General features: G+C 38.1%; 37 protein-coding genes, 1 riboswitch and 2 other annotated features. Of the genes, 32 read left to right on the top strand and 5 right to left on the bottom strand.

What is annotated here, in order from left to right; translation table 11 throughout:
* Positions 1-690 precede the first annotated feature (690 nt).
* The 15 genes from GVV20_RS06840 (at position 691) to yihA (ending at position 15,521) form a co-directional block, all read left to right on the top strand.
* Positions 691-2,022: an ArnT family glycosyltransferase gene (locus tag GVV20_RS06840; protein WP_159741684.1), complete on the top strand. Its 1,332-nt coding sequence runs from the start codon at positions 691-693 to the stop codon at positions 2,020-2,022.
* Positions 1,991-2,686, top strand: a complete 696-nt coding sequence (locus GVV20_RS06835; protein ID WP_159741685.1) for a glycosyltransferase family 2 protein — start codon at positions 1,991-1,993, stop codon at positions 2,684-2,686. The genes GVV20_RS06840 and GVV20_RS06835 overlap by 32 nt, the downstream gene beginning before the upstream one ends.
* A gap of 3 nt (positions 2,687-2,689) precedes the next feature.
* Positions 2,690-3,040, top strand: a complete 351-nt coding sequence (locus GVV20_RS06830; RefSeq protein WP_159812836.1) for a DUF2304 domain-containing protein — start codon at positions 2,690-2,692, stop codon at positions 3,038-3,040.
* Entirely contained in the window at positions 3,037-3,390 is a 354-nt protein-coding gene (locus tag GVV20_RS06825) for a DMT family transporter (RefSeq protein ID WP_159638352.1), read from the top strand. Before GVV20_RS06830 ends, GVV20_RS06825 begins: the two co-directional genes overlap by 4 nt.
* A 1-nt stretch (position 3,391) precedes the next feature.
* A complete protein-coding gene (locus GVV20_RS06820) occupies positions 3,392-4,207 on the top strand; it encodes an undecaprenyl phosphate translocase family protein (RefSeq protein ID WP_159741517.1) in 816 nt (271 codons plus the stop codon).
* 234 nt (positions 4,208-4,441) lie between these two features.
* On the top strand, positions 4,442-5,374 hold the full coding sequence (locus tag GVV20_RS06815; RefSeq protein ID WP_159741518.1) for an NADP-dependent oxidoreductase: 933 nt from the start codon (positions 4,442-4,444) through the stop codon (positions 5,372-5,374).
* A 36-nt stretch (positions 5,375-5,410) separates the two neighbouring features.
* Positions 5,411-6,502, top strand: coding sequence for an amidohydrolase/deacetylase family metallohydrolase (locus GVV20_RS06810; protein ID WP_201287542.1), 1,092 nt, complete (start codon positions 5,411-5,413; stop codon positions 6,500-6,502).
* The gene (locus tag GVV20_RS06805; protein ID WP_159741519.1) at positions 6,499-7,605 is read left to right on the top strand and encodes a DgaE family pyridoxal phosphate-dependent ammonia lyase; all 1,107 of its coding nucleotides are present in this window, start codon (positions 6,499-6,501) and stop codon (positions 7,603-7,605) included. Before GVV20_RS06810 ends, GVV20_RS06805 begins: the two co-directional genes overlap by 4 nt.
* Positions 7,602-8,342 carry a 2-dehydro-3-deoxy-phosphogluconate aldolase gene (gene dagF, locus GVV20_RS06800; protein WP_159741520.1) on the top strand — a complete coding sequence of 247 codons (741 nt, stop codon included), beginning with the start codon at positions 7,602-7,604 and terminating at the stop codon, positions 8,340-8,342. The genes GVV20_RS06805 and dagF overlap by 4 nt, the downstream gene beginning before the upstream one ends.
* Positions 8,339-9,316, top strand: a complete 978-nt coding sequence (locus tag GVV20_RS06795; protein ID WP_159741521.1) for a sugar kinase — start codon at positions 8,339-8,341, stop codon at positions 9,314-9,316. The genes dagF and GVV20_RS06795 overlap by 4 nt, the downstream gene beginning before the upstream one ends.
* A 96-nt stretch (positions 9,317-9,412) precedes the next feature.
* The gene (locus tag GVV20_RS06790; protein WP_159741522.1) at positions 9,413-10,294 is read left to right on the top strand and encodes a G5 domain-containing protein; all 882 of its coding nucleotides are present in this window, start codon (positions 9,413-9,415) and stop codon (positions 10,292-10,294) included.
* Between the two features lie 299 nt (positions 10,295-10,593).
* The gene (locus GVV20_RS06785; RefSeq protein ID WP_159812834.1) at positions 10,594-11,226 is read left to right on the top strand and encodes a DUF3196 family protein; all 633 of its coding nucleotides are present in this window, start codon (positions 10,594-10,596) and stop codon (positions 11,224-11,226) included.
* Between the two features lie 74 nt (positions 11,227-11,300).
* Positions 11,301-12,575 carry a trigger factor gene (gene tig / locus GVV20_RS06780; RefSeq protein WP_159741719.1) on the top strand — a complete coding sequence of 425 codons (1,275 nt, stop codon included), beginning with the start codon at positions 11,301-11,303 and terminating at the stop codon, positions 12,573-12,575.
* Between the two features lie 46 nt (positions 12,576-12,621).
* The gene (gene lon / locus GVV20_RS06775; RefSeq protein ID WP_159812832.1) at positions 12,622-14,943 is read left to right on the top strand and encodes an endopeptidase La; all 2,322 of its coding nucleotides are present in this window, start codon (positions 12,622-12,624) and stop codon (positions 14,941-14,943) included.
* Positions 14,943-15,521 carry a ribosome biogenesis GTP-binding protein YihA/YsxC gene (yihA, locus tag GVV20_RS06770; protein WP_236261724.1) on the top strand — a complete coding sequence of 193 codons (579 nt, stop codon included), beginning with the start codon at positions 14,943-14,945 and terminating at the stop codon, positions 15,519-15,521. The genes lon and yihA overlap by 1 nt, the downstream gene beginning before the upstream one ends.
* Positions 15,522-15,584: 63 nt before the next feature.
* Here yihA and GVV20_RS06765 read toward each other — a convergent pair whose 3' ends face one another.
* On the bottom strand, positions 15,585-16,616 hold the full coding sequence (locus GVV20_RS06765; protein WP_159638372.1) for a sugar-transfer associated ATP-grasp domain-containing protein: 1,032 nt from the start codon (positions 16,614-16,616) through the stop codon (positions 15,585-15,587).
* 169 nt (positions 16,617-16,785) lie between these two features.
* Positions 16,786-17,817 (bottom strand): sugar-transfer associated ATP-grasp domain-containing protein, encoded by a 1,032-nt coding sequence (locus GVV20_RS06760; RefSeq protein ID WP_159741199.1) that lies wholly within the window; start codon positions 17,815-17,817, stop codon positions 16,786-16,788.
* Positions 17,818-18,236: 419 nt separating this feature from the next.
* Between GVV20_RS06760 and GVV20_RS06755 the strand changes: the two genes are divergently transcribed.
* The 4 genes from GVV20_RS06755 (at position 18,237) to GVV20_RS06740 (ending at position 22,004) form a co-directional block, all read left to right on the top strand.
* Complete coding sequence (locus tag GVV20_RS06755) at positions 18,237-18,389, top strand: hypothetical protein (protein WP_159741198.1); 153 nt, start codon at positions 18,237-18,239, stop codon at positions 18,387-18,389.
* Between the two features lie 56 nt (positions 18,390-18,445).
* Positions 18,446-18,651, top strand: a binding site (T-box leader).
* A 35-nt stretch (positions 18,652-18,686) separates the two neighbouring features.
* The gene (locus tag GVV20_RS06750; RefSeq protein WP_159741197.1) at positions 18,687-19,235 is read left to right on the top strand and encodes a GNAT family N-acetyltransferase; all 549 of its coding nucleotides are present in this window, start codon (positions 18,687-18,689) and stop codon (positions 19,233-19,235) included.
* Positions 19,236-19,263: 28 nt separating this feature from the next.
* The gene (locus GVV20_RS06745; RefSeq protein WP_159741196.1) at positions 19,264-21,846 is read left to right on the top strand and encodes a valine--tRNA ligase; all 2,583 of its coding nucleotides are present in this window, start codon (positions 19,264-19,266) and stop codon (positions 21,844-21,846) included.
* The gene (locus GVV20_RS06740; RefSeq protein ID WP_159741195.1) at positions 21,846-22,004 is read left to right on the top strand and encodes a hypothetical protein; all 159 of its coding nucleotides are present in this window, start codon (positions 21,846-21,848) and stop codon (positions 22,002-22,004) included. Before GVV20_RS06745 ends, GVV20_RS06740 begins: the two co-directional genes overlap by 1 nt.
* A gap of 64 nt (positions 22,005-22,068) precedes the next feature.
* On the opposite strand, the gene mgtA is transcribed toward GVV20_RS06740, so the two are convergent.
* Positions 22,069-24,675 carry a magnesium-translocating P-type ATPase gene (mgtA, locus tag GVV20_RS06735; RefSeq protein ID WP_159649914.1) on the bottom strand — a complete coding sequence of 869 codons (2,607 nt, stop codon included), beginning with the start codon at positions 24,673-24,675 and terminating at the stop codon, positions 22,069-22,071.
* A 257-nt stretch (positions 24,676-24,932) separates the two neighbouring features.
* Between mgtA and GVV20_RS06730 the strand changes: the two genes are divergently transcribed.
* The 9 genes from GVV20_RS06730 (at position 24,933) to GVV20_RS06690 (ending at position 35,992) form a co-directional block, all read left to right on the top strand.
* Positions 24,933-25,652, top strand: a complete 720-nt coding sequence (locus GVV20_RS06730; protein WP_159741194.1) for an HAD family hydrolase — start codon at positions 24,933-24,935, stop codon at positions 25,650-25,652.
* Positions 25,649-26,767, top strand: coding sequence for an alanine dehydrogenase (ald, locus tag GVV20_RS06725; RefSeq protein WP_159741193.1), 1,119 nt, complete (start codon positions 25,649-25,651; stop codon positions 26,765-26,767). Before GVV20_RS06730 ends, ald begins: the two co-directional genes overlap by 4 nt.
* A 73-nt stretch (positions 26,768-26,840) precedes the next feature.
* Complete coding sequence (locus GVV20_RS06720; RefSeq protein ID WP_236261800.1) at positions 26,841-27,782, top strand: zinc dependent phospholipase C family protein; 942 nt, start codon at positions 26,841-26,843, stop codon at positions 27,780-27,782.
* A gap of 32 nt (positions 27,783-27,814) precedes the next feature.
* The gene (gene hpf, locus GVV20_RS06715; RefSeq protein ID WP_159638390.1) at positions 27,815-28,357 is read left to right on the top strand and encodes a ribosome hibernation-promoting factor, HPF/YfiA family; all 543 of its coding nucleotides are present in this window, start codon (positions 27,815-27,817) and stop codon (positions 28,355-28,357) included.
* 60 nt (positions 28,358-28,417) lie between these two features.
* Positions 28,418-28,822, top strand: a complete 405-nt coding sequence (locus GVV20_RS06710) for a cell division protein SepF (protein ID WP_159638392.1) — start codon at positions 28,418-28,420, stop codon at positions 28,820-28,822.
* 5 nt (positions 28,823-28,827) lie between these two features.
* Positions 28,828-29,307, top strand: a complete 480-nt coding sequence (locus tag GVV20_RS06705) for a DivIVA domain-containing protein (protein ID WP_159649920.1) — start codon at positions 28,828-28,830, stop codon at positions 29,305-29,307.
* Positions 29,276-29,490 (top strand) — a binding site (T-box leader). Its footprint overlaps the gene before it by 32 nt.
* 34 nt (positions 29,491-29,524) lie before the next feature.
* Positions 29,525-32,242 (top strand): isoleucine--tRNA ligase, encoded by a 2,718-nt coding sequence (gene ileS / locus GVV20_RS06700; protein ID WP_159741219.1) that lies wholly within the window; start codon positions 29,525-29,527, stop codon positions 32,240-32,242.
* A 2-nt stretch (positions 32,243-32,244) separates the two neighbouring features.
* Positions 32,245-32,955: a TrmH family RNA methyltransferase gene (locus tag GVV20_RS06695; protein ID WP_159741218.1), complete on the top strand. Its 711-nt coding sequence runs from the start codon at positions 32,245-32,247 to the stop codon at positions 32,953-32,955.
* A 346-nt stretch (positions 32,956-33,301) separates the two neighbouring features.
* Positions 33,302-35,992 carry a polysaccharide lyase 8 family protein gene (locus tag GVV20_RS06690; RefSeq protein ID WP_159741217.1) on the top strand — a complete coding sequence of 897 codons (2,691 nt, stop codon included), beginning with the start codon at positions 33,302-33,304 and terminating at the stop codon, positions 35,990-35,992.
* 78 nt (positions 35,993-36,070) lie between these two features.
* On the opposite strand, the gene GVV20_RS06685 is transcribed toward GVV20_RS06690, so the two are convergent.
* Together GVV20_RS06685 and GVV20_RS06680 are read right to left on the bottom strand one after the other, a co-directional pair.
* Entirely contained in the window at positions 36,071-36,682 is a 612-nt protein-coding gene (locus GVV20_RS06685; RefSeq protein WP_201287541.1) for a superoxide dismutase, read from the bottom strand.
* A gap of 46 nt (positions 36,683-36,728) precedes the next feature.
* Complete coding sequence (locus GVV20_RS06680; RefSeq protein WP_159741216.1) at positions 36,729-38,207, bottom strand: carboxypeptidase M32; 1,479 nt, start codon at positions 38,205-38,207, stop codon at positions 36,729-36,731.
* A 106-nt stretch (positions 38,208-38,313) separates the two neighbouring features.
* On the opposite strand from GVV20_RS06680, the gene GVV20_RS06675 reads away from it, so the two are divergent.
* The 4 genes from GVV20_RS06675 (at position 38,314) to GVV20_RS06660 (ending at position 40,737) form a co-directional block, all read left to right on the top strand.
* Entirely contained in the window at positions 38,314-38,793 is a 480-nt protein-coding gene (locus GVV20_RS06675; RefSeq protein ID WP_236261799.1) for a phosphatidylglycerophosphatase A family protein, read from the top strand.
* Positions 38,794-38,811: 18 nt separating this feature from the next.
* Entirely contained in the window at positions 38,812-39,492 is a 681-nt protein-coding gene (locus GVV20_RS06670; protein ID WP_159741215.1) for an AAC(3) family N-acetyltransferase, read from the top strand.
* Between the two features lie 32 nt (positions 39,493-39,524).
* Positions 39,525-39,615, top strand: a riboswitch (TPP riboswitch).
* A gap of 23 nt (positions 39,616-39,638) precedes the next feature.
* Complete coding sequence (locus GVV20_RS06665; RefSeq protein ID WP_159741214.1) at positions 39,639-40,166, top strand: energy-coupled thiamine transporter ThiT; 528 nt, start codon at positions 39,639-39,641, stop codon at positions 40,164-40,166.
* A 37-nt stretch (positions 40,167-40,203) separates the two neighbouring features.
* Positions 40,204-40,737, top strand: a complete 534-nt coding sequence (locus GVV20_RS06660) for a DUF402 domain-containing protein (protein WP_159741213.1) — start codon at positions 40,204-40,206, stop codon at positions 40,735-40,737.
* Positions 40,738-40,955 lie beyond the last annotated feature (218 nt).

The following is a 40,955-nucleotide window of genomic DNA, read 5'->3' as shown; positions in this document are numbered from 1 at the left end:
TAAAGCCGAAGCCTTTTTCAGCGTTAAAGAATTTTACTTTTCCTGATTCCATAAAAAAATACCTCCCTCTAAAATATGTCTCATATAATAACAGGTGTTAGGTATTATTTAATGTGTTTAGTCATATATTAATGTTAGTATATCAGTATTTATGACTAAAAGCAAATTATTGCATTTTTTATTGTTCTTTGTAGAGGTGGCTAGGTAATAATAAATCCAATTATCAGAAAATAATAAATGAATAAAAACCCCTACATAACCCCTACAAGTAAATATATCGAAAAATCACAACTAACTAGAACGCACTATTTAGTGGCGTTTAACACTATTTAACATCAGCTCAAATCTCTATTTTTAGTATCCCTCCGAGGACGCCAATAAGATAAGTAAACACACCTTCGGTGTGTTTTTTTTATAGGATGTATTGGGTGACATGATGGGATTATTACGTGAATAGGGAAGAAAAAACAAATTTGTAATACAACTAGGTATTTCATTTCAGGTTTTCCCTTGAAAATCAGCAGTGTCGTCCCGAATCACGTTGAGCTTGGTGTAACTGTTCGATAAGAACCTCTAAAATCAAGGGTACGCTAAAGTTTTTGATTCTAATGAAAGTTATGAACATATGTATATAAAAAAACTAATATGTTATAATAAAATGTACGTGAATAAATACATGGGGTGAATATCGTGAAAAAATATTTTAAGGAAATGACGACTGAGAAATATATCTTTTGGGGGATCATTATTTTATTATTTGCAGTGAGGGTCGCGGCTTTCTTTGACCTAGGAGCTACTTACAATCTCGATAGTGATGATGCAAACTATGTTTTGAGTGGTATGCACTTTGCTAAAACAGGAGAGCTCATTATGCACGGAGTCCGGAGTGCGCAGATTATGCCGCTTTTGACTTGGATGTTAGCAATTCTGTCAGTCTTTGGAAGAACGTTCGAAGGAACGCTTATTCTCGGAAGAATTTTAATGTTTGTTTTTGGTGTTGCTTCTGCAGCTGGAGTTTATGCGATTATTAGAATGTATGCAAAACCATTGTTTGGTTATTTGGGCATGTTATTTTTCATACTTCCACCGTACATTTGGATGGATAATCTCGTTCTTACGGAATCAGCATTTCAATTTGCGTTTGTATTTGCGGTTTACTATACCATAAAATTAGCGAAGTCGCATTCGTTGAAAGACTTATTGTGGCTCAGTTTCTTCTATATGTTTGGGTTCTTATTGAAAGCGAACTTTGGTGTGTATCCGGCATTTGCGTTTATTTATCTACTCTTAGAAAGATATCCAATCAAACTTTGGTTCAAACATGGACTCATTATGTTCTCAATTCTTATTGCATTCCTGATTCCATGGACAATTCGTAACTATATTCAATTTGATCATTTTATCCCGACGACATATGGCGCAGGGAATCCAACACTTCTGGGGACTTATCAAGGCTATGGATATCCAGATCCATCGCGAGATGAAGGATTCTTGGAAAGTATTCAAGATGACTTCGATAAGGCTCGTGAAGGGTATTACGATCCTGAAACGGATACCTATACACCAAGTTATATGCGTAAGTACTTTGCGTTAGAGCATGATGCGCTCTTTGCGAGTGCCCGCCTCGATGCATGGCGTAGTGAGAATCTAAAAAGCTACATTTATAGCACCATTTATTCTAAACCAAAAGAAATGGTTGAATCCTACTTCTACTGGCATTCAGTGTTTGGTATAGAGACTTTAGGTACCTTCCATCCGCGATTAATCAAAGTGGGAATTCTAGCAACAATGATTGGATTCTTTATTTCGAAGAAAACACGAACATTGATGTTCCTTCTCGGGTCGCTGTACTATGGTAACCTCATAATTTATAGTTTCACATTCTCGTTTAATCGATATGCGGCCACACTTCATTTCCTAATGATTGTAGCACTGATGGTTGAACTGGGAACATTCTATGAATTCATTAAACGAAAGGTGAAAGAGCGAAATGAAAGTCTTACTAATAATCCCAGCCTATAATGAAGGCGAAGGCATCGTTTCACTGATTGCAAAAATTAAACAAGCACGGCCTGATATTGACTATGTGGTCATCAATGATGGATCTAAGGATAATACAGACGAACTTTTAAAGGCACACAATATCAATCATGTGACGCTTGTAAAAAATTTAGGAATCGGTGGTGCAGTTCAGACCGGATATCGTTATGCGAAAGACAATGAATATGATATTGCCATTCAATTTGACGGTGATGGTCAGCATGATATTAATTCAGTACAAACGCTTATTGACGCAATTGTTTCCAAGGAAGGCGATCTCGTGATTGGATCTCGCTTTGTCTCGGATAGTAGTAGTGAATTTCAATCATCTTTTATGAGACGTGTTGGGATTACTATTCTTTCAACGTTGATTAAAATCACGACGGGTAAGCGAATCCTCGATGTAACATCGGGGAATCGCGCATGCAATCGCGACATCATCGAATATTTTGCTGATGAGTATCCAATGGAATATCCAGAGCCAGAAAGTATTGTTCATGTCATCAAACGTGGCTATACGGTCAAGGAAGTTGGCGTTACAATGTTTGAGCGTGAGTTTGGTGTCTCATCAATACGCGCATTAAATTCTGTTAAGTATATGATCAAAGTAGGCTTGTCAATCATAATTGCAAGTATGGCGAGGTAGCAGATGACAGACAGTTTAAGAATTGTGTTAGGGATAACGTCGTTGCTAATATTAGTAATCGTTGTCTTATCATTAAAAAAACAAAAACTTGGAATCAGTGATGGATTTTTTTGGCTCATCATGGCTTTGGGAATTTTCTTGTGCTCATTATTTCCATCAATACCGATGGATTTATCAACGACACTAGGTTTTGAAACACCATCAAATTTTGTCTTCTTTGCAGGTTTACTTGTAATGCTAATCATTATATTTAAACAAAATATGACAATTCACAAACAAAAATTACTCTCAAAAACACTAATACAAGAAGTGTCTTTGATGAAAGCACGCGAGAACAAGGAGTCTGAATTATGATTTTATTCATCATATATGTAATCTTATCGACAGCTGGTTTAATTCTGTTTAAATTAGGCGGCACAGCAGGAACACAGGGCGCAACGTACATCAATAGTGTACTTTCAGTGTCACTCAGTATTAAATCGATTTTGGGAATTCTATGCTATGGTATTAGCTTTATTCTGTGGCTATTAATTGTTCAAAAATCTGATTTATCATTTATTTATCCGTTATCCGTTGCGGTAATAAATATTTTAATTTTAACCGGTTCACACTATTTTCTTGGTGAAAGTATTACGGTTTGGAAAATGGTTGGAATCGCATTAATTGTTGCAGGAATTTTTGTGATGAACATAAAAGGAAAGTAACATGTCGTATACGAAAAGTTTTATCAAAGGCATTTTAATCGGAATTTCTTTTTTAGTACCAGGGTTAAGTGGCGGTACGATGATGATTATTCTTAATGTCTTTGACGATGCAATCCATGCATTAAACCAATTACTGCAATTTAAGCCCTATAGGCTGGCATATTATTGTGTTATGGCATTCGGAATTCTTACAGGTATTACTCTTTTTGCAGGGCTTATGAGTATCATTTTATCCTTGTATAGTGGTTATGCGATGACATTCTTCTTGGGTGTTATCCTCAGCGGTGTTTTAGAAATTGGTAAGTTACTTAAAGGAATTAAGATTGGTTTTAGACATGTCATTGCATTTGTCGTGTCGTTCTTACTTGTGATGCTTTTGACTTACACAGAAGGACGTTTGGTCAATGTTATGGAAGCAAGTGGTATGTTCCGCTTTGTATCACTGGTCTTAATTGGAATTCCGACATCTGTAGCACTCATTCTACCTGGTTTATCAACGTCCTATTTATTTCTTGTCTTTGGGATTTATGAGAAAACCCTAACAAGTATTACAACATTTGATTTAGAGTTCTTATTTCCCTTACTTTTGGGAATTTTACTGGGTGTCGTTTTCTTTACGAGATTCATTGAATATGCTATCGCAAATCACAAAGAAACAGTTTATGTTTCAATACTCGGGCTTATCTTAGGATCGTGCATGAGTATGTTTGCGGAAATATCATTTGGATCAATTCCGGAATTACTATTGAGCTTAGTCTTTGGAATTGCAGGTTTCCTTTGCATTACTTTCATCACAAAGGTATTCGATAAGAACTAGTAGAAGATTCGTAATTTAAATCGTTTTAGATGCAAGTAGTGGGTCATCATCATAGCAATATGATGCTGGCCTTTTTTTATCTTTCGATTTAAGTCTAAGGAAGCGCGTGCTGTCAACGCATGTCTTTGCGATTCCGATGACCCAGACATTAATCCTAATAAAAAAAGTAAGTGTCTGAAGTACGAATGATGACAGATTCAATCTATGTGCTAAAATAATACTAGAGGTGAAACTATGAAAGCAATCGCAATCGATACATTCGGCGGTGTTGATACACTGCATGAAATTGAACTAGAGATTCCACAAGTTGAATCTGACCAAGTATTAATAGCAGTGAAGGCAGTATCAGTAAATCCGGTTGATACCAAAATTCGTGCAGGATTGATGCCGGGTTTTCCAAATAAACACTTTCCTAAAATTCTGGGTCGTGATGTGGCAGGGGATGTTATCGCGGTCGGTTCGGCGGTTTCCAAATTTAAAATTGGGGATCGTGTTGTCAGTGATCCTGCACCTAAAGATCAAGGAACCTACAGTGAATTTACAGTGGTACCCCAAAATCGCTTAGTAAAACTACCAGATAGCATTGGCTATGAAACTGCTGCGACACTACCAACATCTGCAGCTACTGCCTATCAAGGCTTATTTATCCAGGGTAATTTAAAACAAGGACAACGTGTCCTTATCCATGGCGGTATGGGTGGTGTCGGTAGTATTGCGATTCAACTTGCACACCAGGCAGGTGCATTTGTAATCACAACTGCATCCACCAAGAATCATGACCGCTTGTTAGAACTTGGAGCAGATGTAGTAATTGATTATCATACAACACAATTCGAGACGGTAGTTTCTAACATTGATTTAGTGTTTGATACGATTGGAAATGATACGCAGATAAAAAGTATAGAGGTGTTGAATGAGACTGGGAGTATAGTCACGATCGTAGGAAAAGCTGTCGAGTCAGATAAGGTTCGATTCTTTAGTAATAAATCATCGGTGGAGGTACTTGAAGCTCTCGTAGCGAGACTTGATGAAGGAAGTCTTCACCCAATCATTGGCGAAATCATACCAATGTCGGTTGCGGCTATCCGGGATGCACATGAAAAAATTGAGCGTAACCAAACAAATGGAAAAATTGTTTTGATAAATGGTACCTCAAACATCCTATAATGTGATATCATTATAATGTTATAAAGGGGTGAAATAGTGCGACTCTATAAAAATGGAAAACTCGTGAATGGCGAGACAATTAGCATTGGTGTTGATGATGGATTAATCATTGCAATTAATCCCACCAATGAAAGTGCGTATTCATCAATCATCGATCTTGACAGAAACTATATTTCCGCAGGGTGGATTGATATGCACACACATTGCTACGAGCGAATGGATTTGTATTATGATGATCCAGATGAAATTGGTTATAAAACAGGTGTTACAACAGTGATTGATGCAGGAACTACTGGTGCCCTTGATATTGGAACATTCTATGCCGATACACGATTAAAAAAAACGCGAGTCTATGCAATGATAAATATTGCGAAACAAGGTATTAAAACTCAAAATGAACTCGCCGACTTAAATAACATCGACATCCAAATGATAGATCAAGCAATCACGAAATATCCTGATTTTGTCATTGGGTTTAAAGTACGAATGAGTGCATCTGTAATTGGGGATAATGGGATTGTGCCATTGGAAATCGCAAAATCCATTCAGACGCAATTTCAGAAACCTTTAATGGTTCATATTGGATCCAATCCACCACTACTTGTTGATATTTTGACACGTTTAGAAACAGGGGATATCGTGACTCATATCTTTAACGGGAAAGAGAATGGGATTTTGAATCATCTTGGAAGAGTTCGTAAAGAAGTATGGGATGCACACAACCGTGGTGTCATTTTTGACATTGGTCATGGCCGTGAAAGCTTTAGTTTTGATGTAGCACAGCAAGCGTTCAAAGAATGTTTGTTGTGCGATACGATTAGCAGTGATATTTACCATCATAACCGTGTCGAAGGGCCTGTTTATAGCTTGGCGCATACAATGAATAAATTATTGAGTGTGGGTTATTCTCTAGAACGTGTTATTGAGATGGTAACAATAAGACCGGCAGAGATTATGAGGCTTCCCAAACTAGGGACCCTTGCGGTTGGTAATTATGCCGATCTCACAATTTTTAAGGAACAAGCAATCCATCAGACCTTGGTTGATTCTCACGATGTGACGCGAACACTAAAACGTGGAATTCAAGTAGCGGCTGTAGTGATTAAAGGAGAATATATTGAGTTATGAGTGAAATCCGAAACGAGCTATCGTTAACTCGAGTGATTAACGCATCTGGTAAAATGACCATTTTAGGTGGCTCTAAATTATCAGAGGCTGTAACAGAAGCAATGTGCGACGGCTCACAAAATTTTTATGTAATGTCTGATTTGATGATGAAATCGCGTCAATGGATTGAAATGAATTATAACGTTGAGGCGGCATGGATTGTGAGTTCCGCATCTTCTGGCATTGCGCAGACCGTTGCTGCGGCAATAGCCCAGGATAACTTGGATGTAATACTTAATCCCTATGCACCTAACGTTACGAAGCGAAATATTGTGATTGCGAAAGGGCACATTGTAGATTACGGAACATCTATCGAAGTTCCAATCCGAATGGGTGGTGGTACCATCATTGAAGCGGGATTCGCAAACGCATGTTCAAAAGCACATTTTGAGTCGAAAATCACAGATGATACGGCTGCATTGCTCTATGTCAAATCACACCATGCAGTACAGAAAGGCATGCTTGAGCTAGAAGAAGTCGTCGAACTCGGGAAAAAGTATAAGGTACCCGTAATCGTTGATGCCGCAGCAGAAAGTGACTTGAATCTTTATTTAAACAAAGGAGCAGATGCTGTAATCTATTCAGGAACCAAGGCGCTTGAAGGACCAACGTCAGGGGTTGTTGTTGGAAAAGCAACATTTATTGATGTGTTAAAACTTCAAGGGCAAGGGATTGGTCGCGTCATGAAAGTGGGTAAAGAATCGATTTTTGGACTAATGGCTGCATTACTTCACTTCAAAAAGAGTCAACCAGCAACGAAAGCAATGCAAGAAGCATTCATGGCACCACTTTTAGCTCGGATGAATGCACTTGATGGAGTACGTGCTGTAAGTGTTCAAGATGGCGCAGGTCGCCCAATTTATCGTGCATCAATTGCATTTACACATGCCAAAGATGCAATACAGATGACGAAAGCGTTACAAGAAAATGATCCCAAAATATATACTCGAGATTATCGAAAAAATGAAGGCATAATCGAGGTGGATCTACGTGATGTAAGTGAAACAGAACTGGAAGAAATTGCGCAGGCAATAGAAACACTGTATGGAGGATTAAAAAAATGACATTAAATGTGAAATACTTAAACGACAGACTGGCACTGAATGTCTTAACCAATTCAGTAGAAAATGCTCAAGCGCTTGTAGAGGCTGCAGAAGGGCATGTATTAGTTGGTGTATTGTCCAAAAATTATCCAACAGTTGAAGCTGCTGTTCAAGATATGAAACGTTATCAAAGTGCAACCGATAACGCGATATCTGTAGGATTGGGAGCTGGTGATCCAGGACAATGGGAGATGGTTGCTCAAATCTCCAAGATTATTCAACCTCAACATATTAATCAGATGTTTACAGCAACAGGATACACACGCGGACTTCTGGGTCAAGATCAAACAATCGTTAATAGTCTCGTATCGCCATCTGGAAAAGTAGGGTATGTAAATGTTGCTACAGGTATTAAAAGTCGTGAAGAAGCAGTTGCACTCGTTCCAATTCGTACTGCAATTCGTATGATGCAAGAAATGGGAGCATCATCAATTAAATTCTTTCCAATGAATGGATTGTCAACTTTTGAAGAATACAAAGCCGTCTGTGAAGCATGCGCAGAATATGATTTCATGTTGGAACCAACAGGCGGATTGGATTTAGAAAATTTTGAAATCGTCGTTAAGACGGCACTTGATGCAGGTGTTAAACGCGTGATTCCTCATGTTTATTCATCAATCATTGATCCAGAAACTGGAGCAACTCGACCTGAAGATGTTGCGACACTCTACACCATAATGAAAAAACTAACCCAATGAAAAAGAAAATAGTCGCGTTTGGCGAAGTCATGATGCGATTAGCACCCCCAATGTATACAACACTTCAACAAGCACAGATGTTTGATTTTATGTTTACAGGAACAGGTGTTAATGTCTTAGCTGGCCTTTACGGTCTTGGATTTGAAACAACGCTATTAACTGCACTACCTGACAATAATGTAGGATATGCTGCTGCATCACATCTACGACGATTAGGTATTAAAGATAACCATATTAACTTTTCAGGGAATCATTTAGGGTCATACGTCATTGAGTTTGGTGCAGGTGCGCGAAGTTCCCAAGTAACATATTTGAACCGTACTGAAAGTTCGTTTGCGAAAGCGAACTACCAACTCGAATCCTGGGAGTCTGTGGTAGCGAATGCGGATATGTTACACATTTGTGGTATTTCACTTATTAACGAAAACACCTATAATATCGCATTAACATTGATGGATATTGCCAATGATCATCATGTTCCGGTTGTTTTTGATAGTAATTTCAGACCATCCTTGTGGCAAGATGATCGCATCCATTTATATAAAGAAATGTATGAAGCGATGCTCAAGCGGGCAGACATTGTTTTTGCGGGTCCTAAAGACGTTGTTAAATTACTCGGTATTGACGGCGATACAGAAACGTTGATGCAATCTTTTCAGAAACATTATGCGCTTGAATATGTTTTAGGAACAGAACGCTTTGAGCAATCCATTCAAGGATTTATTGTTAGCAATGGTGTCTGCAATGTATCCCAGCGATTCCCACTTACAATAATAGATCGTATTGGTGGCGGTGATGGTTTTGCAGTGGGGGCACTCACCGGTATACTTGAAGGCATGGCACCAGAGGATATCGTAACGTACGGCGCAGCGAGTGGTGTTTTAGCACATACTGTCTACGGTGATGCAGTCATTGTGAATCGTATTGATATTGAAAATCTCATCCAAGGTGTGAAAATAGATTTAAAGAGGTGAAAACACCTCTTTTTTTAAGCAATAAACTGTTTTTTAAGATAAATTATGATATTGTAAGCTTATACCGATTCAATGTTTGGACAGAAGAGGTAGAACGTGAAAAAACGAAGCATGTTAATAATTACGCTCATTGTGGGCGTGATGGTAACTGAAGCAATATTAGCAGGCTCGGTGTCGAAAAATACATCTCCATATGTACAGGGATCCCAACCAAATATAATTCCTGTATCCACCCCCCATTCAGGCAACATAAATGCGGCAATTGGAAATGGCACACAAACGGATGACAAAAAAATAGAAAAAGTCCAAACATACAAGAGTCGTGTAGAGAATACACCTATCGCGTTTGATACACAGTATGTGTATGACGATACGCGTGAAGAAAAAGATTCGTATATTAGTGTGGAAGGTGTTGAAGGAATGCTTGAAAGCACATATAACGATGAATATGAAGGGGATGTGTTCGTAGCAACAACATTAGTCTCAGAAAATACAATGACCGCACCAATTGATGAAGTTATTGTTGTTGGGACTAAAGTTAGTGCAGGGTCAAGTGAATCAAATTCAAGTGGCCAGCAACCAGCAACTCAAGAAGTAGCAGTACCTCAAGGAAATTATGATGATGGACTTGCTCGATCAATGTTTGATGCGATGAATGATATTCGTGAACGAAACGGATTAAGTCGCCTACGGTGGTCGAATCAACTTTATGACTATGCAAAAATTAGAGCACAAGAGATCTCGGTTGTTTTTGACCACAGAAGACCTGATGGGTCTGCATGGGATAGTCTTAACCCAGATGTAATCTATGCTGAAAATCTCGCTACAAAGGCCTACAAAGTGAATGTGGCGATGGATGCACTGATGAATTCGCCGACACATCGAAAGAACATTCTTTCCGAATTCCCAATGGGAAGTGTTGCTGTCTTTAAGGCAAGCAATGGCGAATGGTATTGGGTGCAATTATTTGGTTATTAAGAAATACAAAAGCAGGATCGTAAGATCCTGCTTTTCTCATAAAAAAACCAAGCGAACTTGGATCGCTTGGTGTAAGTGTAGTTTTGTTAATAGAGAAGAGACATTCATTATTAGTTATATACTACACATGCATGCACCTATATTAAAACATTGAACTAATTGTAAGTCAATACAAATTGGTATAAAATCTCATAAAATACACTTTGAGTGAAAATAAATTTCAGAGGTGAATAAAAAACCTATTGATATGTCAAAATAACGCAACTTATGATAAAATGAAACAGTATGAAAGGATACGTATGAATAACTACTATGAATCATGTTTAGAAGTGATTCGACAATGTATTGCTGATGAAAATCATGCAGAAGCATTGGCACTTTTAGACCAAGAACTTTCAATGCCATTTATACCTCAGCCGTATGACCAAGTATTTCGTGATTTACGGGATAACTTACGAATCGATAGAAACCCGAAAGCGCGTTACTTCGAGTCAATGGAAGAGGTTTTTGATGCGTTGAAAGGGAATGATGCTCTGAAACAAAAAGCACTCATATCACTCGAACGTATGAATTTACGTGCAGTCTTGAATGATCTTGAGGATATTATGCGCGATAAACTGATTGATGATTGGCTTAAAAAGCAGTTAGTCTTTTATTTGATGGAGCAAAATATTGATGTTTCAATAGATGTACGTTTGAACCATAAAATGTACACACTTGAAATTCTTAAACTTGAAAATCCGATTGGCAGTGAAGCATATTTACAAACTGTAGCATCACTTCGTGATATGCTAGAATCTGTAAATCCGAGCCTACTCATGCTTTGCATTGATGAATTGGACCAAAAAGTTTTAGAGGCATTTCCAGAAGAAGCCCAAAATATTGATGCGCAATCAATCTTGGACACTGTGAATCGCTATCTCAATCAATGATTTAAAACTTTTAGCACTCATCGCTTGACTGTGCTAAAAGGTATGTTATAATAGTTACGTACTAGGAGGAACACATGAAATCTACATGGAAACTAAACGAAAACTCAACAGGATTATTAACTGTTGAAGTTGAACAAAATGCTTGGAAAAAAGCACAAGATAAAGCAGTTGATAAATTAACTAAAGACGTTGAGGTTCAAGGCTTCCGTAAAGGACAAGCTCCTAAAGAACTTGCACGCAAACAAATTAGCGACAGCTCAGTCATGATGGAAGCAATGAACTTAATTGCAAATGACGCATTTGTTGCAGGAATGGTTGAACATAAGTTAGAACCAGTCGCAACACCAGAATTAGATGTTAAAGAAATGACAGCTGATTCACTCACATTACTTTTCAATGTAACGGTAAAACCAGAAGTTGAATTGGGTGAGTATAAAGGGATTAAAGTAGAAGCAGAAGATATCACAGTTTCAGACGAAGATGTTGAAGCTGAACTTGCAAAACTACAAGAAGAACAAGCAGAATTAGTTCTTAAAGAAGAAGGAACTGTTGAATCAGGAGATACAACTGTTATTGACTTTGAAGGATTTAAAGAAGATGTTGCATTCGAAGGTGGAAAAGGTGAGAACTATACATTAGAAATTGGTTCAAACTCATTTATTCCAGGATTTGAAGAAGCAATGATCGGTATGGCAGCTGGAGAAGAGAAAGATTTAAATATCACATTCCCAGAAAACTACCATGTTGAAGATTTAAAAGGACAACCTGTTGTTTTCAAAGTGAAACTACACGAAATTAAATCAAAACAATTACCAGAACTTAACGATGCGTTCGTTGAATTGTTAGATGATGAAGAAGTTAAAACTTTAGAAGCATTGAAAGCATCAATCAAACACAACTTAGAGCACAACCGCCAACACGCAGAAGAAGACCGTGTCAATGACGTTTTAGTTCAAACAGTTGCAGATAATGCAAAAATCAATGTACCAGAAGCAATGATTACAGAAGAATTGAACCAAATGTTCAATGAATTCCAACAACGTCTTGCGCAACAAGGAATGAACTTTGAATTGTACTCACAAATCTTAGGTCAAACAGAAGAAGATGTTAAATCACAAATGGGTGAAGATGCAGAAAAACGCGTTCGCACACGTTTAACACTCGAAAAAATTGCTGAAGTTGAAGGATTAAAAGTTGATGATGAGGAAGTAGAAAAAGAATTTGCTGCGATCTCAGAAGCATACGGAATCGAACTTGAACAAGTTAAAGAACTTGTCTCAATCGACGCTGTAACATACGACATTTTACTTCGTAAGGCAATCGAGTTAGTTAAAGAAACTCGTGCTTAATTAAAAGACGCTTAGCGTCTTTTTTATCCTAAAAGGAGGGATTGCTATGAGCGAAAAACAAGAAAATAAAATTATGAATGTCCCTGTCGTTGCGACACGCGGGGTAATCGTATTTCCAGAACAGGAAATAATGATTGAAGTAGGTCGTCATAAAAGTATAAATGCGATTGATGAAGCTGAAAAATTCTTCAACGGACACGTCATTCTCGTAAGTCAAAAAGACATTCTCATTGACGATCCTAAAAAAGATGAATTGTTCCAATATGGATCTTTAGTCCATATTAAATCCGTTAAGCGTAAACAAGGATTCTTACGTGTTACATTCTCGGGATTGCAACGTGTACGTATCAGTGAACTCGTTGATGATGGAAAAATGCTCTTTGGAACTGTTGAACTCCTTGAGGATATCATCGGTTCAGAAAACGAAGAAATTGCACTTATTCGTCGTATTACATCAGAAATCGAAAAAGTATCCGCCGCAAACATTACGATTCCAACAGAATTGATCAATCAACTTACTTTGGGAGTGTCAGCGTCACAATTGAGTGATCAATTTGCACAGTACTTCCCATTACAAGTTGAGCGTAAACAAGCATTGCTTGAAGAACTCGATGTTAATGAGCGTCTTTTAATGATCATTGAAGAAATTCAACGTGAACAAACGCTAGCAACTATCGAAACAACAATTAATGAAAAAGTTAAAGATCGTGTTGAAGAAAATCAACGTGAGTACTACTTACGCGAAAAAATGCGCGCTATTCGTGAAGAATTGGGAGATGCTACGGATGTTGGAGAAGACAGTGACGAATTCCGTGAACTTCTAGAAAACAATCCTTATCCAGATCATATACGTGAAAAGGCACTTGAAGAAATTCGCCGTTATGAAATGCTTCCACAAGCATCAGGTGAATCAGGTGTGGTTCGAACCTATCTAGATTGGTTGTTAAAGACACCTTGGTGGCAACAAACTACGGATATTCAGGACCTCAATGACGTTCGTAAAAAACTTGATGAAGATCATTTTGGATTGGATAAAGTTAAAGACCGTATTATGGAGTATTTGGCTGTTAAACAAATGACAGGGAACCTCGAAGCTCCTATTCTCGCTCTTGTAGGGCCTCCAGGAGTTGGTAAAACCTCTTTGGCAAAGTCTATATCAGATTCTCTAGGTCGTGAGTTTGTGAAGGCTTCACTGGGTGGTGTGCGTGATGAAGCGGAAATTCGTGGACACCGTCGTACATACCTAGGTTCTATGCCAGGAAGAATTATCCAAGGGATGAAAAAAGCTGGTGTTGTAAACCCTGTATTCTTACTTGATGAAATTGATAAAATGGCATCCGATTACAAAGGTGACCCAACAAGTGCAATGCTTGAGGTATTGGACCCAGAGCAAAATAAATTGTTCTCTGACAACTACTTAGAAGAGCCGTATGACTTATCACAAGTTATGTTCGTTGCAACAGCAAACTATCTTGGTGATATTCCAGAAGCACTTCGTGACCGTTTGGAAATTATTAACCTCAGTTCTTATACTGAAGAAGAGAAATTAAGCATTGCGAAAGCACACTTAATTCCGAAACAACTTAAACGTAATGGATTGAAAAAATCGCAGTTTAAAATTAGCGATGCATCCCTTCGTTATTTAATTCGTCACTACACACGTGAAGCCGGAGTGCGTCAATTAGAACGTACAATTTCATCGCTTGCGCGTAAGACGGTATTAGCAATTCTCAAAGATGAAAAAGAGTCAGTCACAATCACTAAAGATTTAATCTCTGAGTGGTTAGGTCAAATTATCTTTGAGTATGGACAAAAAGAAAAGAAAGATCAAGTGGGTGTCGTCACAGGTCTTGCATTTACACAATTCGGCGGAGATGTGCTTCCAATCGAAGTAACTTCATTTGACGGAAAAGGACGCCTTATCGTCACAGGACAATTAGGCGATGTTATGAAAGAATCAGCAGAAATTGCCTTTGGATATGTGAAATCACATGCCAAGGAGTTAAAGATAGCGTCTGATTTCTTTGAGAAACATGACATTCAAGTTCACGTTCCTGAAGGTGCTGTTCCAAAAGATGGACCATCTGCTGGTGTTACTTTCACCACAGCGCTTATTTCTGCACTCACTAACCGTAAGGTTGCGGCAGATATAGCTATGACCGGTGAAATTACACTTCGTGGAAATGTTCTACCAATTGGTGGTTTAAAAGAGAAGTCATTAGCTGCTCACCGCGTTGGTATTACTCGAATTGTGATTCCAAAAATGAATGAAAAAGACTTAGTTGATGTTCCGGATGTCGTTAAAGAAAATGTTAAGTTCATACCGGTTGAAACCATTGACCAAGTCATCAAAGAGGCACTTGTTTAGTGATTAATTGGAATACGCAAGATGCACATCTGATTATCTCATGTGCATCTGCATCACAGTTTCCGGAAACGACACAGAAGGAAATTGTAATGGTTGGTAAATCTAACGTTGGGAAGTCATCCCTTATTAATGCATTTACAAACCGTAAGCGTCTTGCATACGTAGGACAACGTCCTGGTAAGACCCGTCTCATTAACTTTTATCATATTAATGATGAGTTATTGTTGACTGATGTTCCCGGGTATGGGTTTGCGAACCGTTCTAAAGAAGAACAAATTCAGTATGGTGTGCTAATGGATAGTTATTTCCAACAACGCCATCCAGCAATGATGCTTATCTTGATTGATGTTCGTCGTGGCGTTGGTAAAGATGACATTATGATGCTTGATTTCGCGCGTTACAATGGCATTGAGCATGCTATCGTTCTAACGAAGACCGATAAGCTATCACGTAACAAAATCGCTAATGAGCGACGTGCAGTCAAGAAAGAATATCCTGATGTTAAAGTACTTGAGTTTTCAAGTCTGAATCACGATACTCGCGAACCAATTATTGAGTATATGCGAAGTGTTCTATAAAACCTGCGAAAGCAGGTTTTTTTTATGACAAAAAAGCTATCCGTTTAAGGGATAGCTTTAGAATTAGAACTTAATGTCTGTCATATATTTTTCGTAAACTGGGCGAATTCCGACACGATCTTTTGATAATGATGGAATAACTTGGAATGGTCCTGAAGAACTGTTTCCTTCGATAAGCTCTGCATTTCCGTCTTGTGAGACAGCAACATCCCAACCGATATAGCGTACTTGAGGAATGACGAGGCACGCTTCTTTTACTTGAGCAACGACATTCTCGAAGTTTGGAATTTGGAATCCCATAAGGTTTTCACCTGTAAGTGGATGGTTTGTATGTTGGTTACCGTGCTTGTCAATGAATGGGTAAACAACAGTCCCTTTTTCATCTAAGATTGTGTACATACCACCTTGACCAATATTATCAACGTGACCACCTAAACCTGATTTTAATGCTGTAATAAGCACTCGAGGTGTTTGCGTGTTATCTAAAAAAGTAATAATACGCATTGTATTAACAGATGTTGGTGATAGCTCTGACATCTTTGGATGTTGCGTAAAGAATTCTTCAATAAGATATTGGCGATTTGCTTTTAAATCATTGTATAGCTTTTCAAAATCGATGTCTGGAGTTTCGTTGTAGTCAATTTTATCGATACCACGTCCAACATAATCGTTTTTACGTTTAGCCATAACTTTGCCATGTTCAACGACGAATGCTTTAAATGCTTCAACATCAACTTCTTCTAAATCGATGTGTTTACGGCTAATGAATTTCGCAAATAATACATCAAATTGAGATTTATCATCAAAAAGTCCAACATACTCTCGATCATTGTAATATTTAACAACTTTGTCAGAATGTCCTAATGTAATATAAGTTTTACGTTCTTTACCGTTTAAAAGATAAAATTCAAACTCATTGTAATCAACATAGCCCGCAGTGTATCGGAATGAACACCACATCATATCAACGAGAATTACAAACTTACTTTTTCCGCTCTTTTCATGAGCATAGTTAATTGCGTCCTTGAATCCTTGACGATCCATTTGTTTCAGACGTTTAAAGTAGTACTTTATACGCCACCATAATTTTTTCATACGAATACCTTCCTGTCTTTACTATGTTATCGGTTTTAGGCTCATGTGTCAAGATAAACAACATAGTGCGTAAACGTGTAATACGGCTTAAATAGTGGCTATTCTTATGTTTCATGGGTATTAAAAGGTCTCGTAAATTGGTCAAAAAAAAAGAAATAGTGTTCTATCACTATTTCTCGGTATTTTGTGTATTATCCAGTTCAGCAATTAGACGGTCAAAGAGTGGTTTGACGCCTATTTGTGCTTCACCTAGGAATCCAGGTGACTGATATATATCGTGACCTGGGAACTGATTTCCTTCGATAAGCATTGGTCCATCTTTCGTCAAAGCAACATCCCATCCGACCATGCCTAATTCAGGAATGTGAAGGGCGGCTTTCTTAGCAAGTCCAATCATTGCCTCAAACTCTGGGACTTCAAATCCTTTGAATGTGATGCCAGTTAACGGATGAACAGCAGCGATTTTATTGAATTTACCAACCCCGTCAGTTTCAACAACACCTGTCTCTAAATTGATGCGCGCTGCAAATCCGCCACTGTTTAAATTATCAACACTTTTGCCATTTCCGCAACGAACACATGCAAAGGGAATTCGGATATGACCATTCTTTTGCAGTGTAACAATTCGTACAGTATTTACTGACGCAGGATGTAAAATCCCCATCCGTTCATCTTGAATGATGTACGCCTCCGCGAGTGTTTGGCTATTCGCCCGCATCGAGTCATATACGGTTTTTGCATTAGTACCGTCAAAATCAAAGAATTCGATACCTTTTCCACCAATCCCATCTACTGGTTTTGCGACAATTCGTGGGTTTGTTTTGAAGAAATGTTCAAAATCATCAAAGGTGCTCGTGTTTAGATCAAGCCATGCGCGATTATGATACCCATCAAAATATTTGAGAAACTCAACTTTATTATCGAGTGTATCCCATTTTTCTTGACTGTTAAATTTTGCGACATAGGCATTATTGACACCTCGAGTCACGAAAGTGCCACGTTTTGATTCTGGAACGTTGTATAATTCGAAATCCAAATAATCTACATATCCAGCTTGATATTTTAATCCGGTTTTAATGATATCGATTAGAATCAATAAGGTGTTCTTGCCCGTTCGCTGATGAACTTCCTTAGCTGTTTCATACATAGCTTTATGATTCATTTTTGTAATACGCTGAATCATATATTTAAATTTTTTCATGATATCACCTTCCATAAGTTCTTATACGTCATCAATTATATCGCATTCATGGACCACAAACAATGCTCAGAAGGGAAACAATGAAAGATGCCTTTAGAACTCTTCAAATGTCCAGATTTTAAATGTCATGTTCAATTATTTCTTGGAGTATAAATGTCTGATTTGCATATAAATATTAGAAAATCGCACAGTTTGGAATTCGATTTTGACGGCGTACTGAGCTGTAGGATTCCCATTGCTTATAGAATTGTGCAATTACAGCACCATGCGAAACGATTAGAATATGATTCCCTTTTGAGTTAGCTACGCGTTGTGTTATCTAAAGATAGATGCGATTTTGAAAGTCGGTTTCTCTCTTGCCATCAAATTGCACAAAAAAATCTTGATAAGGTGTGGAATCTATTTCAGAACGTAAAGTGATGCTTCAGAAGACATACGAACAGTTACAGAACCAACAAAGAGAAATTGAAGCATCATTACAATTTCTTGAAAAGAAACAAAGCTACTGTACGGACGTCCAAAATGGTGTGGTTCCATGCGTCAGTAATTTAGTAGCGGGAAAAACAGGCTAACTTATAAAATAAGAACTTTGAAAAATTGCTAATCACAAAAGACTATGCTAAAATATAAAAAATCAATGAACATAAGGAGTACTGTGTAAAAACGTTTAGAGAGTTGTCGTGTGGTGAAAGACAATCGTTGGAAACGGGAAAGTCGTATGTGAGATGAGATACTGAACTCAAGTAGGTAAATCCGTTGGTGGCGTTAACACATTGAGGCTTGTTGAAAACAAGTAAATTAAGGTGGTACCACGACTAACACATCGTCCTTTGGATGATGTTTTTTTGTGTTTAGAAAAGGAGTCAATGATGAACAAGTTGAGAATTCCAACACTCGAAACGAACCGACTAATATTAAGAGCTGTAACTATGGATGATGCATCAGATATGTTTGCTTATACTTCAAATCCTGAGGTCACACGCTATCTGTCATTTTCGACACATACATCTGTTGAGGATGCAGAATGGGCGATTGCAAATATCTTTATGAAACGTCCCGATAACGGATCTCCTGAAGCATTCGCAATTGTCGATAAAATGACACATCAAATGATTGGGACTTGCGACTTTTGGAGGGTTGATGGTGACAATACATATGAAATGGGATATGTTCTTAATCAAGCGTATTGGGGCCAAGGACTCATGACGGAAGCAAGCCGTGCAGTCTTAAAGTTTGCATTTGAAGATTTTGGTGTCCGACGGATGGAAATTCGTCATAACGCGGAGAATATCGGATCTCGAAATATTATCAAAAAACAAGGATTTACTTACGAAGGCGTCCGTAGACGATTGATTAAGATTGATGATCACTACAGTGATATCGTCTACTATGCGATGCTTGATGAAGAGTTCAAATAAAACAAAAAAAGAAAGAAGAGGATGTAAGATGCGTAAAGAACTTGCACAAAAATACAATCACTTAGATATTGAAAAAGATAAATACCAAGAATGGGTAGATAAAGGTTATTTTACGGCTGGAGATATCAGCAAAAAGCCATATTCTCTTGTTATTCCACCTCCAAATGTTACGGGAAAACTACACTTAGGCCATGCATGGGATAATACCTTGCAAGACATTGCAATTCGTTACCAACGACTCTTAGGTAAAGATGCGTTGTACCTTCCGGGGATGGATCATGCTGGAATCGCCACTCAAGCAAAAGTTGACGAACGTCTACGTGAGCAAGGAATTTCACGATATGATTTAGGTCGTGAAGGGTTCCTCAATAAATCATGGGAATGGAAAGAAGAATATGCTTCACACATTCGTGCTCAATGGGAAAAACTTGGAATTTCGGTTGATTATTCACGTGAGCGTTTTACCCTGGATGAAGGTCTGAACAAAGCGGTTAATAAAGTCTTTGTTGATCTTTACAACGATGGTTTGATTTATCGCGGATATCGCATCATCAACTGGGACGTCCAAGCCCAAACGGCGCTATCAAACATTGAGGTAGAGCACAAAGAAATTGAAGGGAATTTCTATACTTTTGAATATACGGTTGAAGAGACAGGCGATAAGCTTGCGGTGTCAACAACACGCCCTGAAACAATGTTTGGTGATGTTTGTATCGTTGTACATCCAGATGATGCCCGCTACCAACATCTAATTGGGAAGCATGCGATAAATCCTGCAAATGGTGATGTGTTACCAATTATTGCGGATGACTATATCGATATTGAGTTTGGTACAGGTGTTATGAAATGTACTCCGGCACACGATCCAAACGATTATGAAATTGGAAAACGCCATCATTTAGAAATGCCAATTTGTATGAATCCAGATGGCACCATGAATGAACTTGCACATCAATTTTCAGGATTAGACCGTTTTGAAGCACGAAAACAGTTAGTAGCTTACATTAAGGAAAACGGAAAGTTAATCAGTATTGAAAAACATATACATTCGGTTGGACACTCGGAACGTACTGGTGTTATTGTAGAGCCGTATTTATCGGATCAATGGTTTGTTAAGATGCAGCCACTTGCGCAAGAAGTTTTGAAGTTCCAAGAAACAGATCCAATTAAATTTTACCCTGAACGCTTCAGCCATACCTTTAACCAATGGCTTGAAAATATTGAAGACTGGACAATTTCACGTCAGTTATGGTGGGGACATCGTATTCCCGCATGGTTCCATAACGAAACACAAGAAGTCTATGTAGGAGAAACAGCCCCAGAGGATATCGAAAACTGGACACAAGATCCTGATGTTTTAGATACCTGGTTTTCATCAGCACTATGGCCTTTCTCAACACTTGGATGGCCAGAACAAACACCAGATCTTGAACGATACTATCCAACTGACTTATTAGTAACAGGTTATGATATCATCTTCTTTTGGGTTGCGAGAATGGCATTCCAAGGCCGTTACTTTACAGGGTCCAAACCATTTAAAGACGTCCTAATGCATGGATTAATCCGAGATGAACACGGACGTAAAATGAGTAAATCATTAGGAAACGGTGTTGATCCAATGGATGTCATCGAAGAATTTGGTGTTGATGCGCTACGTTACTTCTTAACGACAAACTCGACACCGGGCCAAGACATGCGTTATGTGCCAGAGAAAGTAGAAGCTTCATGGAATTTCATCAACAAAATTTGGAATGCCTCGCGCTTCGTCAACATGCATACCAGTGATCAAGTATATGATATAGAGAAAGCAACACTTTCAATGGTTGATCGTCACATTATTCATCAATTTAACCGCACACTTGATGAAGTAAATCGTAATATGGACAAATACGAGTATGCCCTTGTAGGAAATACCTTACAACGTTTTGTATGGGATGATTTCTGTAGTTGGTATATAGAACTTAGCAAATCAGGACTTCAAAGTGAGGATGAAACAGTTGTCTATGCAACGAAAGCAACACTTGCATATATGTTGAAGAATATCGTGAAAGTCCTTCATCCATTTATGCCATTTGTAACAGAAGAGATTTACCAATCGATGCCTGGCAGCTTGGAATCAATCAATCTCGAGACATGGCCTTCAATGATGCAAATTGACACAAATGGATTAGAACAAGTTACATTCATGATTAATGCGATCTCAGCAATTCGTGAACTCCGTGTTCAATACGATGTTAAGCCTTCAAAACCACTCACGGCACAACTATTGAACAACAAAGATAATGATTACGAATTCGATGCTGTTTTAAAAGCGATGTTTGAAAGTATGGCACGCGTTGCCATCGGAACGATTACCGAGAATCCCGTCAAACAACCAATTCAAGGTGGATCCATTATTTTATTACAAGATGAATTAGTAGATCAGGAAGCATTATTAGTAAAACTAAATGCTGAGAAAGAACGACTTGAAGCGGAGATTTCACGTGGTGAAAAAATGCTTGCGAACCAGAACTTTATCGCTAAAGCACCTGCTGCAAAAGTTGAAGCCGAACAAGCGAAGCTTGACGAATATCGACGTCAATTAGATGTGGTTTTAGGACAGTTAAACTAATGGAAGCTATCATTAACACCCTCGTTAAAGGTATATCAACAATGTTTCGCTTTGATGTTGAGAAAGACCCACGTGGTGCTCGTAAAAAGAGCCTTATTATCATTCTTATCTTTATCATCCTACTGTATGTAGGAGTTATTGGATCATTAATAAATTAAGAAAAGAACCGCAGTCAGGCGGTTCTTCTTTTGTATAAAAGGAGTGCATATGCACTCCTTTAAATTAGATGATATCTTTAAACCAAATGCGTTTCATAACTGAAGTCGCGATGATATACATAAGTACGATTCCGCCAACCCACATGAGGTGTGCTGAGGAGAGTACTTGGAGTTCAATTGTTGATGCTAATGGTGTTGTAACAAACAGCAATGTGATTGCAATTGCTAGGAATGATACAAATACTAGTACGCCTGAAGGGAGATTTCCAAGCGAGAATGGACGTTTTGTACGAATTACAAAAATAATCAAGGATTGCGAGATAATACCAAACGCAAACCAGAATGTTTGGAATAAGGTTGCATGTTCAGGTGTTCGAACATCAAAGACTGCATACAATACAACAAAACATGCGATATCGAAGATTGAACTGAGAGGTCCAAAGAGTTTCATGAACTTCACGAGCGATTTTGACTCAAGTTTGCGAGGCTTCTCGAGCTCTTTTTCAGTTACATTATCAAATGGAATACCTGTTTGTGCTAAATCACTTAAGAGGTTTTGAACAAGAATATGAACTGGTAATAGTGGTAAGAATGGTACAAAGAGACTTGCAACCAAAACAGAAATCATATTTCCCACGTTACCACTGACTGCCATTTCCAAATACTTGATCATGTTTACAATTGTTTTACGACCTTCAAGAATTCCTTCTTCAAGAACGGTTAAATCTTTCTTTAAAAGAATTATATCAGCAGATTCTTTTGCGATATCGACGGCACTGTCAACCGAAATACCAACGTTTGCTTGCTTCAATGCGAGGGCATCGTTGATACCATCACCCAAGAAACCAACTGTATGGCCTTTATCTTGGAATGCCTTAACGATTCGTTGTTTTTGATCTGGAGAAATCTTAGCAAAGAGGTGGCAGTGATCAACTGCATCACGTAATTCCTCATCGCTCATGGCTTCTACTTCATCCCCCATATAGGTGATTTCAGTATCGATTCCTACTTTACTGCTTACTTTTTTAGCAACACCTAAACTATCACCTGTAATAACAACAACTTTGACACCATGTCGGTTCAGGCTTTCGATTGTAGGTTTCGCACTTTCTTTAGGTGGATCTAGGAAACCAATAAATCCAATTAATACGAGATCACTTTCATCTTCGACGCCGAATTCGTGCTCTGTAGGAACATTGTTCTTCTGAGCGACAGCGATCATGCGTAATCCATCATGATTGTGCTGGGAATAGACTTCCATGGCTTCTTTACGAATTTCGTCGTTAAGTTCAAATACTTCGCCATTACGATCGATGTATCGGCATAATTTAACGATTTCTTCAACGGCACCCTTAGTAATAAGTTGACGTTTGTCATTACCATCTTCCAAGATGACACTCATTCGACGGCGAGAGAAATCAAATGGAATTTCATCTACGACTGAATAGTAATTGACAAGGTCATCCATATTATATGATTCAGCACGATTGATGATTGCGAGATCAATTAGGTTTTTAAGACCACTTTGGAAGTATGAGTTTAAGAATGCATGACGAAGGACACGCATGTCATCTTCACCATTAACGTCCATATAACGTTCAAGAACAATATTATCTTGTGTTAGAGTTCCAGTTTTATCTGTACAAAGTATATCCATTTCTCCAAAAGAAGAAATAGAACTTTGAGATTTAACAATTGTTTGATGCTTTGCCATGTTGATTGAACCCCGTGCAAGACTTGTGGTTAATACAACGGGAAGCATTTCTGGTGTAAGACCTACGGCAACTGTTAGTGCAAACAAGAAGGCCTCAACAATATCATGCTTCAAAACGCCATTAATGATAAAAATGATGGGTAGCATAATTAACATTAATCGCATTAAAAGCGAACTAATTGTTGAAATACTACTTTCAAAACTGTTGATTTGCTTTGTTTCTTTTAAACTTGTATTCATTCGGCCAAGATATGTATCATCACCGGTCCGAATGACCATTGCCCGGGCACTACCAGAGACCACGTTGGTTCCCATGAGGCACAAGTTAGAATAATCAGACTCTGTGATCATTTGATCTTCGTCGAACTTAACAAACTTTTCGATAGGCTGTGATTCACCAGTTAAGGTCGCTTGAGAAATAAATAAATCTTTGGCAGATAAGACGCGCATATCTGCTGGGATAATATCACCTGCAGATAATCGGACAATATCACCCAACACTAAATCATCAATTGGGATTTCAGTAAAGACGCCATCACGAAGTGCAGCGGTGGTATTCGAAACCATGTTGAGCAATTTCTCACTAGCAGCACTGGAACGTTCTTCTTGAACAAATGAAATCAGTGTTGAAATCATGACAATGACAGTCAAGATTGTGATGGTGAGATAATCGGGTGTTTCCCCAGTCAAGAAAAATACCGGAACAATTACATCAGTAATTAATGTAATTGCAATAACGACCATTAACACTAAGTTAAATGGATTAATCAATACGTTTACAAAACCAATAATTGGATGCTTTTTCGTCCCCTGTGAAATTGCATTTGGACCAAGCTCTTCAAGTTTTTGCTCGGCTTGGTCGAGAGTATACCCTGTTGGTGACGCTCCTAAATTATCATAGAGTTCCTCTTGGGAACTTTGGAGCAAGTCTAGAATATTTTTATTTTTTGATGTCATTCAATAAGCCCTCCTTCATCAGAAAAAGCGCACTAAAATAGATAATAACCCGAGGGAGGCCCCAAGGGATCATCGTCTAAAGAACAAGTGCTACATATACTAGAACTACAACTTTGACCTTCCATGTTGCCACCTCACTTTCATGTAAACTATAACAAAATTAAGGATTATTAGCAATAAAACGACGGATTGTGAACACAGTCTTCACAGAAAAATAACACAATATGATATACTTTTAGTGTACTAGGGGGTGCATAATGAAAAAGACACTATTATTTGATTTAGATGGAACAGTATTACCTTTAGATAACAAAGAGTTTGAACGCCTCTATATTGGGACGCTAACAAACTTTGCGAAGGATACAATCGAACCTGAAAAATTAGCGAAAAGTCTGTGGGCAGCAACCGCAGCAATGATTCAAAACACCGATCCAAATCGAACCAATGAAACAACTTTTTGGGAAGCTTTTGAAGCATTGATTGGCGCGTCAGCAACCGCATATATTAAGGAAACAATGGATCAGTATTACAACGGTCCGTTTTCGGAAATTCAAAAAGCAACAAAACCAAGTCAGGCGATGATTGAAGCAATCCATTATGCCAAACAAAAAGGATATACCGTTATTTTAGCGACAAATCCTTTATTCCCTAAGATAGCTACTGATAAACGTATCGAATGGGCAGGATTTAAACCTGAAGACTTTGATTATATTACACGATTCGAATCGAATCATTTCTGCAAGCCTAATCCAATGTATTATCAAGAAATTATGAGTGTTTGTGACTTAGAACCCAAAAACTGCATCATGATTGGAAATGATGTACAAGAAGATATGATGGCTGCAAAACTCGGTATGGAAACATGGTTAATTACGGATGACTTAATTAACCGTCAATCTGACGTTCATGATGATCATGTGACGTGGCGTGGAAATCGAGAAGAACTACTCATAAAAATTAAGGAGGATTTAATATGATTGTAGGTTGCGTACGAGAAATAAAAGAATCCGAGAACCGAGTGGGATTAATGCCGACCCATGCATTTGAGTATGTGAATGCAGGGCATACTGTAATTGTGGAATCCGGATTGGGTGAGGCAAGTGGTTTTCCTGATGCACTATACAGCGATGCTGGAGCTACGGTTGTCGATAGCGCTGAAGCGGTATGGGCACAAGTAGATATGATGATAAAAGTTAAAGAACCGCTTGAAAGTGAATATCCATTGATGCGTGCTGGACAAATACTGTTCACATACCTTCATTTAGCAGATAATGCGCCACTGACACAGGCACTTGTTGACCGTAAAGTGACAGCATTTGCTTATGAAACAGTTACTGATTCGCAAGGTCGTTTGCCGTTATTACGTCCTATGTCAGAAGTTGCAGGAAGACTCTCGATTCAACAAGGAGCAAAATACCTTGAAGGCCACTACGGTGGTAAAGGAATTCTTTTATCGGGTGTTCCGGGAGTTCATGGCGGGCATGTGGTGATTATTGGTGCTGGTGTTGTCGGTATGAGTGCATGTAAAACAGCACTTGGAACCGGAGCATCTGTAAGCATCTTGGATACAAATCTTGATCGTCTAGCATACATCGAGGATGTCTTTAATGGCCGTGTCAATACAATCTTTAGCGATGAACATAATATTCAAGAAGAATTGAAACGCGCTGACATTGTGATTGGTAGTGTATTGATTCCAGGCGATAAGGCTCCAAAACTTGTGCGCCGTGAACATCTAGAACTGATGGAAAAAGGAACAGTTCTTGTGGATGTTGCAATCGATCAAGGGGGATGTTTTGAAACGAGCAAACCGACAACACATCAAAATCCAATTTTTATTGACTCAGGCATTGTGCACTACTGTGTTACGAACATGCCAGGTGCTGTGCCACAAACATCCACTCATGCATTGGGGAATGCGACGATTCGATACGGCTTAGAAATTGCTAATCGTGGTGCTTTGGAAGCAATCCAAAGTAATGAAGGTCTATTTAATGGTCTTAATGCTTACGATGGTCACATTACAAATGCTGCAGTCGCACGTTCACAAAATTTTGAATATAACAACATGAAAAATACGTTAAAAGGATGAACTCTTTAAGCATTTTTGGTACAATAGATTAAAGGAGGTGGCCGTCATACCTAATGTAATAACACACGGATTGATGGCACTCGACGTTTACAACAAACTAGAGGTGTCAGAAGTCCAAGAGGCAATCGCAAAACATCCTAAAGCTTACTTGCTTGGGAGTAACGGACCTGACCTTCTTTTTTACTACAAAGCCTTGCCTTGGCAAGATCAAGCTTTAAATAAAAAAGTTGGTGGGTATGGAAACTTGGTTCATATCGAACATATAAATGACTTCTATCGTGAAGCTGTATCATTTGTTCGTCAAGTCCAAGATCCAGAACGACGTGCAATTCTAGTTGCATATCTTTCGGGACATTTTATGCATTGGTCGCTGGATACGTTAGCACATCCATTTGTGTTTTATCGTAGTGGCGAAATTGCAAATGAAACAAAATACTGGCATTTCCGTTACGAGTCAATGATTGACGCCCTCATGGTATCTTACGTAAAACGAAGAGACATGAAAAAATTGAAAGCGACACGATTTGTGGATGTTGATGCGACGGAGCGTCGTGTTATCGCATCATTTTACCAAATGTTATTGGCAAATGTGTTTGATATTCAAACGAGTCCACAAGTCATAGAAGAATCAATTGTGACTTTCAAGACGGCACTTGGATTCTTATATGATCCAAGTAACATCAAGACGCCTGTCATCCGGGCATATGAAAACAAGTTCTTGGAACCCTGGGCACTTACAAGCCATGTGGTGAATGGAGAACTGGATTCAGAACATGATGTGCTTAATTTAAAACACGATGTTTGGTCAAATCCAACGGATATTAACGATACATCGCGACTAAGCTTCGTCGACTTGTACGATTACTCGATTAAACTAGGTGTAATCCTTGTTGATCGACTCAACGAAGCACTTGCAGATCCTAGTGTGACATTTGATGACATACTCAGAGATTGCCAATATGATACAGGGCGACCTGTAGGTAAAGAAATGAAGTATTACAATAGTATTTATTAAATCTATAACACTATAATAGGGAGGGTTTTATTATGTTAATCAGTATTCATGGAAAAAACGTCGACATTACAGAGGCGATGTACACAGCAGTAGAGGAAAAATTGGAATTCTTACACAAGTATTTCGAAATTGACGATACATGGCGTGCAAACGTTGTTGTTAATACATACCCAACAGGCGTTAAAGTTGAAGTAACTATTACTTCAAAAATCGGACCATTACGTGCAGAAGTAATGACCGAAGATTTCTATGCTGCACTTGATAAAGTAGTCCATAAATTAGAAGATCAAATTCGTCGTCATAAGACACGTATTTCTAAGAAAAACCGTGAAGGCTTGTCACAAGCATTCATTTCAATGATCGAAGATCAAGAGGCAGAAACAAAACAAAACGAAGAAGCAGAATTAGTAAGAACCAAAACAATTGCTGCAGAAAAAATGGACCTAAGCGATGCAATCTTAAACATGGAAATGCTTGGTCATACATTCTTCATTTATACTGATGATGAAACCAATGAAGTAGCTGTTGTTTACAAGCGTTTAGATGGTGACTATGGTCTACTTGAGGTAGAATAACAAAATTTATTTTAAGTTCAGTAGAAAAAATGCTATAATTACACAAATGGAGGTTTGGATATGAGCTTTAAAGACAAACTAAAAAACATTCTAACGCCAGTAGAAGATGACGAATACCTAGAATTTTCAGATGATGAGGTAGAAACATTGAGCGATTATGAAGCACCACGCGCAAGCGATGGAACAAAATTACCAAGTGATACAAAGATGGTTCTATTCGAACCAAGATCCTTTGAGGAGTCTGAAGAAGTAGCGCGTTACTTAAAAGAAAAACGAGCTGCTGTTGTTAACTTACACCGTTTACAACGTGATTACGCACAGCGTACGATTGACTTTTTAACAGGTGTCGTCTTTGCACTTGATGGATCAATTCAAAAAATAGGTCATAATGTAATTCTATGTACTCCTAAAACAATTGGTGTACAGGGTGAAATCAGTATGAACCTTGAAGAATTCGATTCTTAGACACTATGTCAAACAATCATGCATTTCGCATTATGAAACAGGGATACGATCGCTTTGAAGTAGATCAAACAATCTCGGAACTAGAACGTGAACGCGTTTTGTTGCAAAAACAAACACAAATCTATAAGAAACAGATTGATACACTCCAAGAACAACGTGACCTCATTAAAAAGAGGTATCAACAACTTGTTGGCGAAATCACTGTTCGTGAACGAGCGTCAGAAGAAATGTCACGCCTTGCCCTTCGTGAAGCAAATGACATTATTGAAAATGCTTATTCAAATGCAGATATGATTGTTCGTGAAGCAATGTCAACATCGCGTCAAGTGCTAGTTGAGATTGCTCGAATTTCAAATGAATCGAACTTGCTTCGTGATGAATTGAAAGATAAAATAAAAAATCTAGAAGAAGCGATTGAAGGACTTGAACTTCCCGAAGCGCCTTATTCATTAATAATTGGCGATGACCAAGACAATAATCAATAAGCACCCCTTGCAGAGACTTCGTGGTTGGTGAGAACGAAGAGGGCCTTATGGGTTTATCACTTGTGAGCTTGTTTCTGAACACTCTATGAATAAAGTAAGAAACACGTCGGCGGCGTTACCGCATTTGAGTGCACAATTTCTAATTGTGAATTAAGGTGGTACCGCGTCGAAGACGTCCTTATCTAAGGACGTCTTTTTTTGTATATAGGAGGAAATTATGGAATACAAAGATACACTATTGTTACCGAAAACAGAATTTGAAATGAGAGGGAATCTCAGTAAGAAAGAACCACTCATTCAAGCAAAATGGGATGAAGAAAATCTCTATGAAGCAATGCAAACAACCAGAGAAGCAGAAGGTGCACCACTCTTTGTATTACATGATGGTCCTCCATATGCTAATGGAAACATTCATATTGGTCATGCGTTAAATAGCATTCAAAAAGACTTTATCGTCCGCACAAAATTCATGGCAGGATTTAAAACACCCTTTAGACCAGGCTGGGATACACATGGATTACCGATTGAAAATGCAATTCAAAAGTTAGGTGTAGATCGTAAATCAATGCCGTTACATGAATTTAGAGCGCTTTGTGAGAAATATGCACGTGAACAAGTTGCAATCCAAATGAAAGATTTCAAATCACTTGGTAAAATTGGTGATTACAAAAATCCTTACATTACACTCAATAAAGATTACGAAGCACAACAAATTCGCGTCTTTGCGCAAATGGCACTCAAAGGTATGATTTATAAAGGATTAAAACCTGTTTATTGGTCACCATCCAGTGAGACGGCACTCGCAGAGGCTGAAATTGAGTATCAAGATCGACGAGATCCAGCAATTTATATTGCGTTTGATGTTGTTGATGGAAAAGGTGTCGTAGAAGAAAATGATAAACTGGTCATTTGGACGACAACACCATGGACTATCCCGGCAAACCTTGCAATTTCAGTTAATCCAGTGATGACTTATGCACGTGTAAAAACTGATAAAGGGGTTCTTGTGATGATGCAATCGCGCATTGAATCCGTAATGAAAGAATTAGAAATTGAAAACTATGAGATTTTGACAACATTCTTGGGGTCAGATATTGAATATGTTACGTATAAACACCCACTTTACGAACGCATTTCACCTGTATTAAATGGTGATCACGTAACTGATGAAGCTGGTACAGGTTGTGTTCATACAGCTCCTGACCACGGGGTAGAAGACTTTGATGTTGCTGCGAAGTATAACATTAAACCGATTGGACCTGTAGATGCACAGGGTCACCTCAATGAAAAAACAGGTGAGTTTGCAGGCATGTTCTTTGAAAAAGCGAACAAAGCCGTTACACTACGTTTAGAAGAAGAGGGAGCACTCTTAAAAATGGGCTGGATTACCCACAGCTATGCACACGACTGGAGAACGAAGCTTCCAATTATTTACCGTGCTACAACGCAATGGTTTGCATCGATTGATGGAATTCGTCAACAAATTCTTGACGAAATTGCTAATGTTGAGTGGTATCCAAAATGGGGCGAAAAACGGATGCATAATATGATTGCAGATCGTGGCGACTGGACAATTTCACGTCAACGTGCGTGGGGTGTTCCAATTCCAATCTTCTACGCAGAAGACGAGACACCAATCATAGATGCAGAAGTCTTTGAACATGTTGCGACACTCTTTGAAGAACATGGTTCAAATATTTGGTTTGAGAAAGAGGCTGCTGAACTGTTGCCTGTTGGTTATACACATCCGAATTCTCCAAATGGAACCTTTACAAAAGAAAAAGATATCATGGATGTTTGGTTTGACTCAGGCTCATCACATACAGCAGCATTAAATCACAACGAAACACCACTTCCGGTTGATGCATATGCTGAAGGAGCCGACCAATTCCGTGGATGGTTTAACTCATCACTCATTATTTCTGTAGCGTTGTACGGCATTGCACCTTACAAAGCAGTAATTACCCATGGGTTCATCAAACTGGATTCTGGCGAAAAAATGAGTAAATCAAAATCCAATGGTCTCAGTCCAAATGAAATCACATCCGAAATGGGTGCAGATATTTTACGCCTTTGGGTGGGAAGTGTTGACTATCATTCAGACATTACGATGTCAAAAGACCTACTAAAACAAGTGAGCGAGTCATACCGAAAGATTCGAAACACATTCCGCTTTATGCACGGTAACTTGAACAATTTCAACATCGATACTGACGGTATTGCAATTGAAGATTTATCGTTAATGAACCGTTATGTCTTGAACGAAGCGATTCGTGTAAATAACGAAGGCCGTAAAGCATATGAAGGTTTCGATTATCAAAAAGTAACGACAGCAGTACTTAACTCACTAATTAATACGATGTCGTCATACTATTTAGACTATACAAAGGATATTCTTTACATTGAGAAAGAAGATGACCGTGCACGACGTGAAATTCAAACTGTCATTTATCATACACTCGATACATACTTAAAACTCCTTGCGCCAATCTTGCCTCATACAACAGAAGAAATGTATCAAATCTTTAAACCAGAGCAAGGAAGCATTCATCTCACAAAATTTGCAGACATCCAAGATGAAATCATTACTGAACAAGAAAAAGCGGACATGCAAGATCTCTTTAGAGTTCGCGAAACAGTATTTAAAGCGCTCGAAGTCAAACGTGCGGATAAAGAAATTGGGAAATCATTGGAAGCTGCAGTTACAATCTCAGTCAATAGCGCGACATTAGAACGTGTCGAGTCTATTCTTGGTAAACATTTAGCACAATGGTTCATTGTGTCACATGTAGCACTTGTCGCCGTCGAAGGTGAAGCAATTGACGTAACAGTTACGAAATACGATGGTCAAACTTGCCAACGATGCTGGAATGTTGTGAGCTCAATTAACGACGCAGGATTGTGTGAACGTTGTGATCACGTCCTTCATAGTTAATTATGAAAATTACATCCGTCAATAACGAAACCATCAAGTCACTCTTAAAATTATCAAAGAAAAAGTATCGTGATGCTAACGGCAAACTTCTTGTCGAGGGAGAACACCTACTCCAAGAAGTGAAGGCATCTGGACTTAATCACACAACTTATGGTATCGGATCAGGATTTGATGTGGAAATTACCGATGTCATTGCACACAAACTATCCACGACTCAATCTGGATCAACACTGTTTACTGAAGTTGATAAACCGCAGCATGGATGGCCACAAAAAGGGAAACGATTCATTCTATGTGATGGGGTTCAAGACCCTGGAAATCTCGGCACGATAATCCGCACCGCACACAGTTTTGGATTTGATGCAGTCATCGTTTCGATCGATAGTGTGGATGAATTCAATGATAAGGTTGTCCGATCAACCCAAGGGTCAATTTTCCATGTGCCAGTTATAAGAATGTCACTCGAAGACGCAATCACACGTTTGAAAGGTGAATCTGTATCTGTATATGCGACATACTTGGGAGATAATACAGTGCCACTGTCAGCGATTACCGATAATGCAATTGCTTTTGTGGTTGGATCAGAGGGACAAGGTGTCAGTGATGCAGTTCTCGAACAGTGTGATGGTACCACAAAAATAGAAACCAGTAATTTTGAATCATTAAACGTTGCGATTGCAACTGCAATTATTTGTTATACATTCAGGCAATAAACTAAAACGTTACATTATGTAACGTTTTTTTATACTCTGATTGTGTAGATATTGATAAAATGCCGAAAGATATTTATGTGTCCACACTCTTAAAATAAGTAGTTGCGCGAAAATGAAGAGGTCGAAATGAGCATAAACAATCTTGTGTAAAACATACGCAATTTTGGTGTTTGTATTTCGAGACTGCAATCGTTATTTAGTCAAAGTAATGCTTAAAAAACCATTTAGAAGTGGATATGGTAGACATTGATTGGACACAAATATAAAAAGTTAGGTACACTTACTCGATTGACATCGAGATGTGGTGTGCTATTTTAATAATCGAAGCGCTTTCACAGGAGGGATAATGAAACGATTATATAAATTAGGAACAATACTACTCTTTATTATGGTACTAGGATTTGGATCTGTGCCATATATGCCAATCTATGGTGACGAAGCACAGGATATAGAAGTGATGACCCAACGATGGATTCAATCGCTAACTGGAAATTTAGACGTAGATACAGACCTACAATCAAATGTATACGTAAAAGACTATGTTCAAAAACTTTCAAATGATGCTACGCAAGTTAACCAGACACTCGATAAAGATACGAATCGGACTTCTTTATGGGCGCGTAAAGATAAAGAACCCAAACACGACTATCTCTCGCGAAATGTCAAAAATATTGGAATTTTGACCAAAGCTTACGCAACATACGGCACTGCCTACTATCAAGATAGTACAATGTTACAAACAATTAAAGACGCATTACGACACATTGTAGAAATTGAAAAATACAATGGAGAAGGATACTATGGAAACTGGTGGAATTGGCAAATCGGAATTCCGCATGAATTGATAAATATCCTTTTCATGATACAAGATACTTTGACACCAGAAGAGCTAAACGAATATATCGCAATCCTAAAATTATATGTACCAGATTCCTATAAACAACTTTTAGGTCAAGGAAGCAGTGAAGTTTTTGTTCCTTTTGTCTATACTGGACCACAAACTTCAGGAGCTAACCGGACAGATTTTGCCTATACTCGCCTTGGTATCGGAATACTTGACCAAAATCCAGAAATTATCGCTGAAAGTATCGAAAGTATTAAGGGCGAATTTGACTACGTTACTCAAGGTGAAGGATTCTATGATGATGGAAGTTTCATTTTTCACGAAAATAAACCATATGTAGGTTCATACGGAATTGAATTAATAAAAGCCGTTACAAAGATACTTACAATTGTGAACAAGACAGCATACGATCTTCCTGCAGCAACAAAAGAACGATTCGTTGCAATGACCTATAATGCAACGGTCCCAGTTATGTTCAAAGGAACATTTCTGCCTCTTGTCAAAGGACGATCAATTGCCCGAGAATATGTTCATAATATAGGTGCTTCAGGATCTGATAGCGTAAAAGTACTCGCGCAAGCAGGAAACTTACTAAATAACAATCAAGGCATTCATTTACAAAACTCAATGCAATACTGGATTCAAGAAGATCCAGAGTACTACCTCAAAATAAGCACAAGTATCGCAGACTTAGTAACAATGAGCGATTTTATCAATCGAGATACGCTACCAGCAGATTTTGTCCCATTTAGAGGAAGTAAAATGTTTTCAAATATGGACCGATACGTATACAGTGCTCAAGACTACCACTTTGGGCTATCAATGTACTCCGATCGAGTATCAGCATATGCAACTGGCAATAAAGAGAACTTAAAAGGGTGGCATATGGCAGATGGAATGGTTTACCTCCAAAACGAGGATAAGCAATTCGGAAAATCATACTGGGCGACTGTCGATATGTATCGTCTACCTGGAATAACGGTAGACACGCGACCTCTAGAAGACACAACTGAAGCATGGGTTTCATACCTTTCGCCACAAAAATGGGTTGGCGGAACAAGTAGTGATACGAACGCGGCAATTGGAATGCAACTTGATAAAAATGGCATGAAAAATAATGGTAAAAACATTGGTATGGATTTAACAGCTAAAAAATCATGGTTTGTGATGGATGGAAAGATTATTGCACTTGGAACAGATATAAATGGAACAACCCCAGCAACAATCGAAACAGTCGTAGAAAATCGCATCCTTGATAGTGATATAGGTTATACGTTGATAGATCAAGACGAAAAAGTAATTATCGACGGAAACTACAATGTGAAAAAAGGAGATTGGATGATTCTTGAAGCGTATGAATTTTCGAACAATCTCGCATACATGATGCTTCAAGATCAAACCGTCACCATACAAACGGAAACAAATACAGATACATATTTGCGACACTCAGCGACTGAATTAAGTGGCAATGAATACACTGATACATATAAGAAAATTATTGTAAATCACGGAGCTGACGTGCAAGAGGCAACGTATGCGTACATGATGGCACCTGCCACAGAAATCAGTTCCTTAAGTACTGTGGAGGAGTCCTTTGAGATTATTGAGAATAACAAAGACGTTCAAGCTGTTCTAGACAATAAACACAATACGTTGGGGATTAATGTGTGGAGCCAAGGACCTCATACGGTGATGGACTATACAATTCATTCACCATCATCGATTCTAATTGATGAACATGCAAAGTCATTTGAAATTAACGTTGCAGATCCAACTCAAGCACAAGACTCAATCATGTTCTCGACGGATGTTGAATTTTCTGAAGCAATTTTACCTGATAATGTATCTCAAATTGGAAACAATGTATTTGTTGTGGATACAAGAGAATCAAATGGTGTTACTACAACGATTACACTGAACAAAAAAGAGAAAGAGACGCCAGAAACAGGAGGAGAAACAACCCCAGAAACAGGTGGAGAAACGGTACCAGAATCAGGCGAAGAAACGCCACCAGAGACAGGCGGAGAAGTAAACGAAATTGTAGAAAATAATAAATCAAGTGATTCAAGCTCGGAATCCTTACCGCAAACGGGAGTGAGTGGCTTGGGGATGAGTCTTGGTGCAATGCTAACCATTATGGGAGTCATTGTATTCTGTTTCGATATCAAAAAGAAACTTAAGAAAAGTGATTAGGTAAAGATAACTAAAAAAACGGTACCGAATGTACCGTTTTTCTTTACTTTAACTATTTTCAGATTTCCTTGAGGTTAACTAGACTGCAGCTGCAAATAATTCAGCAACTTTACTCCAATTAACAACATCGAACCAGCTTTGGATGTAGTCTGGACGTCGGTTTTGATAATTTAGGTAGTATGCATGTTCCCAAACATCTAGGCCGAGAACAGGAACAAGTCCATCCATAAGTGGATTATCTTGATTCGGTGTTGAAATTACTTCCAATTGTTTGTCGGCGTTTACGACTAACCAAGCCCAACCTGATCCGAAACGAGTTTTAGCTGCTGCATCAAATTTTTCTCTAAATGCATCAACTGAACCAAATGTGCCATTAATAGCTTCTAACAATGCACCTTCAGGTTGTTGTCCTGTTGCAGGAGCCATGATTTCCCAAAACATTGAGTGGTTTAAATGACCACCACCGTTATTGCGAACAGCAACACGAATGTCCTCAGGAACATCATTAATATTGCGGATTAAATCTTCTAAAGATTTATCTTTTAAAGCTTCATGTTTATCTAAAGCCCCATTTAAATTTGTAATATATGTTTGGTGATGTTTTGTATGATGGATTTCCATTGTACGCGCATCAATTTGTGGCTCTAAAGCATCATAAGCATAAGCCAATTCTGGTAGTTTGTATGTCATAATAGTACTTCCTCCTAATGGCTACATCATAGCATATGGGGTCAGGTCATTCAAAAGGTATGCCTACTAATGTACTATATTTTGTAATTAAATAATTCACATAATAATTTGGGTCAAAAGCCTCCCCGCAGACTTTCAAAATAAGGTCCTGTGTTTCGATTGACCCACCAAATTGGTGAATGTTTTGACGTAGCCAATCAAATATTAATGATAAATTTCCATCCAGTAATGTTTGCTCCACATCAAGATTTTTCTCCATCGCCGCCATAAACTGTGCCGCATATGCTGTACCAAGTGCATATGTTGGGAAATAACCAAATGATGCATCGGACCAATGAATGTCTTGTAAAATCCCATCACTTACTGATGCAGGTGTTAATTTTAAGATACGAGTCATTTCGTCGGCAAACTTTTGATCAAGCCCATGCGCGTCGTGTGCCTCAACAAACATCAATTTTTCGATATTGTAACGAACAAGAATGTGCAGTGGGTATGTCAATTCATCAGCTTCAATACGAATTGCGCCACGTTCAACAAAGTTGATACCGCGAATAAATTCATCAAGTGAAACGCCTCCAAGAACATCAGGTATAATTGCTTGTAATTTTGGATAAAGCGGTGTCCAAAATGCAGCAGATCGACCAATCATGTTTTCTAAAAAACGACTCTGCGATTCATGCAAGCTCATGCTCATCGAATCAGCAATAGCGTAACCCTCAAATTCCGGGTTAACTTGATGATTATACATCGAGTGACCAATTTCATGAATTATCGAGAAGATACTTTGTGTAAAGTCATTTTCGTGATATGTAGTTGTAATACGAGTGTCGTTGATTGAAAATGTACTACTGAAAGGATGCTCAGCTTCTCCAAGAAGCCCAAAATCAATACAATAACCAAGATGTGTCATTACTAACTCGGAAATTTCACGTTGTTTTGAAATTGATACAAAAGCGCTCATAAACGAAGGACGCGGTTCTTGGTGTTCAATTACCTTATCGATGAATGGTACAATTTTGTCGTTGACCGTCGTAAAGAAATTATCGACAATGTTAATCGTTAATCCTTTTTCATAATCATCTAAAGATGCGTCATAAATGGATGCACCATTTGGTCGATATGAAATAACGTTTCGATGAGATGTGATTAATTCATTCAGGTTCTCAACAAAAGTACTATAGTCCTTATTTTTACGGCTATCAGCCCATACATTATGAGACGCAAGTTTTAGATTTTCAAACGCTACGTACTCATCATAAGGAATATCTTTGATTTTATTTAAGCTCTCTAACATTTGCGCCGCACTTTTAGCGATAATTGGGTCCTCACTTAATAAAGCGTCAGTTAAGGCTACATACGCTTCATGACTGGTGAACAATGAAAAGTACTCACCGGATAAAAAAGACATTACGTTATTTCGATATGCATCTCCCATTTTTGGTGCTATCGTCTGCGCATCAAACGACATCGTTGTTAATGCTAAAGAATAAGCATTCAATTTATTGTTTAATTCTGAAAAGTTCATAATATACCTCCTGAAATTATTGTACTTCATTCAATCCTAAAGGGATACTATGTTTTACAGAAAAGATGATGTATAATTAGGTGACAAAGTACTGGAGGACTCAATAATGAATGAAATGTATGATGACTGCATTGCGTTATTAGAAGAACGCGGTGTAACCCTTAAAGATATAGTTGATTGTGTGGTTTATCTACAAAAAGACTACATCGCAAACATTCACGAAATCGATATTGAAGATATCGTTAAAAGCGTAATCCGAAAAAGAGAAGTACAAAATGCATTGATGACCGCTATTAATATTGATATTCAAGTCGACAAGGGTGCATTTGGTAATGAAACAATTCAAAATATCATACGAGTTGATGAAGGTTTATATGGTATTGATGAGGTTATGGCGTATGGAATATGTAACCTTTATGGTTCTATTGCACTCACAAATTATGGTTATATTGATAAGGTGAAACCTGGAATTATTGGAAAACTCAATGATCATGATGCAGGGCAATGCAATACCTTTATCGATGATATAGTCGGCGCAATTGCAGCTGCAGCTGCGAGCAAGCTTGCACATTCACATAGTAATTAAAGACTAGAAAGGGAACATATGGAACAGAAAGTGAATCAAGATCAAATTCAATCACTCCTTAAGCGACTTGATGTCCCTTCAGACGGTGTATTAATAATTCATGAAAACAGCAATGTTCCTGCACTTGTATCGAAATATGTGCTTGATATGTTGTTGAAAAATATAGAAGACCGAACTGTTTCAATAATTGGTGACAATACGTTTAATAATAACGTATCCCAAAAGGTACTAAAACCACTTGTTACAACCCAAGAACGAATTATTCTCTCATCAGGAAGAATGCTTCAATTAATGCTCTTAAAAGATGAGACAACATTTGCCCACCATCCGTCGTTAATGATTGGACATATAGGTAAGTACGCAAAGTTCTTTGCAAGACATGTTAAAGTTGATTACCCATACGGTGATAAATCGATTTTTCAAGATATGTATGAGCTAAATGCAACAATACTCTTTCTTGGAGAACCCACACATGTTCCAGAAGCTAAACTTGCATATGCCCACGACACAACGAAGCCAATTAAAAGAAATACAGCAATTAAAGATGGAGAAATGATTTCGTTTTTAGATATAGATATTGACGAAACACCGTTATTATCGAAAATTGTTAATTCGAATATCCTGTTGTTTGAAGAAATTGAAGGTGTAAAAATCTATGGGATATCCTATAGAATGCTCGTTGACTTCATTACAATGTGACATTGAAAAAACAAACATAAATGTTATAATTAAAAAGTGAACAGGGGAACCAAATGGTTGAGAAAATAACCCTCAAAACCTGATCTAGTTAAAACTAGCGGAGGGAGTTCTTTTTTTACCCTGCGCCTTGTGTGGAGGTTTTTTTTATGAAAACAAAAGATTTAGTTCTAATCGCAATGTATGCCACCTTATTTACAGTATTGGAGTATGTAAGTGTTACATTTGGATTATTGAAAATGCCCCAGGGGGGAAGTATTTCCATTAGTGCAGTAGCATTGATTATAGCGAGTTATCACCTAGGATTTAAAAAATCTTTGATAGTGTCTGCAATTTCCATCATCATTATGCTGTTGATCACACCTCCGTACTTTCTCACTGTAGGACAATTCATGGCAGATTATGTATTTTCTTACATGTCATACTCTACAGCGGTGCTCTTTAAAGATCTAAGGTTTGGAGACAAGATATTCCCCACTGGCGCAATTATGTCGAATGTTTTGCGATTTATGTGGCATAATATTGCAGGATGGCTTTTCTTTGCCTCGTATTACGAAGGTAACGTCCTTACCGGAGTGATGCTTTACAATGCGTCATATATGGTACCGACGATGATAATAAGTGCATTCTTAGTTCTATTAATAAGACCAAAATTAAAAAAAGAAATTATACTTTAAATTCGTTACTATTTAATATTGATTGGGAGGGAACGTTATGAAACCGAAAGTTGGAGAAGTAATCTATGTACAAAGTTATAAGCATGACGGATCACTTCATAGAACATGGTCAAGTGGAACGGTGTTATCAGCCGATGACGAAAAAATTGTTCTCATTACATATAAAACGTGGGTAGTCGAATCTGATGGGCGTCGGTGGTTTACTAGAGAACCCGCAATTTGCTTCTACTATTTAAATCGTTGGTATAATGTCATTGCTATGATTCGTGCTAAAGGAGTTTATTATTATTGTAATCTTGCTTCACCTAGTGTGTACGATGGCGAGTCATTGAAGAATATAGATTATGATTTAGATGTGAAAGTTTTTCCGGATGGTAAGTATATCATTTTGGATGAAGATGAATTTGAATTGCATCAAAAACAGATGCACTATAGTGAATCCATCATAAGAATTGTTGAAGATGAAAAAAATCGCCTTGTTGAACTGGCCAAACATAAAGAATATCCATTCGAAGACAATACTATTCATCGTTATTTCGACAAATATTTATCAATCCACGAGTTTAAGTAAACTCGTGGATTTTTTTTTGAAATAAATGAGTTTTGTGTTTGACAACCGGCCTCTGAAGTAGTATTATATGTAGGCACTCAAGAGAACTTTAGTGCGAAATGGTCTTTGAAAACTAAACAGGAAACGTCAATTTCAAAAGAAATACAAGAAATAAACAAAACTCGTCAGAGTATAAAAATGAGAAAGAATCAAATGGAGAGTTTGATCCTGGCTCAGGA

The sequence above is a fragment of the Erysipelothrix aquatica genome, from assembly GCF_009828775.2.
In the GTDB taxonomy this organism is placed as follows: domain Bacteria; phylum Bacillota_I; class Bacilli_A; order Erysipelotrichales; family Erysipelotrichaceae; genus Erysipelothrix; species Erysipelothrix aquatica.
This window is presented reverse-complemented; position numbering and strand designations above follow the sequence as displayed.

Coding starts and splice junctions, on each gene's coding strand:
- GVV20_RS06665 (WP_159741214.1), top strand. CDS start 39,639: ATGAAAACAAAAGATTTAGTTCTAATCGCAATGTATGCCACCTTATTT.
- GVV20_RS06820 (WP_159741517.1), top strand. CDS start 3,392: ATGTCGTATACGAAAAGTTTTATCAAAGGCATTTTAATCGGAATTTCT.
- mgtA (WP_159649914.1), bottom strand. CDS start 24,675: ATGACATCAAAAAATAAAAATATTCTAGACTTGCTCCAAAGTTCCCAA.
- GVV20_RS06785 (WP_159812834.1), top strand. CDS start 10,594: ATGAATAACTACTATGAATCATGTTTAGAAGTGATTCGACAATGTATT.
- GVV20_RS06720 (WP_236261800.1), top strand. CDS start 26,841: ATGGCACTCGACGTTTACAACAAACTAGAGGTGTCAGAAGTCCAAGAG.
- GVV20_RS06660 (WP_159741213.1), top strand. CDS start 40,204: ATGAAACCGAAAGTTGGAGAAGTAATCTATGTACAAAGTTATAAGCAT.
- ileS (WP_159741219.1), top strand. CDS start 29,525: ATGGAATACAAAGATACACTATTGTTACCGAAAACAGAATTTGAAATG.
- GVV20_RS06825 (WP_159638352.1), top strand. CDS start 3,037: ATGATTTTATTCATCATATATGTAATCTTATCGACAGCTGGTTTAATT.
- GVV20_RS06745 (WP_159741196.1), top strand. CDS start 19,264: ATGCGTAAAGAACTTGCACAAAAATACAATCACTTAGATATTGAAAAA.
- GVV20_RS06835 (WP_159741685.1), top strand. CDS start 1,991: ATGAAAGTCTTACTAATAATCCCAGCCTATAATGAAGGCGAAGGCATC.
- GVV20_RS06765 (WP_159638372.1), bottom strand. CDS start 16,616: ATGAAAAAATTATGGTGGCGTATAAAGTACTACTTTAAACGTCTGAAA.
- GVV20_RS06685 (WP_201287541.1), bottom strand. CDS start 36,682: ATGACATACAAACTACCAGAATTGGCTTATGCTTATGATGCTTTAGAG.
- GVV20_RS06680 (WP_159741216.1), bottom strand. CDS start 38,207: ATGAACTTTTCAGAATTAAACAATAAATTGAATGCTTATTCTTTAGCA.
- GVV20_RS06690 (WP_159741217.1), top strand. CDS start 33,302: ATGAAACGATTATATAAATTAGGAACAATACTACTCTTTATTATGGTA.
- GVV20_RS06710 (WP_159638392.1), top strand. CDS start 28,418: ATGAGCTTTAAAGACAAACTAAAAAACATTCTAACGCCAGTAGAAGAT.
- GVV20_RS06730 (WP_159741194.1), top strand. CDS start 24,933: ATGAAAAAGACACTATTATTTGATTTAGATGGAACAGTATTACCTTTA.
- ald (WP_159741193.1), top strand. CDS start 25,649: ATGATTGTAGGTTGCGTACGAGAAATAAAAGAATCCGAGAACCGAGTG.
- GVV20_RS06805 (WP_159741519.1), top strand. CDS start 6,499: ATGAGTGAAATCCGAAACGAGCTATCGTTAACTCGAGTGATTAACGCA.
- GVV20_RS06750 (WP_159741197.1), top strand. CDS start 18,687: ATGAACAAGTTGAGAATTCCAACACTCGAAACGAACCGACTAATATTA.
- GVV20_RS06670 (WP_159741215.1), top strand. CDS start 38,812: ATGGAACAGAAAGTGAATCAAGATCAAATTCAATCACTCCTTAAGCGA.
- GVV20_RS06795 (WP_159741521.1), top strand. CDS start 8,339: ATGAAAAAGAAAATAGTCGCGTTTGGCGAAGTCATGATGCGATTAGCA.
- dagF (WP_159741520.1), top strand. CDS start 7,602: ATGACATTAAATGTGAAATACTTAAACGACAGACTGGCACTGAATGTC.
- tig (WP_159741719.1), top strand. CDS start 11,301: ATGAAATCTACATGGAAACTAAACGAAAACTCAACAGGATTATTAACT.
- hpf (WP_159638390.1), top strand. CDS start 27,815: ATGTTAATCAGTATTCATGGAAAAAACGTCGACATTACAGAGGCGATG.
- GVV20_RS06695 (WP_159741218.1), top strand. CDS start 32,245: ATGAAAATTACATCCGTCAATAACGAAACCATCAAGTCACTCTTAAAA.
- GVV20_RS06755 (WP_159741198.1), top strand. CDS start 18,237: ATGCTTCAGAAGACATACGAACAGTTACAGAACCAACAAAGAGAAATT.
- GVV20_RS06740 (WP_159741195.1), top strand. CDS start 21,846: ATGGAAGCTATCATTAACACCCTCGTTAAAGGTATATCAACAATGTTT.
- lon (WP_159812832.1), top strand. CDS start 12,622: ATGAGCGAAAAACAAGAAAATAAAATTATGAATGTCCCTGTCGTTGCG.
- GVV20_RS06815 (WP_159741518.1), top strand. CDS start 4,442: ATGAAAGCAATCGCAATCGATACATTCGGCGGTGTTGATACACTGCAT.
- GVV20_RS06675 (WP_236261799.1), top strand. CDS start 38,314: ATGAATGAAATGTATGATGACTGCATTGCGTTATTAGAAGAACGCGGT.
- GVV20_RS06830 (WP_159812836.1), top strand. CDS start 2,690: ATGACAGACAGTTTAAGAATTGTGTTAGGGATAACGTCGTTGCTAATA.
- GVV20_RS06705 (WP_159649920.1), top strand. CDS start 28,828: ATGTCAAACAATCATGCATTTCGCATTATGAAACAGGGATACGATCGC.
- GVV20_RS06760 (WP_159741199.1), bottom strand. CDS start 17,817: ATGAAAAAATTTAAATATATGATTCAGCGTATTACAAAAATGAATCAT.